53 protein-coding genes, 1 tRNA gene and 1 riboswitch (1 of these 55 running past the window's edge) are annotated in these 57,671 nt (G+C 45.5%); of the genes, 12 read left to right on the top strand and 42 right to left on the bottom strand.

Going from position 1 to position 57,671, the window contains the following annotated elements:
- Positions 1-199: 199 nt before the first annotated feature.
- The 4 genes from cysS to dut form a co-directional block, all read right to left on the bottom strand.
- On the bottom strand, positions 200-1,612 hold the full coding sequence (gene cysS / locus AOQ32_RS06405; protein WP_059394084.1) for a cysteine--tRNA ligase: 1,413 nt from the start codon (positions 1,610-1,612) through the stop codon (positions 200-202).
- A 97-nt stretch (positions 1,613-1,709) separates the two neighbouring features.
- Complete coding sequence (gene gltX, locus AOQ32_RS06410; protein WP_059394085.1) at positions 1,710-3,206, bottom strand: glutamate--tRNA ligase; 1,497 nt, start codon at positions 3,204-3,206, stop codon at positions 1,710-1,712.
- A gap of 158 nt (positions 3,207-3,364) precedes the next feature.
- Positions 3,365-4,735, bottom strand: a complete 1,371-nt coding sequence (gene radA / locus AOQ32_RS06415; RefSeq protein ID WP_083994449.1) for a DNA repair protein RadA — start codon at positions 4,733-4,735, stop codon at positions 3,365-3,367.
- The gene (gene dut, locus AOQ32_RS06420; RefSeq protein ID WP_059394086.1) at positions 4,735-5,205 is read right to left on the bottom strand and encodes a dUTP diphosphatase; all 471 of its coding nucleotides are present in this window, start codon (positions 5,203-5,205) and stop codon (positions 4,735-4,737) included. Before dut ends, radA begins: the two co-directional genes overlap by 1 nt.
- A gap of 116 nt (positions 5,206-5,321) precedes the next feature.
- On the opposite strand from dut, the gene AOQ32_RS06425 reads away from it, so the two are divergent.
- Positions 5,322-5,618 carry a GNAT family N-acetyltransferase gene (locus tag AOQ32_RS06425; protein ID WP_059394087.1) on the top strand — a complete coding sequence of 99 codons (297 nt, stop codon included), beginning with the start codon at positions 5,322-5,324 and terminating at the stop codon, positions 5,616-5,618.
- 274 nt (positions 5,619-5,892) lie between these two features.
- On the opposite strand, the gene AOQ32_RS06430 is transcribed toward AOQ32_RS06425, so the two are convergent.
- The 3 genes from AOQ32_RS06430 to AOQ32_RS06440 form a co-directional block, all read right to left on the bottom strand.
- Entirely contained in the window at positions 5,893-7,188 is a 1,296-nt protein-coding gene (locus tag AOQ32_RS06430) for an acetylornithine deacetylase (protein WP_059394088.1), read from the bottom strand.
- A 431-nt stretch (positions 7,189-7,619) separates the two neighbouring features.
- Complete coding sequence (locus tag AOQ32_RS06435; RefSeq protein WP_059394089.1) at positions 7,620-9,782, bottom strand: AAA family ATPase; 2,163 nt, start codon at positions 9,780-9,782, stop codon at positions 7,620-7,622.
- 61 nt (positions 9,783-9,843) lie between these two features.
- Positions 9,844-10,125 carry a hypothetical protein gene (locus AOQ32_RS06440; protein ID WP_059394090.1) on the bottom strand — a complete coding sequence of 94 codons (282 nt, stop codon included), beginning with the start codon at positions 10,123-10,125 and terminating at the stop codon, positions 9,844-9,846.
- 210 nt (positions 10,126-10,335) lie between these two features.
- Between AOQ32_RS06440 and AOQ32_RS06445 the strand changes: the two genes are divergently transcribed.
- The 3 genes from AOQ32_RS06445 (at position 10,336) to AOQ32_RS06455 (ending at position 13,850) form a co-directional block, all read left to right on the top strand.
- Positions 10,336-11,508, top strand: coding sequence for a DUF998 domain-containing protein (locus AOQ32_RS06445; protein WP_059394091.1), 1,173 nt, complete (start codon positions 10,336-10,338; stop codon positions 11,506-11,508).
- Between the two features lie 32 nt (positions 11,509-11,540).
- Positions 11,541-13,049 carry a 23S rRNA (uracil(1939)-C(5))-methyltransferase RlmD gene (gene rlmD, locus AOQ32_RS06450; protein WP_373299357.1) on the top strand — a complete coding sequence of 503 codons (1,509 nt, stop codon included), beginning with the start codon at positions 11,541-11,543 and terminating at the stop codon, positions 13,047-13,049.
- 90 nt (positions 13,050-13,139) lie between these two features.
- A complete protein-coding gene (locus tag AOQ32_RS06455) occupies positions 13,140-13,850 on the top strand; it encodes a DUF6198 family protein (protein ID WP_059394093.1) in 711 nt (236 codons plus the stop codon).
- A 141-nt stretch (positions 13,851-13,991) separates the two neighbouring features.
- On the opposite strand, the gene AOQ32_RS06460 is transcribed toward AOQ32_RS06455, so the two are convergent.
- The 8 genes from AOQ32_RS06460 to AOQ32_RS06495 form a co-directional block, all read right to left on the bottom strand.
- A complete protein-coding gene (locus tag AOQ32_RS06460) occupies positions 13,992-14,618 on the bottom strand; it encodes a folate family ECF transporter S component (protein ID WP_059394094.1) in 627 nt (208 codons plus the stop codon).
- A gap of 32 nt (positions 14,619-14,650) precedes the next feature.
- Positions 14,651-14,745, bottom strand: a riboswitch (THF riboswitch).
- 138 nt (positions 14,746-14,883) lie between these two features.
- Positions 14,884-16,395 carry a peptide chain release factor 3 gene (locus AOQ32_RS06465; protein WP_059394095.1) on the bottom strand — a complete coding sequence of 504 codons (1,512 nt, stop codon included), beginning with the start codon at positions 16,393-16,395 and terminating at the stop codon, positions 14,884-14,886.
- A 138-nt stretch (positions 16,396-16,533) separates the two neighbouring features.
- Positions 16,534-17,469 carry an ABC transporter ATP-binding protein gene (locus tag AOQ32_RS06470; RefSeq protein WP_059394096.1) on the bottom strand — a complete coding sequence of 312 codons (936 nt, stop codon included), beginning with the start codon at positions 17,467-17,469 and terminating at the stop codon, positions 16,534-16,536.
- The gene (locus AOQ32_RS06475; protein ID WP_059394097.1) at positions 17,469-18,521 is read right to left on the bottom strand and encodes an ABC transporter ATP-binding protein; all 1,053 of its coding nucleotides are present in this window, start codon (positions 18,519-18,521) and stop codon (positions 17,469-17,471) included. Before AOQ32_RS06475 ends, AOQ32_RS06470 begins: the two co-directional genes overlap by 1 nt.
- Positions 18,522-18,531: 10 nt before the next feature.
- Complete coding sequence (locus AOQ32_RS06480) at positions 18,532-19,554, bottom strand: ABC transporter permease (RefSeq protein WP_059394098.1); 1,023 nt, start codon at positions 19,552-19,554, stop codon at positions 18,532-18,534.
- A gap of 9 nt (positions 19,555-19,563) precedes the next feature.
- The gene (locus AOQ32_RS06485; protein WP_059394099.1) at positions 19,564-20,481 is read right to left on the bottom strand and encodes an ABC transporter permease; all 918 of its coding nucleotides are present in this window, start codon (positions 20,479-20,481) and stop codon (positions 19,564-19,566) included.
- A 185-nt stretch (positions 20,482-20,666) separates the two neighbouring features.
- Complete coding sequence (locus AOQ32_RS06490; RefSeq protein ID WP_059394100.1) at positions 20,667-22,307, bottom strand: peptide ABC transporter substrate-binding protein; 1,641 nt, start codon at positions 22,305-22,307, stop codon at positions 20,667-20,669.
- Positions 22,308-22,532: 225 nt separating this feature from the next.
- Positions 22,533-24,089 carry an ABC-F family ATP-binding cassette domain-containing protein gene (locus tag AOQ32_RS06495; protein WP_047974944.1) on the bottom strand — a complete coding sequence of 519 codons (1,557 nt, stop codon included), beginning with the start codon at positions 24,087-24,089 and terminating at the stop codon, positions 22,533-22,535.
- 137 nt (positions 24,090-24,226) lie between these two features.
- Here AOQ32_RS06495 and AOQ32_RS06500 point away from each other — a divergent pair, with 137 nt between their 5' ends.
- Both AOQ32_RS06500 and AOQ32_RS06505 read left to right on the top strand, forming a co-directional pair.
- Positions 24,227-24,556 (top strand): VOC family protein, encoded by a 330-nt coding sequence (locus AOQ32_RS06500; protein ID WP_059394101.1) that lies wholly within the window; start codon positions 24,227-24,229, stop codon positions 24,554-24,556.
- A 118-nt stretch (positions 24,557-24,674) separates the two neighbouring features.
- Positions 24,675-24,747: transfer RNA gene (locus tag AOQ32_RS06505), tRNA-Lys, on the top strand.
- A 134-nt stretch (positions 24,748-24,881) separates the two neighbouring features.
- On the opposite strand, the gene AOQ32_RS09215 is transcribed toward AOQ32_RS06505, so the two are convergent.
- The 3 genes from AOQ32_RS09215 to AOQ32_RS06525 form a co-directional block, all read right to left on the bottom strand.
- A complete protein-coding gene (locus tag AOQ32_RS09215; RefSeq protein WP_242976723.1) occupies positions 24,882-26,297 on the bottom strand; it encodes a peptidoglycan amidohydrolase family protein in 1,416 nt (471 codons plus the stop codon).
- Positions 26,236-26,541 (bottom strand): hypothetical protein, encoded by a 306-nt coding sequence (locus AOQ32_RS06520; protein ID WP_148666525.1) that lies wholly within the window; start codon positions 26,539-26,541, stop codon positions 26,236-26,238. Before AOQ32_RS06520 ends, AOQ32_RS09215 begins: the two co-directional genes overlap by 62 nt.
- Positions 26,542-26,868: 327 nt before the next feature.
- Entirely contained in the window at positions 26,869-27,864 is a 996-nt protein-coding gene (locus AOQ32_RS06525) for an NAD(P)/FAD-dependent oxidoreductase (protein WP_059394104.1), read from the bottom strand.
- A gap of 76 nt (positions 27,865-27,940) precedes the next feature.
- Between AOQ32_RS06525 and AOQ32_RS06530 the strand changes: the two genes are divergently transcribed.
- Positions 27,941-28,897, top strand: a complete 957-nt coding sequence (locus tag AOQ32_RS06530) for a nucleoside hydrolase (protein ID WP_059394105.1) — start codon at positions 27,941-27,943, stop codon at positions 28,895-28,897.
- Positions 28,898-29,034: 137 nt separating this feature from the next.
- Here the strand turns inward: AOQ32_RS06530 and AOQ32_RS06535 are convergent, their stop codons facing one another.
- The 8 genes from AOQ32_RS06535 to AOQ32_RS06570 form a co-directional block, all read right to left on the bottom strand.
- On the bottom strand, positions 29,035-29,682 hold the full coding sequence (locus tag AOQ32_RS06535; RefSeq protein ID WP_047974906.1) for a deoxynucleoside kinase: 648 nt from the start codon (positions 29,680-29,682) through the stop codon (positions 29,035-29,037).
- Between the two features lie 146 nt (positions 29,683-29,828).
- Positions 29,829-30,962, bottom strand: coding sequence for a S1C family serine protease (locus tag AOQ32_RS06540; protein ID WP_059394106.1), 1,134 nt, complete (start codon positions 30,960-30,962; stop codon positions 29,829-29,831).
- 71 nt (positions 30,963-31,033) lie between these two features.
- Positions 31,034-32,911: an ATP-binding protein gene (locus AOQ32_RS06545; protein ID WP_059394107.1), complete on the bottom strand. Its 1,878-nt coding sequence runs from the start codon at positions 32,909-32,911 to the stop codon at positions 31,034-31,036.
- 36 nt (positions 32,912-32,947) lie between these two features.
- The gene (yycF, locus tag AOQ32_RS06550; protein WP_059394108.1) at positions 32,948-33,661 is read right to left on the bottom strand and encodes a response regulator YycF; all 714 of its coding nucleotides are present in this window, start codon (positions 33,659-33,661) and stop codon (positions 32,948-32,950) included.
- 157 nt (positions 33,662-33,818) lie between these two features.
- The gene (locus tag AOQ32_RS06555; protein ID WP_059394109.1) at positions 33,819-34,808 is read right to left on the bottom strand and encodes a ribose-phosphate diphosphokinase; all 990 of its coding nucleotides are present in this window, start codon (positions 34,806-34,808) and stop codon (positions 33,819-33,821) included.
- Positions 34,809-34,941: 133 nt separating this feature from the next.
- Entirely contained in the window at positions 34,942-35,760 is an 819-nt protein-coding gene (locus tag AOQ32_RS06560; RefSeq protein ID WP_059394110.1) for a Cof-type HAD-IIB family hydrolase, read from the bottom strand.
- Positions 35,761-35,873: 113 nt separating this feature from the next.
- Positions 35,874-38,327 carry a phosphoketolase family protein gene (locus AOQ32_RS06565; protein WP_059394111.1) on the bottom strand — a complete coding sequence of 818 codons (2,454 nt, stop codon included), beginning with the start codon at positions 38,325-38,327 and terminating at the stop codon, positions 35,874-35,876.
- A gap of 218 nt (positions 38,328-38,545) precedes the next feature.
- A complete protein-coding gene (locus AOQ32_RS06570; RefSeq protein ID WP_047974913.1) occupies positions 38,546-39,274 on the bottom strand; it encodes a GntR family transcriptional regulator in 729 nt (242 codons plus the stop codon).
- 91 nt (positions 39,275-39,365) lie between these two features.
- Here AOQ32_RS06570 and AOQ32_RS06575 point away from each other — a divergent pair, with 91 nt between their 5' ends.
- Positions 39,366-39,872: an aminoacyl-tRNA deacylase gene (locus AOQ32_RS06575; RefSeq protein ID WP_059394112.1), complete on the top strand. Its 507-nt coding sequence runs from the start codon at positions 39,366-39,368 to the stop codon at positions 39,870-39,872.
- Between the two features lie 73 nt (positions 39,873-39,945).
- On the opposite strand, the gene dnaB is transcribed toward AOQ32_RS06575, so the two are convergent.
- From dnaB to AOQ32_RS06615, 8 genes are all read right to left on the bottom strand, one after another.
- Complete coding sequence (gene dnaB, locus AOQ32_RS06580; RefSeq protein WP_114679981.1) at positions 39,946-41,430, bottom strand: replicative DNA helicase; 1,485 nt, start codon at positions 41,428-41,430, stop codon at positions 39,946-39,948.
- Position 41,431: 1 nt separating this feature from the next.
- Complete coding sequence (gene rplI / locus AOQ32_RS06585; protein ID WP_047974915.1) at positions 41,432-41,884, bottom strand: 50S ribosomal protein L9; 453 nt, start codon at positions 41,882-41,884, stop codon at positions 41,432-41,434.
- Positions 41,885-41,967: 83 nt separating this feature from the next.
- Positions 41,968-44,001 (bottom strand): DHH family phosphoesterase, encoded by a 2,034-nt coding sequence (locus AOQ32_RS06590; RefSeq protein WP_059394113.1) that lies wholly within the window; start codon positions 43,999-44,001, stop codon positions 41,968-41,970.
- 219 nt (positions 44,002-44,220) lie between these two features.
- Complete coding sequence (gene rpsR, locus AOQ32_RS06595) at positions 44,221-44,484, bottom strand: 30S ribosomal protein S18 (protein WP_047974917.1); 264 nt, start codon at positions 44,482-44,484, stop codon at positions 44,221-44,223.
- Between the two features lie 30 nt (positions 44,485-44,514).
- A complete protein-coding gene (ssb, locus tag AOQ32_RS06600) occupies positions 44,515-45,039 on the bottom strand; it encodes a single-stranded DNA-binding protein (protein ID WP_047974918.1) in 525 nt (174 codons plus the stop codon).
- A gap of 31 nt (positions 45,040-45,070) precedes the next feature.
- Positions 45,071-45,367, bottom strand: a complete 297-nt coding sequence (gene rpsF / locus AOQ32_RS06605) for a 30S ribosomal protein S6 (protein WP_059394114.1) — start codon at positions 45,365-45,367, stop codon at positions 45,071-45,073.
- Between the two features lie 196 nt (positions 45,368-45,563).
- The gene (locus AOQ32_RS06610; protein WP_059394115.1) at positions 45,564-46,937 is read right to left on the bottom strand and encodes a Na+/H+ antiporter NhaC family protein; all 1,374 of its coding nucleotides are present in this window, start codon (positions 46,935-46,937) and stop codon (positions 45,564-45,566) included.
- A gap of 6 nt (positions 46,938-46,943) precedes the next feature.
- Positions 46,944-48,170, bottom strand: a complete 1,227-nt coding sequence (locus AOQ32_RS06615; RefSeq protein WP_059394116.1) for an MFS transporter — start codon at positions 48,168-48,170, stop codon at positions 46,944-46,946.
- 236 nt (positions 48,171-48,406) lie between these two features.
- Between AOQ32_RS06615 and zwf the strand changes: the two genes are divergently transcribed.
- A complete protein-coding gene (zwf, locus tag AOQ32_RS06620; RefSeq protein WP_059394117.1) occupies positions 48,407-49,867 on the top strand; it encodes a glucose-6-phosphate dehydrogenase in 1,461 nt (486 codons plus the stop codon).
- A gap of 96 nt (positions 49,868-49,963) precedes the next feature.
- Here the strand turns inward: zwf and AOQ32_RS06625 are convergent, their stop codons facing one another.
- The 4 genes from AOQ32_RS06625 to AOQ32_RS06640 all read right to left on the bottom strand — a co-directional run bounded on the left by AOQ32_RS06625 (position 49,964) and on the right by AOQ32_RS06640 (position 52,182).
- The gene (locus AOQ32_RS06625) at positions 49,964-50,479 is read right to left on the bottom strand and encodes a GNAT family N-acetyltransferase (protein ID WP_059394118.1); all 516 of its coding nucleotides are present in this window, start codon (positions 50,477-50,479) and stop codon (positions 49,964-49,966) included.
- 16 nt (positions 50,480-50,495) lie between these two features.
- Positions 50,496-51,176: an HD domain-containing protein gene (locus AOQ32_RS06630; RefSeq protein WP_059394119.1), complete on the bottom strand. Its 681-nt coding sequence runs from the start codon at positions 51,174-51,176 to the stop codon at positions 50,496-50,498.
- Between the two features lie 16 nt (positions 51,177-51,192).
- Entirely contained in the window at positions 51,193-51,495 is a 303-nt protein-coding gene (locus AOQ32_RS06635) for a helix-turn-helix transcriptional regulator (RefSeq protein ID WP_059394120.1), read from the bottom strand.
- A gap of 192 nt (positions 51,496-51,687) precedes the next feature.
- Entirely contained in the window at positions 51,688-52,182 is a 495-nt protein-coding gene (locus AOQ32_RS06640) for a DUF1440 domain-containing protein (RefSeq protein WP_059394121.1), read from the bottom strand.
- A 98-nt stretch (positions 52,183-52,280) separates the two neighbouring features.
- On the opposite strand from AOQ32_RS06640, the gene AOQ32_RS06645 reads away from it, so the two are divergent.
- Together AOQ32_RS06645 and AOQ32_RS06650 are read left to right on the top strand one after the other, a co-directional pair.
- Positions 52,281-52,829: a YbhB/YbcL family Raf kinase inhibitor-like protein gene (locus AOQ32_RS06645; protein WP_059394122.1), complete on the top strand. Its 549-nt coding sequence runs from the start codon at positions 52,281-52,283 to the stop codon at positions 52,827-52,829.
- A 319-nt stretch (positions 52,830-53,148) separates the two neighbouring features.
- Positions 53,149-53,658, top strand: a complete 510-nt coding sequence (locus tag AOQ32_RS06650; RefSeq protein ID WP_148666526.1) for a hypothetical protein — start codon at positions 53,149-53,151, stop codon at positions 53,656-53,658.
- 354 nt (positions 53,659-54,012) lie between these two features.
- Here the strand turns inward: AOQ32_RS06650 and AOQ32_RS06660 are convergent, their stop codons facing one another.
- The gene (locus AOQ32_RS06660; protein ID WP_059394125.1) at positions 54,013-54,423 is read right to left on the bottom strand and encodes a MarR family transcriptional regulator; all 411 of its coding nucleotides are present in this window, start codon (positions 54,421-54,423) and stop codon (positions 54,013-54,015) included.
- Positions 54,424-54,529: 106 nt separating this feature from the next.
- On the opposite strand from AOQ32_RS06660, the gene AOQ32_RS06665 reads away from it, so the two are divergent.
- On the top strand, positions 54,530-56,188 hold the full coding sequence (locus tag AOQ32_RS06665) for an alpha-keto acid decarboxylase family protein (RefSeq protein WP_059394126.1): 1,659 nt from the start codon (positions 54,530-54,532) through the stop codon (positions 56,186-56,188).
- Between the two features lie 252 nt (positions 56,189-56,440).
- Here the strand turns inward: AOQ32_RS06665 and lepB are convergent, their stop codons facing one another.
- The 3 genes in view from lepB to AOQ32_RS06680 are tightly spaced (at most 48 nt apart) and all read right to left on the bottom strand, a layout consistent with a single transcriptional unit that may run on beyond the window.
- Positions 56,441-57,070 carry a signal peptidase I gene (gene lepB, locus AOQ32_RS06670; RefSeq protein WP_059394127.1) on the bottom strand — a complete coding sequence of 210 codons (630 nt, stop codon included), beginning with the start codon at positions 57,068-57,070 and terminating at the stop codon, positions 56,441-56,443.
- Positions 57,071-57,118: 48 nt separating this feature from the next.
- The gene (locus AOQ32_RS06675; RefSeq protein WP_059394128.1) at positions 57,119-57,433 is read right to left on the bottom strand and encodes a hypothetical protein; all 315 of its coding nucleotides are present in this window, start codon (positions 57,431-57,433) and stop codon (positions 57,119-57,121) included.
- A 44-nt stretch (positions 57,434-57,477) separates the two neighbouring features.
- Positions 57,478-57,671, bottom strand: the 3' portion of a protein-coding gene (locus AOQ32_RS06680) for a ribokinase (protein WP_059394129.1). 742 nt of this gene lie beyond the right edge of the window; 194 of the gene's 936 nt are visible here — the last part of the coding sequence; its start codon lies off the right edge, out of view; its stop codon occupies positions 57,478-57,480.

A 57,671-nucleotide genomic window follows, 5' to 3' on the forward strand; every position in this document is an offset into this window, starting at 1 on the left:
CAAGATAACCAGCGCCTCGCTAGAAGCACGTTTGCTTCGTAACGAACAATAAATAGTATAGCCTTTACCCCTTGGTTCGTCAATAGTTTTGCAAAGACTTTTTAACTAAAAAACTAAAGACGTTTTTTAAATAAAAAAACGGATAAATTCGTTCGATTTAAACAAATTTATCCGTTTCTTTAATCAATAACGTTCGGTTTTACTTCAATTCCCAAGTTTGCCCCTGTGGACTATCACGAACAACCAGGCCAGTTATCAACAGTTGATCACGAATAGCATCCGATGTTTGGAAATCCTTAGCAGCACGTGCTGTTGCTCGTTCGGCCAACAAAGCCTCTTGTTCTGGAGTAAGAATGATTTCTTGAGTCAACTTTTCAATTCCAAAGATACCAAGCCAAGTTTGCAAACGATTAGCCAGGCACTCTAGGTCACCCTGTGTTGCAGTTTCCTGATTTTGCACCTTATTAGCCAAAGTTGCCAAATCAAAGATAACGGTAACCGCGTTCTCTGTATTAAAGTCGTCATCCATCGCTTCAATGAAAGACTCTTCCAATTCCGCTACCTGATTTTGCACCTGTTCTGAAACCTGACCAGTTGGCGCTACCACCTGGGCATCTAAGAGACCTTGATATGCCCGGTACAACCGATCGAGCTCACCCTGGGTTTGGTCCAAACGATCTGAACTATAAGAAATCGCCCGACGGTAGTTGGTCTTGGCCAAGAAGAAACGCAGACCCTGCGGGTCAATATCCGTTTTTAACAAGTCGTGGATGGTAACAAAGTTTCCCAGTGACTTCGACATCTTTTCATCATTAACGTTGACGAAGCCGTTATGCAACCAGTAACGGACAAACTGCCGATGATGGTATGACTCCGACTGCGCCAATTCGTTCGTATGGTGTGGGAATGTTAGATCAATGCCACCAGCATGAATGTCAATCGTTTCTCCTAACAACTGGTCATTCATGACCGAGCATTCAAGGTGCCAGCCAGGGCGACCCGGTCCCCATGGCGATGGCCAGGCAACGACATCCGGCCGACTTTCACTCTTCCACAAGGCAAAATCAGTTGGGTCCTGCTTATCTTCTTGGTCTTCTTCCCCAAGGCGACCAGCAGCATTTTCCTCTAACTGTTCCATGTTTTGGTGGGAGAGTGCCGTATAGTTTTTAAACTTCTTCGTCGAAAAGTAAACATTACCGTTCACTTCATAGGCTTGACCTTGCTCAAGCAATCGTTCAACGAATTCGACCATTTCTTTCATATATTCGGTCGCGCGTGGACGGCTAGTAGCCGGCTTAATATTTAATTGCCGTGTATCTTCTGCAAAGGCAGCCGCATACTTATCGGCCACTTCCTGCTCGGTCAAGCCTTCCTTTTCACCCTGAGCGATAACCTTATCACCCAAATCAGTAAAGTTGGAAACGAAGTTCACTTCATAACCACGCCATTCCAAATAGCGGCGAATCGTGTCAAAAGCAACAGCTGATCGAGCGTTACCAATATGAATGTAGTTATAAACCGTCGGTCCACACAGGTACATGGTAATTTTGCCTGCTTCTTGCGGGGCAAAATCTTCTTTTTCCAGGCTGTAGGTGTTATAGACTTGGAGCATATGCGGACCTCTTTTACTTTAGTAATCGTCATTGTTTGCTCTCATTATAGCAAAACCAACAAAAAACAGCACTCAAAGTGAGTGCTGTTTTAAAACCTTAGTCGAGGTACTTGGCCTTGACATCAGCCATCGTCTTCAAGACGGCCGGCTTGTCCAACAAGACAAGCATTTCAGGTAGGTTTGGCCCCTGAATTTGGTGAGTTGTCGCAATTCGGATTGGGTTCCACAAATTACGACCTTTAATTTCAAGATCATTTTGAATACCACGAATGGTAGCCATATAAGTATCGGCATCGGCATCATCTGGTAAGGCAGTATAAGCCTTTTCCCAAGCGTCATAGACCTTACGTCCGTCTTCCGATGTCAAATAGTCGACCATTTCATCTGTCACTTCGCCTAATTGGAAGAATGGTTCGCGGACCAAGTCAACGATTTGCTTCGTATAAGAAATACCGTCAACACCAGCGACTTCGATAACTTCCTTCAGCCAGTCAGCACGCTTTTCAGCGTCTTCCTTTGAAATCAGGCCAGCAGCGATGATTTGATCAAAGAGCTGTGGCATAATGCGGTCCTTGTCCTTACGGATCCACTGGTTGTTAATCCACTCCAGCTTCTTTTGGTCGAACTTGGCGTTAGCCTTTGACAAGCGGTGCTCGTCAAACATTTCCTTGAATTCTTCCAGTGAGAAGATTTCGTCTTCACCCTTTGGTGACCAACCTAACAACCCAATGAAGTTATCCATAGCTTCTGGTTGGTAACCCAATTCGCGGTATTGCTCCACAAACTGCAAAACATCGTTGTCACGCTTTGACAACTTCTTACCTGTTGCACCATTGATAATCAAGGCCATGTGGCCAAACTTTGGTACATCCCAGCCCAAGGCTTCATAGATCATCATTTGCTTTGGCGTGTTGGAAACATGGTCATCCCCACGCAAAACGTGCGAAATTTTCATCAAGTAGTCATCCACTACAACGGCAAAGTTATAAGTTGGCATCCCATCGGCCTTCTGGATAACCCAGTCACCACCAACTTCCTTGGCACCGATTTCGATATGACCCTTAACGATGTCATCCCAAGCATAGACCTTTTCTTCTGGAACGCGGAAACGAACAACTGGCTTCAAGCCTTGGGCTTCAAATTCAGCATACTTCGCTTCGCGCTCTTCGTTGGTCAAGCCCTCATATTCATAGATATAGTGAGGGGCTTGCTTGGCAGCCTGTTGTGCTGCTCGTTCTTCGGCTAATTGTTCAGAAGTCTTGTAAGACTTATAAGCAAGGCCCTTTGCCAAGAGTTCATCGATGAATTCTTGGTAAATTCCCTGTTCATTTCGTTCTGATTGGCGGTATGGTCCATACTGACCAGGCTTATCAGGCGCTTCGTCCCAATCCAAGCCTAACCACTTCAGGTTTTCCAACTGTGACTGTTCACCATTTTCAATGTTTCGCGCAGAATCGGTATCTTCGATTCGGATTACAAAAGTTCCATTGTAGTGGCGGGCAAAAAGCCAGTTAAACAACGCCGTTCGGGCGTTTCCAATGTGTAGATAGCCCGTTGGTGATGGGGCATAACGAACACGAAAGTCATCAGTCATGAATATTGTTCTCCTCAGTACAGCCTAACGCTGAAAAATTCTTTCTTAAGTATACAACAAGTCGGGCAGGCTTTCAGCCCTCATGAAAAAATCAGGATTGTTTTGGTCCTGATTTTAAAACAGTTTGATCGGCCGCAGGTGCTAGCGATTCCGCCAGCCTAGTCACCAAGCGCCAGGTGCAGTGCCTCTTTAATCGTCGTCACGCCAACGACCTCAAGACCATCCGGCAAACGCAAGCCAGCCAAGTTGTTCTTAGGCACAATTGCCCGCGAAAAGCCTAACTTGGTTGCTTCTTTTAACCGGCCTTCTAAGTCAGCCACCGACCGAATTTCACCGGTTAAGCCCAGCTCGCCAATAAAGACATCACTGGCCCTAGTTTCCTTATCCTGGTAAGACGAGGCAACCGCGACCGCGACTGCCAAATCGATGGCTGGTTCATCGAGCTTCACACCACCAGCCGCCTTGAGATAGGCATCCTGATTTTGTAGCAGCAGGTTCGCCCGCTTCTCCAAAACCGCCATAATGACCGAAACGCGGTTACGGTCCAGGCCAGTAGCCGTCCGTTGCGCATTTCCAAAGACAGACGGGGTCACGAGGGCCTGGAGCTCCGCTAAGATTGGCCGGTTTCCCTCTAATGTCGCCACAATTGCCGACCCAGTGGCACCGGCCAGGCGCTCCTCCAAGAAAATTTCGGAAGGATTGGCAACCTCAACCAGTCCCTGGTCACGCATTTCGAAAATGCCGAGCTCGTTTGTCGCACCAAAACGGTTTTTGACCGCCCGCAGAATCCGGTACTTATAGTGGCGGTCCCCTTCAAAGTAGAGAACCGTATCAACCATGTGTTCCAAAATCTTTGGACCGGCAATCGCCCCATCCTTGGTCACATGGCCAACAATGAAGACCGTAATGTTATTGGTCTTGGCAATCTGCAACAGATCAGCCGTCACTTCCCGAATCTGAGCAACGGATCCAATTGGTGAGGTCAAATCAGGTTCCTGCATCGTCTGCACGGAATCAATCACCAAAAAGTTCGGCTTCATTTCCTCGACCTGCTTTTTCACCGCCGTCATATCGGTTTCCGGATAAAGGTAGAATTGCTGACCACCGACATCTAACCGGTCCGCCCGCAACTTAACCTGCGAGGCCGATTCTTCACCGGTCACATAAAGCACCTTCCCATGGTTGGAAAGTTCGCCCGAAACCTGAAGCAAAAGCGTCGACTTCCCGATACCGGGGTCCCCACCAATTAGCACCAAGGTTCCGGCAACAACTCCGCCACCAAGGACACGATTCAATTCTTTCAGGCCCGTGGTGACCTTGGGCGTATCTTCCAAAGAGACTTCGTTAATGGCTTGGACCGTAGCGACCTTACCGTCAATACCGACTCGTGCCTTGCGATTGGTCGTTTCTGGTTGGATTTTTTCTTCGACAAAAGTGCCCCATTCGCCACAGTTTGGACAGCGACCAAGGTAGCGGGCCGAAATAAAGTCACAATTGGAACAAATAAATTGGGTTTTCGTTTTGGCCATTAGCCCTCCCCGGTTGAACCAAAGCCACCGGCACGAACGGCCTTGATAGTATCTTCATCCTGGTCGGCTAGCAAATATGGTAAGAAGATCCCCTGGGCAATTCGATCACCCTTCTTAATCACAACGTCCTCTTGGCTAATATTAAGGACCTGCAACATGATTTCGCCCTCGTTTTGTTCATTATTGTAGTAATCCGCATCAATAATCCCAACCGCATTTGGCATCACCAGGTGCTTTTTCTTTGGCAAAGATGACCGTGAAACCAATTGCAGGTATTCATCTGCCTGCATATAGGCCTTGATACCCGTTGGAATCAAGACTGGCTTTTGCACACCTTCTGTTGGTGCTGGAATGACAATATCAGTTGCTGCGGCAAAGTCATAGCCCGCTGCTCGTTCGGTTGACCGAGCTGGCAGGGTCAGACCGGCATTTTCATACTGACTGACAATTTCAAATCCACGCTTTTTCATTCCAAACCCCTTTACATTTCCATTAATCTGGCATATAACCAACTTATTATTTAACTAATTTATTATACGTCATTGCGGTTAATTTCTAAACCGCCACATCATTTTGGGAGGTTCTAATGGCCATCACTGCAAAACCAGGAGCATTCTACTACGAAAAGGACGGCGTACAACTCGGCGAGGTGACCTACGTGGAAAATCAGGCCGAAAATAGTCTTGTTTTAAACCACACCTTCGTCGACCCCAGCCTGCGCGGCCAAAACATTGCGCGCCAGCTGGTTGACGAAGTCGTCAACAAGGCTCGGGCGGAAGGCAAACTAGTTCAACCAGCCTGCCGGTACGCCGCCGTTTTATTCCGGCGCTTCCGCGACGAATACCAGGACGTTGATACGACGATCCAGTCAAATCAAAAATAGGCTGAATGGATTGTATATCCAGCCGCCCCAAAAACGTTAAAAGTAAGATAAGTCGCAACCCAAACGTCAACAAAGGTACAAAGCATCCCCATCCCCAATCAAAAACCGTCAAAGCTAATTGGAAGAACAGCGTTTCATCCAAGTTTACTTTGACGGTTTTTTTAGCAGATGTCGGCCCCATTGTGCAAAAGATACTCCGCCAGTTCGAGTATCGTCCACCGAGCGAAGTGCCTTCTTTTACATTGTTTCTAGTTAGCAATCAGCAACCCAATGACTAATCCGTCACTTCTGATTTTTCACTCTGACACCAGTCAAGAATAAAGGCAGCAATCGTTTTGGTGTAGGTTTGCAGTTGTGCTAGACTCGCCGACTCATTATCGCTATGGGCTTGAACAAGCTGACCCGGACCGTAGACGACGGCCGGAATATGATAGTAGCCAAACCAACCACCATCGGAAACCGAAGTTGACATCCCCACCACCGGCTTTTGGCCGAAGTTTTCTTCATGGGCCTGCGCTAATTTTTTAAAGGCAGCGCCATCCGGATTTAATTCCAGCGCTGGGAAGATTTCACCTTGATCAACCAGCATCGAATCCCCGCCCCACTCAAAAGTTGGCAGGTTATCTTTCAACCATGGGTCGGCCTTGGCAGCTGCCAAGACAGCCTCTTCAACCTCTTGTTCAATTCCCTCGACCGTCTCATTAGGATAAAAGTGAACCGTAATCCACAGCCGACATTCATCGGCCACAAAGGCCGGGTGGATACCACCCTCGATATAGGCCGGGTTAATCGTATCGGTTCCTGGTGCAAAGCCAGGATAGGACTTTGTGATGCCCCAATAGCGCTCAAGTTGCTGGAGGGCACTCATGACGACCGGCATCTTTTCAACCATGCTAGCTGCCTTCAGGCCACCACCAGTCTGGACCATTTTAATCCGGTTGCCATCATGGTAGGTATGAGGCGACTTCAGCGTAATCCAGCCCGTGATTACCCCACCTTGCCCTTGAAAATGCGTATCGCTGGTATCACCAACGATGGCAAAGTCAATGGGGTTCTGATGGTGGTTCAACAAAGTCTTAGTGCCCGCCTCGCCCAACTCTTCGCCAACCACGGACTGTAGATAAAGGTCACCGGGTAAATCAATGTTCAAATCAGCCAGGATTTTAAAGATAAAGACATAGGCGGCCATTGCCCCCTTCATATCACTCACCCCGCGGCCAATTAAGGTGTCACCCTTTTTAGTTAGCACAAAGGGGTCGGTTTCCCACAAGTCCTGATTTTCCAAGGCGGCCACATCAACATGGCCATTTAACATAAGGTTGTGGTGGGTTGCCGGTGCGCTCCCCGGCTTCTTGGCTTCGAGCAACCGGTCTTTTTCATAAAAATCTTCAAGTTTGGTTTCCAAGCCATATTGCGCTAATTCGCTGGCCAGCCACTCTTGTAGTGGGGTGGTATTTCGTGCCGGCGGCGAAACCGTTTCAAAGGCGACCAAACGCTCAAGAATGTGTAAAAACTCTTCTTGCCCCTGGTCAATAGCAGCAAAAACTGCTTCTTTCTCATCAGTAGTCATTTTTTCTCCAATCAAAAAACTTCTCTGCAACAGTATTCCGCGCTAGAGAAGTTTCGAGTTGGACAATGAGCCCTAATTTAGTATCAACGTATTTGGCTTTCCTACGCGAGTGCTAACTCTCAGGTTCAAAGGGTCCCTTTTCAGGTCTCAGCGGATGGCTCCCCTAGCCTTTTTAGAATAGCACACTTTTGTGCAGAATCGCAGCAAAGTGTTGTGATTGTTGCCAAGGGCCGCGAGAAGTCCACCGAAAGCCGTCAGATTGCTGGCGGAAACTGCCAAGAAAACCACCAAAAATCGCCTGATTGCTGCCACGAACTGCCGAAAAAACTCACCGAAAGCCCTCGGCTTGCGAGGCTAAACCCGATTCAACACGCCCAGCCAACAAAAAAGCCCCGGCCGCAACCTGCGACTGGGGCTCGTTTTAAAAGCGATTACTTTGCTGATTTGTCATCAGACTTTGCATCGTCATCTTCTTCGATAGCTGAAATGACAACCTTGCCATCAACCAAGTCAGCTGACAATGCCTTCTTACCAGGGTTATCCAAGTAGAAATCAGTTACTTGATCACGAATCTGTTGCTCAATTACTCGACGCAATGGACGAGCACCGAGGGCTTCATCATAACCATCTTCAATCAAGTGTTCCTTGACACCATCAGAAATCCGCAACGTCAAGTCCTTCTTAGCCAAGGTCTTATCCACATCCGCCAACATCAAGTCGACGATTTGCTTCAAATCGTCCTTAGTCAAAGCTGAGAATTCAACCACACCGTTGAAACGGTTCAAGAATTCTGGACGGAAGAACTTGGACAACCGGTCCATCAAGTCACCCTTTTCCACATCCTTGTTACCGAATCCGGCATTTGAAGTGGCAATGACCACGGTATTCTTGAAGTTTACCACGTTTCCTTGACCGTCCGTCAAGCGACCATCATCCAAGACCTGCAAAAGCAAGGTCAAGACTTGTGGGTTAGCCTTTTCAATCTCATCCAACAAGACAATTGAATAAGGGTTACGACGAACCTTTTCTGTCAAAGTGTTGCTATTATCGTCATAGCCAACATAACCGGCTGTTGCACCAATCAACTTTGACACGGCTGTCAAATCAGAATATTCTGACATATCCAAACGGATAATGGAGTCCTTCGAACCGAAGAGGTCTTGTGCTAACTGCTTTGCCAACTCCGTCTTACCAACACCAGTTGGTCCAACGAAGAGGAACGAACCGATTGGACGGTTTCCTTCATCAAATCCGGCACGGTTACGACGAATTGCACGGGCAACGAGGTCGACGGCCTCATCTTGACCAATAACCTTACCAGCCAAGCGCTTGTCGATTTGCTTCAAGTGTTCGATATCTGAAGCACCCATCTGTGAAACAGGGATACCCGTCAACCGTTCAACTGCTTGAGCAACATCGTTTGGCGTTGCCTTAATCTTTTCAACGTTCTTAGCAGAATCTAACTTCTTTTGAACGTCAGCAATTTCATTCTTAACCTTCAAAGCCTTCTCATAGTCTTCTTGACCAACAGCATCTTCTTGGTCCTTCTTCAAATCAGCTAACTTCTTTTCCAAAGAAACCTTGTCGGTTGCTGGGTTCTTAGCTGACAAATGAGCAGCCGTCATATCAATTAAATCGATGGCCTTGTCAGGCAATGACCGTTGTGGAATATACTGCACTGAGTAATCCACAGCTGCCTGCAAGACATCCTTTGGCAATTCAACGTTGTGGTGCTTCTCGTAAAGAGGAGCGATTCCTTCCAAAATCTTCAACGTATCTGCTGCTGAAGGAGCATTAACCTTGACTTCGTTAAATCGACGAGCCAAAGCGGCGTTCTTCAAAATCGTGTTCCGGTACTCGTCTTGAGTCGTTGCACCAATCAAAGATAATTCGCCACGTGACAAGGCTGGCTTCAAAATGTCGGCCAAGCCCTTACCACCGTCTTCGCCACCGGTTGAACCAGCACCAAGAATTTGGTGGATTTCATCGAAGAACAAGACCACGTTACCAGCGTTCTTGACTTCATCAATTAACTTCTGCACGTTTTCTTCAAAGGCACCACGGTATTGCGTACCAGCCTCAAGTGCTGAAATATCAATTGAGTAAATTTGCTTATCTTGGATAGCGGCTGGCACATCCCCAGCGGCAATGGCCTGAGCCAAGCCTTCGATAACCGCCGTCTTACCAACACCGGCATCCCCAACTAAGACAGGGTTATTCTTTGTCCGTCGGCTCAAAATTTCGGCTGTTTCTTGAATTTCCTTGTTCCGGCCGATAACTGGATCAAGCAAACCATCCTTGGCTTCTTGGGTCAAGTTCCGACCTAATTTTGCCAACATGCCATCTTGCTTAATTTGTCCTGGCTTTGCGGCCTGAGGACGACCATTACCTGCTGTCTGACCTTGTTGTGCGTCATTTGGTAACTGACCAGTTTGCCGATATTGTGCAAACTCCTCTGGTGTCACTTCCCGACCGTTAATTAGATAACGGCGGTTTTCAGAGTTTAAACCATTCAAGTTACCCATCATACTATCAAAGATATTGTTCATATCTGAGTTAAATCCGTTGTTAAATGCATCGTTTTGATTTGCCATAAATTAATATACCTTCCTCTTTATATAAATTTACTTTCTTTTCGAAATTGGCAGTGTCATCTCAACCGTCGGATTTCGAATCCCGCTTATTTTTAACGAGTGATTCTTGATCTGGATCAGGTTTCTGATAACCGTTTTCCAATTCCTTTAATACTTGCCACATTTCCATTTGCTGGGCCCGGGCTAAGGCATCTAAATCTCGTATATTTAGTGAAGTTGCCTGGCTTTGGGCCTTATTGAAAGACCGATGAATCGTCGTGTAACCATAGCCGGATTCTTTCGAAACCCGATAAATGGTTAACGACTTATCCATCAAATAAGCCTTAATGTTAAAACGTACCATTCTGATCACCCCAGTTTTGATATCTCTTTTCTAACATTTTCTTCCTCCTCCACATCTATTATTATAACACATATGTGGTATAACACAAGTGTGCTATATTATTTTTTTTATTTTTTGATTAAAATAGAGTAGTTGCCCTAGAGCCAAGCGGTTCTAGCTATAATGATTCCAGCAAAATAAAAACTATTTTCCTATAAAAAGGGGTGCCGAATGGCCAACCAGCGTTACGAAATCGAAATTCCAGAAGAGGCCGTCAATGATCTCGACTTAACTGACGGGGCCAAACTCGGCCTAGTTGTCAATGACGCTTCCTTAACTTTGACACCAGTCCTAACTGAAAACAATAAACAGGAACTCTCAATCCGGCGGTTTTTGGTGCCATCATTCTTGGCAACCATCGCCTTTGCCTTTTGGATTTTATGGCAAAAAAACCCTTTAATCCCGCTAACCGGCGACAGCTCACTAGCAACAGCCGTGATTTTCTTTGGTGAAATTACTGGAATGGGGTCCTTTATCCGTCTTCACCTCAAAAATATCCGCCAAGAAAAAGACCTAATTAAGAAGAAAACCGACACGCGTCTCGCACCAACCCTGTTTTTTTCAATCGCCCTCATTCAGGCCTTTGCCATGATTGCTTTTTTCTGGGCAATTGGCTACCTCTTTCAGGCGGCAATCTTTGACCGATTGACGGCGACCATCCTCTTTTTCGTCTTTGTCAGTATCGTCAACTATTTAATGGTTTACACCGTCACACTAATTTCCACGCCCTTTATGATGGTCCTTTTGATTATTACCATTGTCTGCGGGGTCCTAGTGGCCATGGTAACCAACTCGCGCCTTTTATGGTGGCAGCATAATTTTTCTTTTTTGGGCACGGCCAAGGCTCACTTTTCCTGGACCTTTAACGCTACATTAATCATTGCCGGCATCCTCTGGGGAACTTTAATTGACTATTTGTTTGTGCCTATTCAAAAGCGCTACAAACAGCACCACCGACTGACCATTTTAAGGGTCTTTCTAACATTTGATGCCCTGTGCTTGTTGGCCATCGGTGCACTTCCAAATAATCCCGGCCTTCTCCATATCGCCCATGACACAGCGGCCAACTTGTTAATTGTTGGTACGGGTGGGCCCATGCTTTTAATTTACTGGCTTTTGCCCAATGCCAACCGCGAATTTAAACTCTTTTCATTAGGAACCGCTCTCAGCATGGTAGTCACCGCCTTTCTCTTCTACGGGATTCGCTACTTGTCTTTGACCGCCTTTGAAATCATCATTTTAGGCCTTGGTATTTCTTGGCTCTTGCTTTTAATGCAAAATATTCATATGCTGTACGAGACGAAATCACAATCGTACCAAGTCACACTCAAATCAATTGAATAAAATCAGAACCCGCTTTTGTACCATGAAAAGGAATGACACCGATGTCAGCAGAAAAAAATAACACTCATCAAAAGACCGTCAGTCGGTCAAAGAGTTCAGTGCGCAATCAGGGACAGGGGAATCGCTCCCGCCCTAACCGTTACTCAAAAAATCAGGGTAACAGTTCCAACCGCCACCAACCCGTTGAGGTCAAAATTGGGCAAAAGTTCCCATTAACCATCAAACGCCTTGGTATTAATGGTGAAGGAATCGGCTACTTTAAGCGCAAGATTGTCTTCATCCCTGGTGCCTTGCCAGGCGAAGTCGTTACCGCTAAGGTAACTGATTTTACCGAAAAGTATATTGAGGCTAAGGTTGTCACGATTCGCGAAGAAAGCCAGGACCGCGTCACGCCAGAAGATCCGGCTGCTGACCTGGTTGGTGGCTTCGAACTCGCCCACCTTTCTTACCCAGCCCAATTAGCCTTCAAAAAAGACCTAATCGTGCAGGCCTTAGAAAAGTTCCAACCCAAGGGCTTTGAACACTATCAAATCAACGACACGATTGGGATGGACGTCCCCTACCACTACCGCAATAAGGCTTCCTTACCAATTCGTAAGATTAAAGGCGAAGTCAAATTAGGGCTCTACAAGCGTGGCACCCACGATATCGTGGACTTACCAACAATCGCTACCCAAGATGAAACATCAATGGCCATCGTTCGTCAGGTTGGCCAAATTTTGTCCGACGCTTCTGTTTCCTTTTACAACGAGGCCAAGAACACCGGTCTGGTCAAAACCATCATCGTTCGTGCCAACCAAGAGGGCCAGGCCCAATTGGTACTGGTCACAAATGTCGAGGAATTCCCTGGTCGTTTAGCGGTCATCGATGCCCTAACGGAAAAGATTCCTGCCCTGACTGGTATTTTCCAAAATATCAATTTTGGTAAGACATCGCTCATTTGGGGTGATGAAACCATCAAGCTTTGGGGTGATGACTACCTCCATGAGGAAATCTTAGGACTAAACTTTGCCTTTTCCCCACGGGCCTTCTTGCAACTGAACCACGAGCAGATGACCAAAACCTACGAAATCGCGATTAAGGCACTGGACCTCAACAAGGATGACACCCTAGTCGATGCCTATTCAGGGGTTGGGACCCTTGGGCTATCAATGGCCTTCTTGGTTAAGGAAGTTCGCGGAATGGAAGTAATCCCAGAAGCCGTTGAAGATGCTCGCCTAAACGCTGAAGAAAACGGTATCGAAAACGCCTTCTATGAAGTCGGAACGGCCGAAAAGGTCTTTCCAAAGTGGGCTAAGGAAGGCTTTGCGCCAACTGCCGTGGTCGTCGATCCGCCACGACCAGGTTTGGATGATGCCTTCAAGAGGGCTTTACTTAAGACAAAGCCTAAAAAATTAGTCTATATTTCTTGCAACCCATCGACGCTAGCCCGTGACTTAGCAGACCTCGATTCTGCCTATCAAGTGGACTTTATTCAACCAATCGACATGTTTCCTCAGACTCCCCGTTGGGAAGGCGTCGTCAAACTGTCACTGAAATAAAAAGAAAGAAAAGAGCCGTTTTATTTAGCGGCTCTTTCTTTTATAATAAAAATAATGTGATTTTTATCTTTTGGAAAGGCGGATGCTTCTATGTACCACCGTGATGGACGATATTTTGAATTAAGTTGGCGACAGATTTACTTTTATTTTTTGCTTTCACTAACACTTGATGCCCTTGGAAACGGGCTCTCCGTGGCAACGAACCTTGGTTCCGCGCCGTGGACTGCCGGCGCAGCCAATTTGGCTCACGTTACCGGAGTGCCGATTTCGATTTATCTGGCAGCAACGACTGTTTTGGTTGCGATTGCCAATATCTTTTTAGCTAAAAAATTTGTTTTGAAGCGTTTCCTAGGAAATATCACCTTCGGCCTTCTTTTTTCCTTTTTAGCCGGCTTTTTCAATACCATTTTTGTTCAGATGGGTGTTCGGACAGTCCCACTGTGGCTCCGCATCCCACTCGATCTTTTTGGTGTTGCCGTCGTTGGAGTCGCCATTTCGGTTTACCAGCGGGTGAACTTCATCCTTCATCCGATTGATGATATGACCAACATCCTGCGCTTCTCCTACTTCCGGGGCTCCGCTCCCAAGGCACAAATTTCCAACTTTATTTTTGCCATTGGTATTTCTTTGGCTTGTTGGGCCTATTCGGGTAGTATCGTTTCCATTAACATCGGAACGGCCGTCTCCTTCTTCTTGCAGGGACAAATTATCGCCTGGTCCGACAACCTCGTCTTCCCTCACCTTGTTCACGGCAATATGGATTTAACCCACAAGGATATTCCAGTCCAAAACAAGGATTAAAAATCAGCTTCAAACAACAAAAAGGCACTCACGTTTCAAATCGAACGCGAGTGCCTTTTCAGTTTACTAGCAAAGAGAACCATAAAAGCCACTTTGCACCGTGAGCCAATCCCGTTTTCGAATTGGGATTGACCTGATTTTTTATGCTTTTGTTTGAATTGAATCAGCTTGCGCCGTTTCCTTCCTCTGTGGTGCAAAGAATTGTTGACCAATCTGGGTCACAATACGGTTATTCAAAACCAAATAAGTTAGAATCAACTGGATTGGGAAGAAAATCAATTGCTTTGGCAACCGGGCTGATAACATGGCCGAAAAGACCGACCATGAATGTTGTGGTGAGTACATGACCATCAAGGCAAAGGTATTCACTAAAAAGTTAACCACAAAGGTAATCAGCAAAACGGCCACCAGGATTTTACCCCAGTGAACGGTTTTTGTCAGCGGCTGTTGGTAGAAGAACCCACCATAAATGAGTCCAGCTAACACAACGCCAAAGGCCATAATTGGCGACCAGGCGCCATGGGCCACAAAAAAGGTCACGTTAACGAAGTCGAGTAAGACCATCACCAGCATCGTCCAGATTGGACCGAAGAACCGTCCCATCAGAGACGATGCCAAAAAGACAAAAGAAATCTTGATGGTTGGTGTCAGCATGACTGAAAACTTACCGATAACCAACGACAGGGCCATTAAGACCGCTAGCAAAACGAGCTGTTGGATCGACAAAGAAGACAGCCCCCACTGCTTGAAAACTGTGTGCTTGTTCATATTCTTGAACCTCCTAAAGGAGCGTTCACCGGGTTGGTGAATGCGAAACCCGTACCGCACATAAATGTTTCGTCAGTGGCTCACATTCCGTTTCCACTGCACTTAACGCACGGGTTCCTACCCCATATTTATTTTTTGCCAACTATTATTTTATTCAAAAATGATTTTCTTGAAATAAAACGAACAATCAACGATATATATTATATCACGTTCGTTTATCTTAATCCAAAGAAAAATGCCACCATCGCAATGGTGGCATTTTTACTTACATCTTTGCTTCCAATTGAACGTCCGGATACTTATCCTTGAACCAGTTCAATGCAAAATTATTTTCAAATAAGAAGACGGGACGGTCATAGCGATCCTTGACCAACAAGTTCCGCGATGAAGCCATCTTTTCGTCCACTTGGTCTGGGTTAATCCAGCGGGCAACCTTCGAACCAATCGGCTCAAATTGAATTTCAACGTTATATTCATTTTCCATTCGGAATTTGAATACTTCGAATTGCAATTGTCCAACGGCACCAAGAATATATTCGCTTGAGTTCCATGACTTATAAAGCTGAATGGTTCCTTCTTGGACCAATTGGGTAATGCCCTTGTGATATGACTTTTGCTTCATCACATCCTTGGCAATGACCTTGTTAAAGTACTCAGGAGTAAAGGTTGGTAAATCAGGGAAATGCACAGCCTTCTTACCAGAGAAAATCGTATCCCCAATTTGGAAGTTCCCGGTATCATAAACACCGATAATATCGCCCGGAACGGCTCCCTGAACGTTTTCACGCTCTTCCGCCATAAACTGGGTCACATTGGCCAAACGAAGCTTCTTACCCGTTCTTTCCAGCGTGACATCCATGCCCCGTTCAAAAGCACCGGAGACAATTCGCACAAAAGCGATTCGGTCACGGTGACGAGGATCCATGTTGGCTTGAATCTTAAAGACAAATCCAGTAAATTCAGGATTATCTGGTTCAATCACTCGGTCATCAACTGTTGTGACCGGCGCAGGCATTGGCGCGTAAGTCAGGTATTCTCGCAAAAATTCGGTCACACCGAAGTTCGCTAAGGCGGAACCAAAGAAGACAGGTGTTAACTTACCCGTGGCAACGGCCTCTTCATCAAATTGGTTCCCAGCATCTTCCAACAATTCGACTTCATCCAAACCTTCTTGACGAACTTCTGGATGATCAGCTGCATTTTTAAAGGGAATCATTTCCTTTTGCTTCAAATCATAAATGCCCTGCAAAATCTGTCCAGACCCAATTGGCCAGTTCATTGGGTATGCTTGGATCCCCAGAATGCTTTCCAATTCGTCAACCAAATCTAATGGTGACCGGGCATCACGATCAATCTTGTTAAAGAAGGTGAAGACAGGAATCCCACGTTTTGAAACGATCTCAAACAGCTTCTTGGTTTGTGGCTCAATTCCCTTCGCGGCATCAACAACCATGACAACCGAATCAACGGCCATCAGTGTTCGATAAGTATCTTCCGAGAAATCTTCGTGCCCCGGTGTATCCAAAATGTTGATACGTTTACCCTCATAGTCAAACTGCAAGACAGATGAGGTAACAGAGATACCACGCTGTTGCTCAATGGCCATCCAGTCCGATGAAGCCATCTTCTTGGCCCCACGACCCTTGACCGTTCCGGCTTCGCGAATAACGCCACCATGGAGGAGTAATTGCTCCGTTAAGGTTGTTTTTCCCGCATCGGGATGGGAAATAATGGCGAATGTCCGCCGATTTTGTAATTCTTGTTCAAAGTTTTCCATAATAAGCTTATTTTACATGAAAAAAGCGCTCAGGGCTAGGGCTGAGCGCAGAAACATCTACTTTCAGTTCATCCTGAAACGCTTTTTTAATTTAAACTGTTTTAGTTAGAAAACAGTGGGCACGTAAAGTGACCTGATTTACTTTTGTTCTGCCTTGTATTGCTCAGCTTCCGCTGGTGTTGCCAAGACAAAGTGACCAGGTTCAACTTCAACCATTTTCCGTTCCTGTCCATCCTTTTCGAAGCTGGCATCGTATGGCTTAATCACACGCTGCTTTTCAACGATTGGATCAGGTTCGGGCACAGCCGAAAGCAAACTCTTGGTATATGGGTGCAATGGATGGTTATAAACTTCATCCGCAGTACCCAATTCAACCAACTTTCCCCAGTGCATCACACCGATTCGGTCAGAGATGTACTTGACCATGGCCAAATCGTGGGCAATAAAGAGGTAAGTCAATTTGTTTTGCTTTTGCAAATCAGCCAACAAGTTGACAACCTGGGCCTGAACAGAAACGTCCAAGGCCGAGATTGGTTCATCGGCAATGATAAACTTTGGCTGAACAGCCAACGCACGGGCAATTCCGATTCGTTGCTTCTGTCCACCAGAGAATTCGTGTGGGTATCGTGAGGCGTGGTCCTTGTTCAAGCCAACCAGCTTCAACAATTCCAATACCTTCGCTTCGCGTTCGGCACGCTTCTTGCTGTAACCAACCTGGTCAAGACCTTCACCAATGATATCTTCAACCCGCAAACGGCCGTTCAATGAGGCCTGTGGGTCCTGGAAAATCATTTGCGCTTGCTTACGAAAGTCCTTCATCCCCTGCTTTTTCAACTGACCCAAATCTTGGCCATCAAAAGTAATGGTTCCTGAGTCTTGGTTGTAAAGCTTCAGAATCGTCCGACCAATCGTCGTCTTTCCTGAGCCTGATTCCCCAACCAAACCAAAAGTCTCTCCTTCGTAAATATCAAAGGAAATCTCATCAATGGCCTTGGTGGCGTTGCTTTTACCAGCGTTAAAAGTCAGGTTCAAGTCCTTAATTTCAACTAATTTCTTTGCATCTGGATTTTGCATTACTTGGCCCCCTCATTTTCTAAGGTCTGCCAAAATGCTTGGCGACGCTGAATCTCAAGTGGTGGTGTTACCTTTGGTGCCCGATCATCTAAGAGCCATGTGGCTGCAAAATGAGTTGGTGACACTTCAAAGAGTGGTGGTTGCTTTTCATGATCGATTGCCAAACCATAGACGTTTCGATCCGCAAAAGCATCACCCTTGGGTGGGTAAAGCAAGTCCGGTGGTGTACCCGGGATGGCTTGCAAGGTACCAGACTCCGTCTTCGTTGATGGCATTGAACCCAACAATCCCCATGTATATGGATGTTGTGGATTATAGAAGACTTCGTTCACCAGGCCTGTTTCAACAATCTTACCGGCATACATAACAGCCACTCGATCGGCAATTCCAGCTACGACACCCAAATCGTGGGTGATAAAGATAATCGCCGTGTTGTTCTTCTTTTGCAACTTCTTCAAGACCTGCAAGATTTGGGCCTGAATCGTCACATCCAAGGCAGTCGTTGGTTCATCAGCAATCAAAACCTTTGGATCAGCGGCCAGCGCAATGGCGATAACGGCACGCTGACGCATTCCACCAGACCATTGGTGAGGATAATCATTGATATGTTCTTCGGCATTTGGAATACCAACATCCTTCATCAGTTGCAAGGCTTTCTTGAGTGCCTCGGCCTTTTCAACTTCGTGATGCTTCATGATTGGTTCCGCAATCTGGTTGCCAATCTTCATCGTTGGGTCTAATGAAGTCATTGGATCCTGAAAGACCATGGCGACTTCAGAGCCACGATAACTTTCCCATTCTTTTTCAGACAATTTGGCCAAATTCTTACCGTTGTAGAGAATTTGACTCTCTTCACCTAATTCAGCGTTTTGAGCATTTAGACCGAGGAGGGTCTTTGTCGTCACTGATTTACCAGAACCAGATTCCCCAACAATAGCAAGGGTTTCGCCAGCATTTAAATCAAAATTAACGCCTCGAATCGCCTGGATTTTTCCAGCATAAGTGTTAAAGTCCACGCGGAGGTCTTTTACTTGTAAAATTGGTGCTACCATGAAGGCCTCCTTATTCATCCGCCATCTTTGGATCAAAAGCATCGCGCAAACCATCACCCAAGAGGATGAAAGCCAATGATACCAAGACCAAGACAACTGATGGAATCAAAATCTGATATGGGTAGTATTGCAACATGTTCTGTCCATCAGTAATCAATGTTCCCAGTGAGGCAGTTGGTGCCTTAACACCCAAATTGATAGCTGACAAAACAGCTTCGAACATGATGGCAGATGGAATCGTCATCATGATTTGCACGATAATTGTTCCAGACATGTTTGGTACCAAGTGCTTCAAAGCAATCTTTGGTCCAGACTCACCCAAAGTCTTGGCCGCCAGGACGAAATCACGTTCCTTATAAGTTAAAGTTAAATTACGAACCTGACGGGCCATTCCGGTCCAACTGGTCAAAGCAATGGCTAAAATAATTGACCACATACTTGAACCAAAAAGCATGGCCAGCAGGGTCACAACAACCAAGTTTGGGATGGCTGAAATCACTTCAATCACACGTTGCAAAACGGTATCAACCCAACCGCCAAGCCAACCGGAGATTAACCCGTAGCCAACACCAATCAAAAGGTCAATGGCTGTGGCAACGATGGCAATAAAGAGTGAAATTCTCAAACCAACCGTCACACGCTTGGCCACTGAACGGCCAAGGTTATCCGTTCCCAAAATAAAGTTTTGGTCAACATCGTTCTTAGCATAAACATCAACCGACTCAGTAGCACCTGGAGTGGTCATATTGCCATCCCAACCTGGAATTGGCAAACCTGACTTTGGTGGCAAATTCTTATATTTAGCGGTACCCGTATCAAATTGGTTCGCTGAATTTTGGCTAACAAGTGGTATTGAAATCAGCGCATAGAGCATAACCAAAACCAAGAAAACCAAACTGACAACTGCTAATTTATTCTTACGAAGACGGTGCCAAACGCTTTGCCAAGTCGACAAAGCGGGCTTCACGATATTTTCGCTGGCCGACTTATCTTCAATCCCAACGAGGGAAAATTCATTTTGTACTTCTTCCATGTTCTCCCCCTACTTCAACCGAACTCGTGGATCAACGATTGCCGTCAAAATATCGGTAATCAAGATGCAGACCATCAACATCGCCGCATAAACAATAGTGGTTCCCATAATAACCGGATAATCCTTTGTTGGAATTGAGGAAACAAACTGTTGCCCAATTCCAGGAATTGAAAAGATGTTTTCAACCAAAGTTGATCCGGTCAACAGGTTGGCAACCATTGGACCAATCAGCGTCAAAATCGGAATCATCGAGTTCCGGTAAGCGTGCTTACGGATTAACTGTGTTCCGGTCAATCCCTTCGCCCGGGCCAGTTGGATATAATCCGAATGCAAAACATCAATCATTTCGGAACGAACAAATCGCGTAGTCGTTGCCGCAGGGCCAACAGCTAAGGCCAAAGTTGGCAAAATTGTTTCGGAGAAGCTATCACCCCAACCGGAAACTGGCAACCAACCAAGGTTGTAACCAAAGACGTAAAGCAAGACGATGGCTAAGATAAAGGAAGGAACCGAGATTCCCAGAGTGGAAATAATTCCCAAGAAACCATCCGTCTTCTTATTCTGGTTCTTAGCAGAAACCGCTCCGAACCAAAGGCCAAGCAAGATTCCAACAACTAAAGCTTGCAAACCAAGTTGCGCAGAAACTGGCAATCGTTGACCAATCAGCGTTGAAACTGATTGGTTCTGGTACTGATAAGAAGTACCAAGGTCACCATGCAACAGATTAACAAGGTAATCAAAGTATTGAACCAGAACGGGTTTATCCAAACCATAGGTTTGATTCAATTGGGCAATTGCCGAGGCCGACAAATGCGGGTTATTATACGGTGTTCCTGGCAAAATCTGCATCAAGAAGAACGTGGCCGTAACCACAATCCACAACGTGACTAGCAGGATTAACACTCGTTTTAAAATGTATTTGGCCATTTTAATGACTCTCCTAGCGCTATAACGAAATTATCGTTGTTGGTTTAAACTAATTTAATATGGCCTTTTTAGAAAGACACGCTTCACATCAAAGGCAGGTCACATAAAGGGTGTCCATTATGATACGGGACGTCTCTCTCAATGACCTGCCTAGTGTATTCAAATTGAATAATTGTTAAATTACATTACTTACGGTATGCCCGGGTAACATCTAATGGCAAACCAGCAGGGTTTGTCACAATGCCCTTAACATTTGGACGGGCCAATGAAGCACCCTTCCATGAAAGCAATGGGTTGATGTTTGCGGAATCCATCAAAGCCTTTTCAGCTGCCTTCCAGTCAGCGTCACGGGCAGATGGGTTGTTAGCATCCGTGCTTTCAGCCTTTGTCACGGCATCAATATAATCTTGGTTCTTAAACTGACCGTTATTCATACCAGTGTCAGTTGCCTTGAACATGTCGTAGAAGGTTGAACCATCAGGATAATCACCGTTCCAGTTAGAAACAACAATATCAAAGTTACCGTTTTGTGAATCTTGCAAACGTTGCTTGAATGGCACAATCTTCTCAGTGATTGAAATTTGGTCACCAAACGTTGATTCGTAAGCTTGCTTCAAGTAGTCAACAGTGTTCTTAGCAATTGGGCTATCAGCATCCGTTTCAAGGGTAACACTCATCTTACCCTTGTTAACTTCCTTGATTCCTTCAGCGAAGAGTTGCTTTGCCTTTTCCTTGTCGTAAGTGTAGCCAGGAGCAACATAATTAGACAAGTCTTGACCATTTGCAGCCTTAACCAAGTTGTTTGAAACCAAACTCTTAGCGGCATCACGAGTTCCACCCGTTGCCTGTGAAGCCAAGTCCTTACGGTTAGTTGCCAAGTTCAAAGCTTCGCGAATCTTTTCGTTTTGCAAGAATGGGTTCTTAGCTTGGTTATACTCCAAATAAGTTGCTGAAGCCATTGCGCTATTCACAACATCCTTGTTGCTCTTGTTTGCTGAATACATTTCAGGTGAGTTAGTAATCGCAGCGCGGTCGATCTTACCTTGCTTGTACAACTTAATAGCAGTTTCAGGGTTCTTGATAACTTGCCAGTTAATCGTCTTTGTCTTCACATTCTTGGCGTCCCAATAGTTATCGTTCTTGACCATCTTGAACTTACCATTGGTTCCATTCCAGCCTTCGAACTTGTAAGCACCTGAATAGATTTGATTTGCTGCAGTTGTTCCATACTTAGAACCCTTTTCCTTAACGAAGGACTCCTTCTGTGGTGTGAACTGAGCAAAACTCAATAGGTACTTAAATTGTGGCATTGGCTTTTCCAAAGTGAAAGTCAATGTATTGCCATCAGCCTTAACACCCAAATCAGAAATCGGCTTCTTACCAGCCACGATGTCATCAGCATTCTTCACACCTGATGTCAGGTATGAATACTGTGAGGCAGTCTTTGGATCAGCAATTCGCTGCCATGAGTATACAAAGTCCTTAGCAGTCAAGGCGGAGCCATCTGACCACTTCAATCCAGAACGCAATTGAACGGTATAAGTCAAACCGTCTGATGAGACGCTATATGACTTAGCCAAGTCAGGGACAACGTCTCCCTTAGAATTTGTCCGTAACAAGTTGGCTTCCGTATTACCAAGAATCGTATCAGAATATTGGTCAGTCGCTTTCGACATATCCAATGTTTGAATATCAGTTGCCAAACCAAAGTTTAACGTTGATTTATCATCTGCGGGACTTGTGCCCCACCAGCCTGCAGCTCGAGAACCTCCAACTGCGACCAGAACAACGACTGCCGCAACAGTCCATTTCTGCCATCGTTTCATTATGCTTCCTCCTCGGTACAACTTAATGTTTGTTTAATCTTATCAGACAAACACACCGTTTTCAAATAATTTTTTAATAAAAACGATTACTTTGTTGTTTCGTGGCCTAGTTTACCGCTTAAAATGCTCATTTTGACGGGATTTGTTATTTTTCCTAACATCAAAAAAGGATAATTTTGTTAACAAAATTATCCTTTTGGCCTTTATTATTCACTTTTATCTGCTTTATTCCGGATTTTCCTTGTAAGACAAAGCGGCCACGTTTAAAGTTTGATCCGCTAAATCCTTCGTAAAGGAAACTTCGTGGGAAACGATAATGGCATTACCTGGGAACGCCTTAATCGCCTTATACAAAGCTTGTTTCGTTTCTTCATCCAAGTGGTTCGTTGGCTCATCAAGAATCAAGAAGTTCGAAGGCTTCATTTCCATAATGGCGAGCTTGACCTTCGTCTGTTCCCCTCCGGAAAGCTGGAACAACGGCTTTTGCGCATTTTCAGCATTAATACCGGCTCCTGCCAATCGTTGCCGCAATTCTTTTGGCAAAATCGTTGGGAATAAGTCCTGCATCGCTTGTAATGGCGTTTGCTGGTCGTTATCCCAGTCCAAGTCCTGGTCAAAGTAATTAACTACGGCTGATGGTGAAAATTCCACCTGACCGCCAAGAGAGGGAATTTCGCCCAAAATTGACTTAATCAACGTCGACTTTCCTGCCCCGTTGAAACCAGCAAAGACAATCTTCTTTTCCGTTGTCAACGAGAATGACACTGGTTCCAAAATTGCCTGTTCATACCCAACTGACAAATCAGTCACGGTCAAAGCGGCCGCCGACTGGGAATTGACATATGGGAAGTTAAACTTAGCCTTCAGGTTTTCTGAAGGTGGATCAACCTTATCCATCCGGGCCAGCATCTTTTCACGAGACTTCGCCTGCTTAGAAGTTGAAGCCCGCGCCTTGTTTTTTGCAATGAACTTCTCAGCCTTGGCAATTTCAACCTGCTGCTTCTCGTACTGACGCATTTGCTGTTCAGAACGTTCTTCCTTTTGGCGCATCGCCTTTTGGAAAGAACCACGATACTTGGTAATCTTACCAAAGGAAACATCAGCAATCGCGTTGGTCACTTTATCCAAGAAATCAAAATCGTGCGAAATAATCATGGCTGCGCCTTCAAAGCCCTGCAAAAAGCCTTCCAACCATTCGATGTGGGAAACATCCAAATAGTTGGTGGGCTCATCAAGGATAATGACATCGTCATTTTCCAAGAGCAACTTGGCCAAAATAACCTTGGCACGCTGACCACCGGACATGTGTTCCAATTCACGGTCACGACCGATGGCTTCCAAGCCCAAACCGGAAATAACCCGTTCGATTTCGGTATCAACGTCGTAAAAACCAGCCGCATCCAGTTCCTCTTGCAAGCGTCCTGCTCGCTCAAGCAGCTTATCATCGGCAGTAGCGGCGTACTTTTCGTACAATTCCGTTGCGCGATCCTGCTTATCATAGAGGTCCTTGTAAGCTGTATGCAAGAAATCAACCAGAGTCATCCCCTCTGGGATTTCTGCATACTGGTCCAAGTAGCCAATTTTCAGGTTTTTCGCCCAATCAATTCGACCTGATAGTGGCAAGACTTGCCCCGTCAAAATCCGAATCAAAGTTGACTTACCGGCCCCGTTTTGACCGACAATCCCCATGTGTTCGCCGGCTTGCAATTCCAAGTCAGCATCGTCATATAATGTTTTTTCTGCGTAGGCCATTGAGAGCCCACTTACTTCTAATAATGCCATAAGATTTAGTTTACCACACTTTGCCATTACAAGCATGGTCAAGGCCCCCTCTTTGGGCTATACTGGATAAAAGAACATGACAAATCACTGTTCCTTGTTATTATAACGCGAACCTGTTTCTTGGAGAATCAAAGTAGATGAAAGCTCGTAAACTGAACCATAAAGAAATTCCCGCACAAGACCCCAATCGTGCCTTTCGTTTTTGGCGCGACGTCTTTGACCTCCCTCAAAGTGGCGCTCAAACTGACCGCATCTTAGTGGTTGATCACGAAGACCTTACTTTTGTTCAGGGCCAACCGCGAGCTGATTTTGAACTCTTAGTACGTGACCACCTCCCTGAATTAAAAAAGCACTTAGCCAATAATTTTGTGGCAATCGAAAAAGAAGAAGCACGTTTTAACAATAAGGTCGCAGTCACAGTCAAGGACTCCGAGGGTAATACCGTGGTCATTGAAGCCAACGCCTGATGTAACATCAACGAACTCACTAAAAAATTATTGAAAATATCCATTTATTTTCGCTAAAAAGCTTGCTCAACTGCCATAACCATGATATACTATTTTTTGTTGTTTAAGACAACTCCATGGTTAGTTAGCTCAGTTGGTAGAGCAACGGACTCTTAATCCGTGGGTCCAGGGTTCGAGCCCCTGACTGACCACTACAGTAATCCTTGAGGAATTCCTCAAGGATTTTTTTGTGTCTTAAAAATTGTTTACTTAACCTGATTTTTTTAAATCAAGCATCAAAAAAAGCTAATGACACCATCTCTGGTTTCATTAGCTTTTTAACTACTTATATCTGTCGGTAAACATAGTATGCCAGACTACCGCCATTGGCATTTGCCGTGTAATTATAGGCTGCGTCATAATTCCATTCTTGAACAGCCGTACCCGTTTGGCCACCCGTTACGTAGTTAACGGAAATGGCGCGGGCATTTGGATCGTTTGAGACAATAATTTGAACGTGACCAGCAGATCCACCTGAGGCACCTTGCTGACCCCAAATAACGATATCACCACGTTGTGCATCCCATGGTGTATTCGTTGAAATCAGTTGATAACCGTTTTGTTCCAAATAACCGTGCAAAGAGTCCGTATTGTACAGGTAAGCAGGCTTTGATGCACCGGCCTCATACAAGGCTTCTGTCATCGCACCAGAACAATCGGCCGTGCCATCGGCACCATTACGCGATCCCGTCATGGAATAAGTCAACTTTCCCTGATGGTCATAGAACCAATTAATTACCTGATCCGTGTTGACCTTATTCGCAGTAGCAGTCGGCTGCACTGCTACGCTTGTTGAAGCTGGGGCCTGTGAAGTAGTTGCCTGTGACGTTACTTCTTGAGAAGCCGGTGCCTCTGAAACGACAGCCTGTGAGGCAGGTGCTTGGGATGCCACTGCTTGTGAAGCGGGCTCTTGAGAAGTAGCAGCCTCCGATGACGCTTCTTGTGAGCTTGATGCCTGCGATGTAGCTACTTCAGAATTAGTAGCCTGTGAAGTGGCCGCCTGAGAGCTTTGTGCCTGAGAGGTAACTGCTTCTGAATTGGCTACTTGCGAAGTACCAGCCTGTGAAACAGTAGCCTGCGAGCTAGGTGCCTGTGAAGCTGCAGCTTGCGCCTGACTCAACGACTGCGTCTGTGAGTACAAATCAACTGACTGTGAACCAGCTACTTGAGTGGCATTTTGCTCCATTGCATAGGTCTTGTCAGTATTTGCCTGTTGTGCACCAGCACTCGAACCAGAAATAGACGGTGCTTGACTTGCTTGGCTTCGGTTGACATTTGCCGTCATTGACTGAGCTGTGGCCTGCGAACTAGTCACCGACAAAGATTGACTCTGAGCAACTGATTGGGCAGCGGCCGTCGTTGCTGCCTGGCTACCCGTCTGACTTCCCTGACTAATTGCTTGTGAAATGGCCTGTGAATCGGCTGCCACCTGAGCAGAATCAGTCGTTGGTGCGCCCTTTTGCATCAACACCAAGTTCGGCTGACTCGTTTGACTCTGACTTACTTGAACAGCTCCAGCAGACAGCAAGACACCAGCGTTTTTAAGTTTTTGAATCACTTGAGCCTGGTCACCCAAGCGATATCCTGAAATCAACAGTCCTTGGTCATCCAAGCCCAACTGCTGGGCTGCCTGTTCCGTACTAAGACCATAAGCCTGGGCAATCACACCCAAGGTGTCCCCCCCACTGCGTCGCATAGCCATGAATATTTTGTCCTTGACCCTGCTTGGCAATGGCAGCCTTTACCTGGTCAAGCGAATTTGCTTGCCATTGACTTTGTTGGTCGACTTGGGATTGTGCCTGCCCCTGAACTTGATCAGCACTGGCTGTTTGATTTTGATTCAACACGGTCGCCCCAAAAACAGCCCCCGTTGCTGCTAATGTTGTCGCACCGGCTGTAAACATTAATCGGTGCCTAGGGTGATTATCTTGATTATTGTGCATCATGGTTGGTTACCTCCGCTTTCTTAATTGCAATATTTTGAACGTAGCAAACTAAACCGAACGTAATCATTTCGTCCATCTTTTCGATAGTTTTAAAATCAGACTGGTTATCTAACTTCAAAAAATTTAGTTATCCCCAAAGAAAAAAATTACCCGACTACGTCATAAACCCTCTCCGATTCTATTTTACAGCATTAGCCTCGAAATTGTTACAGTAGCAGGTCAAAAAAGGCAACCTTATCAAAATCAAGCAAAAAATTTTGTTTTGATAACCAAATCGACAACAGACAAAAAAGCTTCCGCTTCTGTCTTAGTAGCGAAAACTTTCCTTTACAAATTCATTGAAGATGAATGACCAGGACCACCTCGGTCAGGGTCAATGGCAGCAATTGCTGCGTTCACGGCCGCCGGTGCTTGACCAAAGCCAGTGGCAATTAAATCAACATGATTCGGATAAGATGAAGCATCCCCAATGGCAAAGAGGCCTGGTTGCTTCGTTTTCATCTGGTCAGTCACAACGATGCCAGCTGAATCCCAATCAAGATCAACTTGCCAACCAGTATCGGCTTGTCCCTTTGTTAAGAACCCATACTGAACAAGGAGGTTATCCACAACCAGCTGCTCCTGCTGGTCCTTATCTTTGACGTGTTGGAGAGTCAATTCTAGTCGGCCATCGGCCGTTTTTTGAGCGCTTTTAACCTTTTTGGGTGTTTTCTTAATCACCTTGGTTTGCTCTAAAGCCAATACAGCCTGTTCCAAAGCTCGGAATTGGTCCCGGCGATGAATCAGATAAGTCCTCTTAGCAATCGAGTCTAGTTGCTCCGCTAAATCAACTGCCGAGTCACCACCACCAAGAACCGCGACCTCCTGATTTTTGTATAGTGAAAGGTCCGGGGCAAAATAAGACAGGCCATGCCCTTCCAGTTCAGCCTCGTTGTCAATTTGCAACCGGCGGGGCTCAAAGGCCCCCTTCCCAGTGGCTAAAATCACTGAACGGCCAGTCACGCTCGTTTGCCCGTCATTAATCGCGATTTGCCAGTTACCACCAACACGGACAATATCCGTTACTTTGGCTTCCGTCTGAACATCGACCGGAAACTTCGCCAACTGTTTTTTGAGACGGTCAATCAATTCGCGACCAGAAGCACCTGGTAACCCCGCAACGTCCCAAATTTTTTTATCGGGGTACAGCGTTTGCACCTGACCGCCAAGGTCCGTCAATGCTTCTAATAAAAGCACCTTGGTATTGCGCAAGCCAGCATAGAAGGCAGCAAAGAGGCCAACCGGACCACCACCAACAATAATAATATCGTACGTTTTTTCCATTTCGACTCGCTTTCTTCGTGTTTTACCTAACAATTTTGCTATAATAAAGTGTACCCAAACTAAAGGAGAATGCGCAATGTCTCGCAAAAAAATGATTTTAGATCTCGACACTGGTATCGATGATGCCTTGGCCCTGGCTTACGCCATCGGTCATGATGACATCGACTTGATTGGGATTATTGCCACCTATGGCAATGCCCTGACCAATGTCACGGCCAAGAATTCACTTGACCTCTTAGACCTCTTAGGCGCCCATGACGTTCCCGTTTTCATTGGTGAGTCACATTCATCAACCACCACTGATTTCACCGTCATGCCAATCTCACAGGCCATTCACGGCCAAAACGGTATCGGTGATGTCGAAGTGGCAGCCTCAACGCGTTCCGTTGACAGCCAAAATGGTATCGACTTCTTGATTGAAGCCGCTCACCAGTACAAAGACGAACTGATTTACCTGCCAACTGGTCCCTTGACGAACCTGGCCAAGGCCCTAAAAAAGGACCCAAGCATCGCCAAGTTAATTGGACAAACGACTTTGATGGGTGGTGCCCTGACGGTTCCTGGTAACGTGACACCATTTACGGAAGCCAACATTCACCAAGACCCCGAAGCCGCCGACTATGTGTTTAAAAATCAGGAAAACCTGACCATGGTTGGCCTCGATGTCACTCTGCGGACGCTTTTAACAAAGAGGCATACGCAAGAATGGCGTGACCTCGGCACAACTGCCGGTCAAAACTACGCCGACATCATGGACTACTACATCGATGCTTATTATAACTTAGATATCGATAAAAAAGGAGCCGCACTCCACGACCCATTGGCCGTTGCAGTTGCCGTCGACCCAAGCTACGTCACCACTTTGGACTTAAACATGCAGGTCACTTACGACCAAGAGTCAGGCGACTACGGCCGCACAATTGGCGACAAAGCCAAGCTTTTGGAACCAACGATTTCAAAGGCTGCCGTCCTAGTTGATCAAGACCGCTTTGTCTCTGATTTTCAGCAGATGATGATCAAGGTTCTTGCCTAACATTTTTTACTAAACAAAAAGACTTAACCAGTGACAGGCTTAGCAGCCACTTGGTTAAGTCTTTTTTGCTGTGATTTTAACTGGTTCAGGTGCTTTGGGGCATGAGCCGCACTTAGTCTGACCACCTCACCTGCTTTTTAATCCTTGTCAGCAGCCAATTCTGCTAATTTCTGGTCAACTAAGGCCAAAACCTTTTCCTGAGCAGCAGCATCTTCAACAAAGTTCAACTCATCACCGTTAATTTGAAGCTTTGGTGAGCGGTCATACTGGTCAAACCAAGCATCGTAGCGGGCGTTCAAGTCCGCATAGTATTGGTACAAGTCCGGGTCCTGCTCAATTTGCTCGTATGGACGGCCGCGCTTCTTAATGCGAGCCAACATGGTGTCCAAGGAAACGCGAACATGGATTAGTAAGTCCGGTGTCTTGGTCTTGTTTTCCTCTGAAACTTCTTCCAAAACGTTGTTGACCAAATCCTTATAAATGTCGACTTCAGTCTGTGTTGCTCGGCCCAAATCAGCATTGAGCTGGAAAAGTAAAGCATCTTCAAAAATTGACCGATCCAAGACCGCATTCTTCTCTTTTTGCGCTTCGTGAATCTGGTCCAAACGGGTATTCAAAAAGTAAATTTGGAGCAAGAAGCTGTATTTCTTGGGGTCCTGGTAAAAGAGTGGCAAAATTGGGTTATTATCCACACTCTCATAGTAGGCCTGACCACCCAAATGCTTTGCTAAAATCTCTGTTAAACTGGTCTTTCCAGCACCAATTGTCCCGGCTAATACAATCATATGTTCATCGTTCTCCTCATTTATCGCTTTTTTAAGTATAGCAAAATCCCAACAGCAATTCCGCCTTCGTCGTCAACTTTTAACATAAAAAAATCGACCAACATTTTGGTCGATTTTTGTTTTGAAACCGATAAGTATCAGACATCTTAAGACTGCAAAGTCTGATTTAACTTAAGAGTAACTGTCTTCTTCTCAGTACCACGGTAGTAAGTCAGCGTTGTCTTATCGCCGACCTTATGCGTGTACAATTGTTCACGCAAATCAGCCTGGTTGGCAACTGTCTTACCATCAATACCAACAATCACGTCATACTTCTTCAGACCTGCCTTATCAGCTGGTGAACCGCTGTTGACCTTGTAGAGAACCACACCACCGTTAACGGTGTTTGGAATCTTCAGCGTTGACTGCTGCTCGTTAACGGGCACCTGCGACAGATTAATCATCTGAATTCCCAGTGCCGGCCTTGTCACCTTACCATCCTTTACCAGCTTATTGACGATATCAACAACCTGATCAGAAGGAATGGCAAAGCCAATACCTTCAACTGCCGTGCCGTTTGATGACGATGACAGCTTCATCGAGTTAATTCCAACAACCTGTCCCGCTAAGTTAATCAAAGGACCACCGGAGTTTCCGGGATTAATAGCGGCATCGGTTTGAATAACCGTTGAACCACCATAATTTTGGCCAGAATCATCATCCGCTTGAACCAAACGCTTCGTGGCCGAAATAATCCCTTCCGTTACAGAGGAAGCATATTGTGATCCCAATGGTGACCCAATCGCCAATACCTGTTGACCAACGGAAATTTTAGCAGAATCGCCAAAGGAAGCCGTTGATATCGTCGAAGAGTCAGTAATCTTCAAAACGGCCAAATCAGTTAAGGAGTCCTTACCGACCAACTCCGCCGTCACCGTCTTATTATCGTTGGTGATCACCTGAAGCTTATCAGCACCGTCAATCACGTGGTTATTGGTCACGATAAAGGCTGAACCCTCGGCCTTTTTATAAACAAACCCAGACCCTTCTGATGATTCGTTATAAGTGTTACCACTCTTCTTAAAATTAATTACCGAGACAACAGAATTGGCGACCTTATTATAGGCATTGGTAGCCGTGTCCTTTGATGTCATCGTTTTCGTTGCTGTCGCCTTTGTCCGAACCGGACTATGCGTCACTTGATAATTTTGATAAATTTCTTGTCCAGCTAAAACAGCCCCACCACCAATTACACCGGCTAGGGCTCCAGCCAAAATTAAATTCGTTAGGTTCTTTTGCATGGTCGTCTCCAAAATTTGTTAACACTACTATACCTGAGTGAAATTAAGCAGAAATTAAGGTCACGAAAGACTTAATCCTCATCCCACTGTTTTTCAGTCGATAACAAATCGTCTTGCACATAATTAAGAGTCATCTTAAAAGTTGAACCTTCGTTTTCCTTTGACTCGACCCAGATGCGACCATTAAACTTTTCAATGACTTCCTTGGAAATTGCCAAGCCCAGTCCGGTCCCACCTTGGGCCCGTGACCGTGACTTATCAACACGGAAGAAGCGGTTAAAGACCTTCTCCTGGTCAGCTGCCGGAATTCCTAGCCCCTGATCTTTGATACTAATCAGTGCTTTATCTCCTGATTTTTCAAGAGAAACCGTGATTGTACCACCATCAGGCGAATACTTAATGGCGTTGTTCATCAAATTATCGATGACCTGGGTCATCTTATCGTGGTCAATATCAACCCAGAATTCTTGATCGGTTGGGATATGACGAACAATCTTAATCTTTCGATCCGAATTTAAGTCCTTTGACGGTGACAACAGAATCATATCAAAACGGTCCAAAATAAAGTTCAACATGGTATTCAGTTGAACCAACTCCGTCTTAACTTCCATCGTCCCCTGGTCCATCCGCGACAACTCAAGCAAATCAGATACCATCCGTGACATCCGGTCCGTTTCGTTTTGAATCACCGTCAAAAATTCGCCAAGAATTTTAGGATCTTCCTTAGCGCCTTCCTGCAAAGACTCGACGTAGGACGCTACAGTGGTCAACGGTGTTCGCAGTTCGTGAGAAACGTTGGAAACAAAGTCACGGCGGTCCTGATCAATCTTCTTCTGTTCCGTGATATCATGCAAAATCAGAACCATGGCATTAATCAAGCCAGAAGGGTTCTTAATCAAAGAGACCCGAACCTCAATAATCCGCTGACCGACATCCACCGTCATCGCTCGCTGTTGCTTAATCAAGTCTCGAACACTTTGGTATTCAGGGAGGTCCAACAGGTCAAAGACCTGCTGACCCAGCGCTGCTTGTTCGCTGACACCAAGCAACTTGGTTGCTGCTTGGTTAATAATCGTCAACTGCCCGTTCGCATTCGTCAGCAAAACCCCATCAGCCATATGATGGAGAACTGAATGGAGGCGGTTGCGTTCATTGCTAATGATTTCGGTTGATTCCGCAATCCGGTTTGACAACGTATTGACCGAATGGGCCAATTGCGAAATCTCATCCGAACCAGAAATCGTGTTAACCATCGAATAGTCACCAGCCGCAATCCGAGCTGTCTGTTTATTGATGATTTCAATTGGACGTGTCAATGTCCGGGACAGAATAAAGGCCAAATAAACTGAAGCCACCAGCGTTAGCAAACCAGCCAACAAGAACAAAACTAAAATCTGGCGCGCATTGGCGTATACCTTAGCGAGGCTAGCATAAACCACCACCACACCAACAGGTTTTTCACCTGATTTGCTAGGAGAATTGGTGCCGTTAGCATAAAGTTGCCGGGTCACTACCGCCTGTTGGCCACTTCCTTGATCACGGTCTTGTGTCCGAATTTTAAGATAAGAATTACCACCGTCCAGGGCAATTTCACTGTTAGAATCAATCGTTTTTGGCAACAGTGACTTCTTAGTTGACTGACTGGATACAATTTTGCCGGACTTATCATAAACCAAAACGTTTTCAACTAAGTTCGAATCAAAATCCTTCACAGCAGTGTGCATTTTTTCCTGGTTCACTTTGCCAGTTCCAGTATCCAGACCCTCAACAATTTTCTTTGTCACATAGGTCGGCATCGTTAACTCTGCTTCACTGGCCATTAAATCATGCTGTTCAATTTGATGGACAAAGAAAACTCCGAACGATTCTAAAATGACAATTAAAAAAAGGACAAAGACAAACGTTATCCGGAATCGAATCGATTGTAAGAGTTTAACAATGACTTTCATAATCCCTGACAGCGAGTGCCTGTCCTTTCATAATTTTTATTTATTTTGGTTCTTACCAGATGAGAGGTAGTAACCAACACCACGTCGTGTTCCTAACCAAACGGGATGTGATGGTACATCTTCAATCTTTTCTCGTAAACGACGAACAGTCACATCAACCGCACGAACGTCGCCGAAGTAGTCATAGCCCCAAACTTGACGAAGCAAGTTTTCACGGTTCATGACTTGACCAATGTGTTGTGCCATGTATGAGAGCAATTCAAATTCACGGTGTGTCAATTCAAGGTCGACACCGTCTTTTGTGACCATATAAGTCTTGGTATGGATGACCAAATTACCAAGTTGGATGTCTTCCTGGTTAACCGCTGGATCATCTGACCGGCTTGGTGTGTGGCGATTACGTAAGTTCGCCTTGACCCGGGCAACCAGTTCACGGTTCGAGAACGGCTTGGTGATGTAATCATCCGCTCCCATTTCCAAACCGATCACCTTATCAATTTCAGAATCCTTAGCCGTTACCATAATGACGGGTGTCTTGTCCTTGGCCCGAATTTGGCGTAAAACTTCAATCCCTTCGACTTCAGGGAGCATTTGATCCAACAATACCAAATCAGGGTTTTCTGACTTGTACAATTCCAATGCCTCGGCTCCGTCACCGGCCGTTACGACCTCGTAACCCTCTTTGACCAAGTTGAACTTGATGATATCCGAAATTGGCTTTTCATCATCAACCACTAAAATTTTATACATAAGCGTCTCCAATTAAAACATTTTTCATTCGTTATTGTAACATAAAAAATTGGCCTTTCAGCCAATTTACGAATAATCTTCACAAAAAAAGACCTCTTTTGACACTTCAGCCAAAAAAATAGTCTTTTATCAATTGCTTTGTCTAACTTACTACGCCTTAGTCTTCTTGTGAACTACGACGGCGGAAGCGGTGCTTAAACATTGGACTAATCGCTTCGTTCAATGAAACACGACGAATAGCTTCACCAATCAACTCGCCAACAGAAACAATTTCCAGCTTGTCAAACTTCTTTGAGTCTGGCAAGTTAATGGAATCGGTCACAATCACCTTAGTGAAAACGGAATTTTGCAAACGTTCCAAAGCTGGTCCTGAGAAGACAGCGTGTGATGCGGCCACGTAAACTTCCTTAGCACCGTGCTCCAAGACTAATTGAGCACCCTGCGTAATCGTTCCGGCTGTATCGATCATGTCATCGACCATGATGGCCGTTTTACCAGCAACATCACCAACGATTGAGCCAACCTCTGCCACGTTTGGCTTCGGACGACGCTTGTCAATCACGGCAACCGGCGCTTCCAAACCAAGCATGTTGTTCAAATTGCGGGCACGTGTCATTCCACCGTGATCAGGTGAAACAACAACGGCGTTTTCCTTGTCGGCAATACCAGTTTCAATCAAGTAATCGGCCAACAATGGAGCTCCCTGCAAGTGATCCATTGGTAGGTCAAAGAACCCTTGAATTTGAGCAGCGTGCAAGTCAAGAGCCATCACGCGAGTGGCTCCTGCTCGTTCAATCATATTAGCAACCAACTTGGCTGTAATTGGTTCACGTGAGCGAGCCTTCCGGTCCTGACGAGCATAACCGTAGTAAGGCAAAACCACGTTGATTTGGTCCGCTGATGCCCGCTTCAAGGCATCAATCATAATCAACAATTCCATCAGGTTGTCGTTAACCGGTTGGGATGTTGATTGAATCACAAAGACATCTGCGCCACGGACAGATTCTTCAATATTAATTTGCACTTCACCATCAGCAAAGCGCTTCACCGAGATGTCACTTAATGGCACACCGACTTCAGCAGCGATTTTTTCTGCTAAGGGGTGGTTCGATGAGAGAGAAAAGAGTTTTAGGTTTGACTTAGTCATTTTTGCTACTCCAGATTAAAGAACAACGATTTCTTATATATTATAACAATAAAATCAGGACAACTGGGCAAAAAAAGCGACTGATTTTATCATCGTCGCTTGTAATCTTAAGTTACTAATCGATTGTTACCAATTAATCGGCTAAAATAAAGCGCTCGATGGCTTTTGCGACACCATCATGGTTGTTATCAGTCGTCTCCTGGTTAGCAATGGCCTTAATTGATGGCACCGCATTTCCCATGGCGACTCCAATTCCGGCAGCTTCAATCATGGTATGATCGTTTTCCTGGTCACCAATCGCCATTGTTTCTGACTGGTCGATGCCCAATTCCTTGGCCAAGGCCAACAGCGCCTGGCCCTTAGAAGCAGCCGTATTCATAAATTCAAGGTTATTTGGGGTTGAACGAACCACATTGGCCTCTTGCTTCAACTCTGCTGGGACCTTTGCTTGAATACTGTCCATAAAGGCCTCGTCGCCAATCGCAATTGCCTTGACAAAGGAGGTTTCCTTCATCTCTGAAACTTCGTCTTTAATGGTCAATGGAAGACTAACCACAAAGTTTTCTTGACTGGCAAAAACGTTGACATTCGTCATGACCGTGTAAGCATCTGAGTCCGATTCAACTTGGATATAGGTATTATTATCGGCTGCAAATTGCTGTGCCTTCAAAAAAGTGGTCCATGGCAAGGCAGCTCGGTGGAGGGTCTTTTGCCCGTCCGTTGTTTGGACCAAGCCACCATTGTGGGTAATCACATAATGGTTTTCACCTAAGAGATCTAATTCATTCAAAATCTTTTTAACGCCTGTTTCTGGTCGTCCGGTGGTAATCACCACATGAACACCCTGTGCCGTCGCTTTTTGGATAGCACTTTTTACCGCCGGTGTAATCTCGCGATTATCATTATAAAGCGTGCCGTCAATGTCAATTGAAACAAGTTTAATTGCTTGCATAAAATTAGCCCCTTTTCAAGATTATGTCAATTATAGCAAAGTTTAGTTAGATTTTGCCGATAAATGAGTATAAAAAAAGAACCGCCGAGGCGATTCTTTCAAGTGTTAATAGCTTACTTCAAAGCAGACCATTGCCACTTAGTGAATTCTTCGATATCGCGACCTTCTTCACGGGTCACCTTCAAGTGCTTTGCCAAGATGTCATCCATCTTAGTGATGAATGTATCAGCAGCAGCTTGATCAACCGCACCACGGTCTGCAAGGACAGCAACAGCTTCCTTAGCTTGGTGGAAACGATCAAGGTGTGAGTAAACACGCATGTCGTAAGTAGTTGTGATGTCACCATCTTCACGGTATCCGTGAACAAAGACGTCACCGCGGAACTTACGCTCGAAGAAGAATGATTCAACCAAGTCTTCGTATCCGTGGAATCCGAAGATAACTGGTGTATCAGCTTGGAAGAACTTGTTGAATTCGTCATCTGACAATTCACGTTCGTCGTTTCCAGCTGATTCTGACTTCTTCTGCAAACGAAGCAATTCAACAACGTTTACATAGCGGAACTTAACTTCAGGGAATTCCTGGTTAACCAACCACAATGCGGCCAAAGTTTCGATTGTTGGTTCCGTACCAGCAGAAGCAAATGTGATATCCACATCAGCTGATGGTGCAGTAGATGCCCAATCGATAACCTTCAAACCTTCAGTAGCCAACACTTCAGCTTCAGCAGCTGAGAACCACTGTTGACGTGGTTGCTTTGAGATAACCATGTGGTTAACCTTTGAGTGTTCGCTGAAGGCACGTTCCATCACTGCCAAAGTTGAGTTACCATCGGCTGGCAAGTATTGACGGATGAAGTTTGACTTCTTTTCGGCCAAGTGAGTCAACATACCAGGATCCTGGTGAGTGTAACCGTTGTGGTCCTGCTGGAAAGCAGTAGAAGTAGAAATCAAGTTCAATGATGGGTAGTCATTACGCCATGCTTGTTCTGAAGCGTGACGCAACCACTTGAAGTGCTGAGTAATCATTGAATCAACAACGCGCAAGAATGATTCGTATGAAGCGAAGATTCCAACACGACCAGTCAAAGTATAACCTTCAAGCCAACCTTCAGCTTGGTGCTCTGACAATTGAGCATCCAAGATACGGCCTTCTGGAGCTTCGTATTGGTCGTTAGGGTTCTTAACTTCTTCCATCCATTGACGGTTAGTAGTATCAAACAATGACCACAAACGGTTTGACATCGTTTCATCAGGACCAAAGACACGGAATGACTTAGGGTTCATTTGCATTACCTTTTCAAGGTAGTTTGACAAAGTGAACATGTCCATGTTGCGGTTACCATCTGGCAAGATAGTTCCACGGTTGTCATCGTTGATGTCGTTTACGTAATCGCGCCAGTCTGGCAAGTCAAGATCCTTAAGATCTTCACCGCGCTTACGACCACCGTTAGCGATTGGGTTAGCTGACATACGCTTGTCGCCCTTAGGAGCGATAGCCTTCAATTCATCCTTCAATGAACCATCAGCGTTAAACAATTCTTCAGGCTTGTATGAGTTCATCCATTCTTCGAATTGTGGCAATGTGTCCAACTTTCCTTGTGCCAAAGGCAATGGAACTTGGTGGGCACGGAATGAGTTTTCAATTGGCATTCCAGCTTGGTCGTGGGTAGGTCCACCCCAACCCTTTGGCAAGCGAGCGATAATCACTGGCCATGCAGGAATTGTACCATCTTCATACTTACCGTTTTCACGAGCATCTTTTTGGATAGCTTGGATGTCTTCAATAGCAGTATCGAAGATATCAGCAGCCTTTTCGTGGTAAGCCATGTAGTCATGGATGTCATCGTTTTCGATGAAACGAGCTGAGTAACCAAGACCTGCAAAGAAGTTCTTGATTTCTTCATCTGACATACGTGAGAAGACAGTTGGGTTTGAGATCTTAAATCCGTTCAAATCCAAGATTGGCAAAACAGCACCATCGTTCTTGGCATTCAAGAACTTGATTGAGTGCCATGAAGTCATTGATGGACCAGTTTCGGCTTCACCATCACCAACAACGGCAAAAGCGATTTGGTCAGGGTTGTCCAAAACGGCACCGAATGCGTGTGACAATGAGTAACCCAATTCTCCACCTTCATGCAATGAACCTGGAGTTTGGGCAGTCATGTGTGAACCAATTCCACCTGGGAATGAGAAGCGCTTGAACAAAGTTGACATACCCTTCAAGTCTTGAGTAACTTCTGGGTAATCAGCAGTATATTCACCATCAAGGTAAGCGTTCGTAACCATGACTTGGCCACCGTGACCAGGGCCACCGATGTAGAACATGTTCAAGTCATACTTGTTGATCAAACGGTTAGCATGAGCATACAAGAATGTTTGACCTGAGATAGTTCCCCAGTGTCCGATTGGCTTAACCTTAACATCTTCAGCTTGAATAGGCGTCTTAGTTACTGAGAACAATGGGTTTGACTTCAAAAAAATCATCCCAGCTGACAAATAGTTGGTTGCACGCCACCACTTATCAACAAGTTCCAAGTACTCTTTTGAGTTGTAATCAACCATGTAAATAGTACTCCTTTTTCTTTCAACGAAGCCCGCTTCTGCAAACTCCGGATATATATTTACAAGTCCTATTATATCGAGAGTATTCCATTCGTTCAAGAAAAAAAGCCCTTTGGACCTAACTTTTTCGTTTTTGGTTGCATTTCTTTATTAATTGGACCGGTCCAATTAACCTTTATTAAACACATTCCATAAAATTGTTTGCTAAATCAGCTTCCTTATTCTGAACCAAGCGAGACGAAAGCATTATAACGTAGGTATTTGTAGTGCAAGCGCATATTAGAATATTCCAACGGTGTCCCATCATCCATGAAGAAAATCCCTTCCATGATACCCACCGGTTCAGTTGCTTTGAGCTTTAACAGCTTCTGTTCTTCAGCATTGGATGGCTCGGTCATGATGGTCATAAACGACCTTGTCACCGTCTTGGACTTGCGTTTTTCAACATATTCGTAAATGGATTTGGTCACCGTTTCCCGATTAAGCCCCGGCAATAAAGAAATCGGCACGTAGCCATACTCAATCATGAATGGCACGCCATCCAGCTTACGCAAGCGCTTAATTTCATAAACGAAGTCGCCATCGTTTAAAAATAATGCCGATTGCTGCTCTGGCGTGGCCTGAATCACCCGAAAGTCCAGGAGCTCAATGCTGGGTGCCTGGCCATTAATCCGAAAAGAATCCGAAACGCCTAAGTTTGATCCCTCATGTTGAAAAATTGCCTGATTTTTCAGATATAAGGGGTTCACAAAAGTTCCAGACCCGCGCTTCTTAAAGATAATCCCCTGCTGGACCAAGACGTTGAGGGCCCGTTTGATGGAAGAACGCGAAACCTGATAATCGGCCGCTAATGTTCGCTCATCTGGTAATTTGAGGTCTTCGTACTGACCCTGATAAATTTTTTGTTTGATATCGGCTTGCACCGTTACATAAATTGCTTCTGACATAATATCTATTGTAGCATAATTGGTCCGACCACTTTTTAAAATTGGTTCTAACTGCTTTTTTTCTGATTTTTTCTTGTGCTAAAATAGAGTCATGGCAAAGAAGAAAAAAGATAAAAAAACATTACCCGAACAAGTCCTCGACAAGCACGGTGTAGCCTATGAGCCACTTGAACTAAACGCTTTGGATCTCAGTGAAGATGAGATTGCGGCCAAGATGGATGAATTAGGCATTCAACAATCCGACATCTTTAAGACGCTGGCCGTCAAGGGCGACAAGACCGGTCCCTTGGTTGCCGTCGTCCCCCTCACCAAGCGCTTAGATATGAAGAAATTGGCTGCTGTTTCCGGGAACAAAAAGACGCATATGTTGCCACTCAAGGAATTAGTGGCCACCACCGGCTATGTTCACGGTGCCAACAACCCAGTTGGTATCTGGCACAATCACGGTTTTCCCATCTACTTCGCCAAAGAAGCAGAGACAGCCGATTACTTCCTGGTTTCGGCCGGTGAACTCGGTCGCTCCGATAAGTTAAATCCCAAAGAGTTGGCGACGATGATTAACGCCCCCTTCGCTGATTTGACCGAAACTGAAGCATAAAATAATTTTCAAAAACAAGCAAAAGGCAGCACATTCAAAATGGATGTGCTGCCTTTTGCTTTTATTTGATTGCTTACCAGCCTTGCGACATATCAGGAATTGGGCCAAAGCCCGATTGCTCCTGACGATAAGTACCGGCCATGTTCGAGAATTTGAAAGTTGGCTTGTTAAACATCAACTCCGCCTTCCCTCTGGCCCCGGCACGGTTCTTTTCAACAAGGACTTCAATTGGGACAACCGTTTCTTCTTCGACTTGGTTGCCACCCTCATCATCCTCTTCACCTGCCCGGTTGGGATGGTAGTCATCCCGGTACAAAAAGGCCACGATGTCAGCATCTTGCTCAATCGAACCAGATTCACGCAAATCCGAAAGGATTGGCCGTTGGTCCTGACGCTGCTCAACACCACGCGAAAGCTGAGCCAAGGCGATAATCGGCGTATGCAATTCCTTTGCCAGCTTCTTGATGGAACGAGAAACTTCAGAAACGGCCTGCTGGCGACTTTCACTATTGGCAGACTCAATCAAACCCAAGTAATCAATCATCACCAGACCCAATGGATGGGGGTTTTCATCCCGTTCTTCTTCTGGCATTCGTCCCACAACCTCGCGCTCTAATTTGCGCAGCTTGGCCGAAATTTGAGCCATCCGAATCCCTGGCGTGTCATCCATATAAATCTGCATGTTCGCCAACGATTGAACGGCTAAGGTTAATGCAGCCCAATCCTCTTCTTGCATATCACCAGTGGTCAATTTATTAGAATCAATGCCACCTTCTGCAGCGACTAATCGAGTTACCAAATCAACGGCACCCATTTCCAAAGAGAAAATCACAACAGGCTTCTTCTCAGTTTTGGCTGCGTTTTTGGCAATATTCAAGACGAAAGCCGTCTTTCCAACGGCCGGACGGGCACCAATGACAATCATTTGGTCTTCACGAAAACCGTGCGTTAATTCATCTAATTGATCATAGCCCGAAGCAATCCCGATAACTTTGCTATCGTTTTCGCTAGCCGCCTGCAAGTTTTCTTGGAATTCATTCAAGACGTCTTTAATCCGGCGCAGATCATCATCGCCCTGGCTTTGCGCCAGACGGTCGAGCTGACGACCAAGGTCTTCGAGCAGTTCACTCGATGGTTCGGACCCGTCATAGGCCAATGTCATCGATTCTGTTAACGTTTGAATCAACCGTCGCAAAATCGCTTTTTCATGGACGATTTGCGCATAAAATTTTAAGTTTGAAGCAGATGCTGAAGCCTGTGAAATTTCAACTAAGTAGTCAACCCCGCCAACATTTTCCAACTGGCCCATGGCATTCAACTTGTCTTGCAGGGTCAACATATCAACAGGTCGTTCTTCTTCAACCAGCAGCTGCATGGCTTTAAAAATTTCTTGGTGCTTTTGCCGATAAAAATCGCTTGGGTCAAGGACGGCTTCCGCCGCGACAACCGCTGCCTCCGATTGAACATCAAAGAAAATAGCACCCAAAACGGCACGTTCTGCCGCTTCATCATTGGGTGCTTGTCGATATTCATTGCCCATTACTGAAACATCAGCCATTTTAGCCCTCGCTAACGTGCACGCGGAGGTCGGCCATCACATCGCGGTGCAACTTAACAGGAACTGTGGTGAAGCCCATTGCGTGAATTGGCTGATTTAAGAGTAGCTTCCGCTTATCAATTTTGACCTTGTATTGGTCAGACAAAGCAGCCACGATTTGCTTCGTTGAAACAGCTCCAAAGAGACGACCATCCGTACCGGCCTTTCCCTTGATTTCGATCACTGTCTTTTCGTTTTCTAGCTTTTCCTTCAACTGCTTGGCTTCAGCCAATTCTTCAGCCGCCAACTTTTCTTCGGCCTTCTGCCGACCCTTGACTGCCCCGAGGTTTTTCCCAGTTGCTGGTTCTGCTTTTTTATTCTTGATTAAGAAGTTGTTGGCGTAACCATCCGGAACGTCCTTCACTTCGCCCTTCTTACCGCGACCCTTAACATCTTCCAAAAATACAACTTTCATCTTTGCCTCCTTTTGGGCTTGTTCATCACGAGCCAAATACTTTGTTTTATCTTACTGATTTTATGACAACATTGTCAAAAGTTTTATTCAGCTTCTTCCGCTTCTTGACTGGTAATTGCTTGCAAAAGCTGGTCAGCAGCCTCGTCTGTCGTCACGTCAGACATTTGCGTGGCCGCATTGGACAAATGGCCACCACCGCCAAGGTCTTCCATAATTGTTTGCACGTTGAAATCGCCGTTTGACCGGGCTGAAATCCCAACCCGACCGTCATCACGCTTTGTGAGCACAAAGGAAGCCTTGACGCCCTCAACCTGAAGCAGTTCATCGGCTGCCTGGGCCGCAATCACGCTTTGATAGACGGTATCGTTATCGCCAACCGCAATCGCTGAATGATTGTTAATCTCAGCTAAGTGAATCAATTCGGCACGGGCCTTAAAGTCCGAGAACTTTTCCTTTAAGAAGGACTGGAGCAACTCATTATCAGCGCCATTGGCCCGCAAATACGAAGCTGCATCAAAGGTTCTTGATCCCGTCCGCAAAACAAAGTTTTTCGTATCAACTTGAATCCCGCCAAGCATGGCAGTGGCTTCGAGCCCGGTAATTGGTGCACCCTTTTGGTTCTGGTACTGCAACAATTCCGTTACCAACTCTGACGTTGATGAAGCATATGGCTCGATATAAGTCAGCATTGGCTTATCAGGCAGGCCGTTTTCAGCCAAACGGTGGTGATCAATAACCACAACCCGATCCTTCAAGTCCTTCAACAAATCAGGTGCGCCATCCAATGCCTCCTTGGCATGGTCAACCAAAATCAGCAATGATTTCTCCGTTGCTAAATCAAGCGCCTCTTTTTCGCTAATAATCGAGGCACCGAGGTCAACACCAGGCTCCCCTTCGCCCATCTGATCTGCTCGGACGGTCGCCAAGAGCGATTTGATATCTGAAAAAATTTCGCCCTCATTAACAACCACAAAGGCCTTCTTGCCTCGTGTTTGGCTAAAGCGCCATAGTCCCATTGCTGAACCAACGGCATCCATATCCGGCCTTTGGTGCCCGACCACAAAGACTTGATCAGACTGATCCATCAATTCGGCAATGGTTTGTGAAATCACCCGGGCCCGGACACGCGTCCGCTTTTCCATCGGATTCGTTGTTCCACCATAGAAGCGGGCTGGCATGTCTTCTGCCTTCACAACCACCTGATCACCACCACGACCCAATGCCAAGTCCAAGTTCGTTTGCGCTAATTGGACCAAAGAATTGATGTCCTGTTCCCCATAGGCGATTCCCATCGAAAGCGTTAGTGGTGAATTTTGCTGAGCCGTTGCTTCACGAACCGTCTTGACTACCGAGAATTTTTCGTCTTCTGCCTGCGCCAAGTCACGTTGGTAACCCATCAAGAGGTAAGTCACTGGTGACAAACGGCGGACATACAAATGGTACTTTTTAGCCCAATCCGTCAACTGTCCAGTCACATAAGTCCGCAACTTCGACGTTTCAGAATCAGGCATCCCTTCTGTCACTTCTTCATAGTTATCAACCGAAACCAGTCCGGTGACCAAGCGATGATCCGCTAAGTCACGATTTAAGGCCTCGTTTTGGCTCACATCTAAGAGGTAAATAACCCCTAGCTGTTCCTGGTAGGCGATGTCAAAAGAACGATCCAGCCAGGAAAAACGGTTAACCTTATCATCGGCGTAATTTTTCACAGCAAAGGCCAGGTCGCCATCTGCCTCCGACAGGCTTTCGCCAATTAAGTCTTGGTCAGCCAATAGGTTTTGGAGGTAGGGGTTCACCCAGACAATTCGGTCCCCCTTACCCAAAAGGATAATCCCCATCGGCATTTCTAAAATGGCCTCTTGTTGGCCTAATTTAACGCGGTAGGTCAACTCCTCTAAGTAGGACTCATTTGATTGACCGGCCTGGATTAACCCTTTGAGCATGGTAGCAAAAAAAGCCACCAAGAGCACAAACCAAACTAACCCTAAGATCCAATTAGTTAAAAGCGCCAAAATCAAAGAAACAAAGGCCACGATAAACATGCCAATGGTTCCTGTCATAAAGGTTTTATTTTGTTGAAAGCGGGATAACACCCGCAGCTTCGAAAATGTTTTCATGAAGGCCTCAACTATTCTTTGCTTACATACTTACCTAACATTTTACCATACGAACAAAAGACTGTTGAAAAGTAAGCTAACCAGCTAACCAAAAGAAAAAAGTCAGACCGACTCTGGCATATACCGCAAAAGTGATAATCCTTTTTGAGCATACGACCATCAAAGGGCTGACTGTTAGAACAAAAAAACCAAGACAATTGTCTTGGTTTTCCTTGCACATTAGTCTTCAGTGACGAATGGCAACAAGGCCATGATACGAGCACGCTTGATAGCGGCCGTAACCTTGCGTTGGTTCTTTGCTGAAGTTCCAGTCACACGACGTGGCAAAATCTTACCGCGTTCTGAGATGAAACGTTCCAACAATTCTGTATCCTTGTAATCCACGTATTCGATGTGGTTGGCTGCAATAAAGTCAACCTTACGACGACGGCGTGGTCCACCTTGTGGGCGACGACGTTGTGGACGTGCGTTTTGTTCAGGCATAATCTGTCTCCTTTCAAATGAGATGTAAAATTAAAATGGTAGGTCATCATCAGAAATATCAATTTCTGAATTATTGTTGGCCGCAAAGGGATTGGCCCCCTGCTGGTTACCACTTTGTTGGTTGTTATTTTGATTTGCGCTTGCAAATGGATCAGCGTTACCAAAGTCCTGGCTATTGCCAGAGAAGTCTTGACCTTGACCAGACCCATTTTGGGCCCGACGGCGTTCACTTTCAGCCTTTGATTCAAGTAGCGAGAAGTTATCAACGACAACTTCTGTTACATAAACACGTTGTCCGGCATTATTTTCATAATTACGCGTTTGCAACCGACCTTCGATTGCCACCAAAGCCCCTTTACCAGTAAAGTTGGCAAAGTTTTCAGCTGATTTTCGCCAGATAACGGCGTTGATAAAATCAGCTTCACGGTCTCCATTGGCATTGGTAAAGTTCCGATTCACGGCAAGTGAAAAGGAGCCAACCGCTACACCAGATTGGGTATAGCGCAATTCCACGTCACGGGTTAACCGTCCAATTAAAACAACTCGATTAATCATCTTTTAGGTCCTTTCCCGGTGGAATTGTGTCTTATTCAGCGTCGCGCTTGACGATCATTTGACGCAAGATGTCAGATGAGATCTTAGCCAAACGGTCAAATTCAGTTGCTGCTTCGTCTGATGCAGCGTTGAAGTTGATGACGTGGTAAGTACCTTCACGGTAACCAGCGATTTCGTAAGCGAAACGACGGTTAGACCAGTCAGCTGACTTAATAATTTCCGCACCGTTGTCAGTCAAGATCTTGTCAAAGCGTTCAACGAGCGCCTTTTTTGCATCTGCTTCCATGTCAGGGCGAATAATGTATGTTAATTCGTATGCTGTAGCCATGTATTTTTCCTCCTTTTGGTCTCTGGCAACCAAACGGCTGCAAGGAGTGCGTGCATTCTTTGCACTCACATCCATTTACTATACTAAATCAGGCGCCTTTTTGCAAGCACAACATCGTTTTCCACCGTTAATTCATTAGACGAAAAGAGTCGGCCATTTCTGACCGACTCCTGATTTTTTATAGCGAGTAAATAACTTATTTGGCTACCTCGTCTTGGGAAGCCTGACGCAATCCGATTCCAGTCAAAGCCGAAAGCAATGAAAAGACCGGTGAGAACAAGGCTAAAAAGGTAAAGGGCACGAAGGACAAGACTGGCACGTGAAGCGTCTGACTTGCAAAGGCCCCGGCAACCCCCCATGGAACCAGGTAATTGGCAATCGCCCCGGAATCTTCCATTGCCCGCGATAAGGCCAATGGCGACAAGCCAAAGCGTTTGTAGTCTTCCTTAAAAATTTGTCCAGGTAACATCACTGACAGATATTGCTCACCCACTAAGAAGTTCGTAGCAATCCCCGTCAACAAGGTTGCAAAGACGATGGACTTTTGACTCTTCAGGTACGAAACGATTGGATTCATCACTGCTCGTAAAATACCAAGGTTTGATAAGAGACCACCTAGGGCCAAGGCCAACATGATCAACATGATGGTTTCCATCATCGCAGTCATCCCACCACGGTCCAACAAGGCAACCAGTGTCGCATTCGTTGATGGCGTCTTGTAACCGTTAACCACCAAGTTCGCCCAGGCCTTCAAAGAGTGTCCAGACAACAGGTAGTAAACCGTATTGACCACCACGTTAATCAATAGTGATGGGATAGCCGGAATCTTAGCCAAAGCCGAAATCAGAATCAAGGCAATCGGTACGATTGTCCACCAGGTTGGCTGGATCAACTGTGTCACCGCTGCCGTCTTCACGCTAACCCCACCTGTATGGTGAGCAGAGAAGCCAAAGGCAAAGGCTAAAATCAGTGTCACCGCCATTGCTGGCAAGGTTGTCCACATCAAGTTTTTCAAATGGGCGAAGAGATCAGTGCCAGAAACGGCGGCCGCCAAGTTAGTCGAGTCGGCCAATGGTGAGCTCTTATCCCCGAAGATAGCACCGGAAATAATCATCCCCGCTACCAAGGCTGGGTTAAAGCCCAGGGTTGTTCCAACCCCCATCAGGGCCACCCCGACCGTTGACATCGTCGTAAAGGCAGAACCAATCATCGTTCCAACTAAAGCAGAGGTTAACAGCGCCGTTGGCAAAAACCAGGCTGGGTTAATTAATTTAAAGCCCAACCAAATCATGGTTGGAATCACGCCCGTCCCCAACCAAAGGGCAATCATTGAGCCAATCAACAAGAACAGGAACAAAGGCGCAATCCCGGCCTCAATTCCCTTAATCAAGGCAGCCTGCGCGTCTTGAAAAGTGACACCCGCTAGTCGCATGACTAAGATAATCCAAGCAATGGCAACCAACAAAGGTGCAATTGGTGCAAGACCAAGGCCAATAATGCCCCCAGCCAAAATAAAAATGACACCGGCCAGAAGGCCAACTGCCAATTTACGGTTTACTTCACGTTGCATAAAAAACTATTCCTTCTTTTTTCGGGCCACAATTAACAGACCCACATTTGCCACAATCATGGCGATAAATACGGAGAAGAACAGCGGGTTAAACCAACCATGGTCCAACATAATCCCTCCATACAGAGGCCCAACCATTCGTCCAAGTGAAATCATAATGCTGACAAAGCCTTGTGCCTGACCGGAAACTTCTTTCGGCGTTAACTGGGCAACCCAGGCTGGTACCTGTGGTGACGCCAACATTTCCCCAAGAGTCAGTAACTCAAAAACCAAAACAATTTGCCAGAATTGGTCAACAAACAACATTAAAATAAATGATGAGGCAAAGACAAAGCCACCCGTAATTACCGAGAGACGATACGGATGCTTATTTGCCCAAGTTGAAATTATCTTTTGAAAAAGGATAATTGTCAAGCCATTCAAGACCCAGAGGTCTGCATAATGACGGGTTGAAATCCCAATCGAGCGTAAATGTGGGGCCATAACGGTTTCCCACAGCATATAAGAAAGATAAATGACAAAGAGGAAGGCGGCCAAAAACCAAAGTAACGGTGACATCTCAAACTTAGCGGGTTCCTTAACCGCTTCTTGGTCGCGCGTCAGGATTGGTTCTGCATGATCTTCGTGACTGATTTCTTCAGCCTGATCATCATCCATGACTGGCGCAATGTCCGTATTGACATTAAAAATGCTGACCGCAATCCCTGTCAAAATCAGAAAAAGCGTCGCTGCCAAAAGCATTAACCACTGGAAACCGTAGTCAAAAAGATAGCCAACGGCTAAGGTTCCAATTACCACCCCAACATTAAGGACGATGTACATATTATTAAAAATAATTCGTGTGTTCTTGCCGGTCACGGTCGTTGCATAAGCATTAAGCAGCGTGTTAACCGAACCAATCCCAAATGAAGCTGTCATCATCAAAAAGGCAAAGACCGGCCAGCCATTATAGAAGAACAAGGTCACCAAGGAGAAAAAGGCGATTAAACTGGCCCCAATCAATGTTGGATAAGGTCGCCAACGGTCAAAGAGCTTACCGGCAATGTAGGCTCCCAAAATATTCATCAGGGAAGAAAACAAAATAACAACACCTGACATCGTCAAATCTTGCCCCAAAGAAACGGTCATGTGGAGGGTTGTGACGGGCCAAATCATGGCATTACCAGTATTGGCGAATAAATTGGCTGTTAAGAGCCAGCGTTCTGATAATTTTTTGCTTTGAATGACTTGCATAATCCCCCCTTATTATTACATTAGTATAACATGAATGTTCTTTCATGCTGGGTTATTTAGCTTTTTTCACCCACTAAATGTAAGTGCTTACTTTTTTGTTTGGAAAAATAAATGTAAGTGCTTACTTCTTTTTGGCTCTAAGGGTTAGAGTTTTTTCAATTCTGACCTTTTTTGTGATTTTTTTGCTCGTTTCCGTTATAATAATAACGAACGCAAAATAGATAAAGGGGACTCTTATGGTTGCAGAACTTAATACTTTAGTAACTTTCTTCGGCGCAACTGGCGATTTGGCCAAGCGCTTGCTTTACCCATCAGTCTTTAACTTATATAAAAAGGGCTACTTGGCAGAACACTTCGCCGTGGTTGGAACCGCTCGTCAGGACTTGACGGACGCTGAATACCAAGACATGGTCAAGGAATCAATCTCAGCTGGTCAAGACGAAAAGCAGGTTGCTGATTTTATCGCCCACTTTTCTTACCGTGCCTCTGACGTAACCGATGCTGATGGTTACGTTGGCCTGAAGAAGGAAATCGAAAACGCCTCTGAAAAGTTTGGTGTTGTTGGCAACCGCATCTTCTACATGTCTGTTGCCCCTCGCTTCTTTGGAACAATCGCGAAGTTCTTGAAGTCTGAAGGACTTTTGGCCGACAAGGGCTACAACCGCATCATGATTGAAAAGCCTTTCGGAACTTCTTATGCAACGGCCGAAAAGCTCCAAAACGAATTAACGGAAGCCTTCAACGAAGACCAGGTTTACCGTATCGATCACTTCTTGGGCAAGGAAATGGTCTTGAACATCGCGCCATTGCGCTTTGGTAACCCATTGATTAACAACGCCTGGAACAAGGACTACATCAAGAACGTCCAAGTTACTTTGGCCGAAACGTTGGGTGTCGAAGAACGTGCTGGTTACTACGACACCGCCGGTGCCCTCTTGGACATGATTCAAAACCACACGATGCAAATCATCGGTTGGTTGGCCATGGAAGAACCAAAGGACTTCTCTGACGTCGCCATCCGTGACGCCAAGAACGCCGCCTTCTCTGCCCTTGAAATTTATGACGAAGCCGGTGTCAACCGTTACTTCGTTCGTGGACAATACGATGCTGGCAAGACTGCTGGTCACATTGCCTACAACCAAGAACCAGACGTTCCAGCCAATTCAAAGACAAACACTTATATCGCTGGTGAATTGCACTTCAACACCCCTCGTTGGGAAGGCGTGCCATTCTATGTCCGTTCAGGAAAGCGCATGACCAAGAAGACGACTCGCATTGACGTTGTCTTCAAGGCCGGTGCCTTCTCATTTGGTTCTGCTCAAGAGCCACAAGAAACAGTGCTTTCAATCGTGGTTTCACCAGATGAACAAATCACTTGGTCATTGAATGCCAAGGAAGTTTCTGACAACTTCAACACTCAAACGATTAAGTTGAACTGGGCACCAACAGCCGAACAAAAGGCTGTTACGCCAGCACCTTACGAACGGATGCTCCATGATGCCATGGACGGTAACGGATCAAACTTCGCTGACTGGCACGGTGTTGCCACTGCCTGGAAGTTTACCGACGCCATCTCAGATGTCTACGCTGCCGACAAGGCACCGCTTGAAATTTACGAATCTGACACCATGGGCCCACAAGCCGCTGATGACCTTTTGGCCAAGAACGGCGACGCTTGGGTTTTCCGAGGCGAATAAGCTTTTCAAACTAAGAAAGTCCACTTCAGTGGGCTTTTTTTCTTTCACAAAAATCAGTTCACAAAAAAGCACTGACCTTTAGGTCAGTGCTTTTTGCTAATTTAAAACTTTTTCCATTAAAATGTCACGCTGGGCATCCGTTCCCAGCTGGAACACATGGTCGGAAAAGGGCGTAAAGCCAATTTTTTGGTAAAAAGCGAGTGCGTTTTGATTGTGTTCCCAAACGCCCAACCACACCCGACTATTGCCAAGTGCATTCGCCTGGTCAAAGGCCTGGTCCAGCAACTGCCGACCCAAACCAAGACGTTGAAAGGCAGCCAAGAGGTAAATTCGTTCGACTTCAAGTGAACCGTCGCCCTGCTCTTCTGACTGGGCCGAACCCCAATTGACCTTTAAATAACCCGCCAACTCATCTTCATGAAAGACAAAATAGAACTTGCTCTCTGGATTTTCCACTTCCGCCAGTAATTTATCAGTAGCATAAGCGGTATCCAAGTATTCGTTTAAATCAGCCGCTGAATTATCATCGGCAAAGGTCTCCGCAAATGTTTTCCGGCTAATATCCTGTAAGTCGGCAATATCCGCGACCGTTACTTCTTTCATTTTGTCCATCAATTCACTCCTTCTCTTACTGCACCCGAAAGGCCGGGTCCGACAACGCCTCTGTTTCGCGCTGAAATTCGGCCAAAAAGTTTTCCATAAAGGCAGACCGTCGCTGACCTTCTTCTTGTCCGGCCGGCGTATTCAATTGATCCGCTAATTTCAATAACTTTTCATAAAAATGGTTAACAGAAGTAGTTTGGTGGTGACGGTATTGGTCCTTCGTTTGCAGTTGCACTGGTTTAATCGCTGGGTCATACAGTGGATGGCCCTTTTGCCCACCATAAGCAAATGTCCGAGCAATCCCAATTGCTCCCAACGCTTCCAAGCGATCAGCATCTTGGACATACTGACCTAATAAGGGAAGGTCATAGTGTTTTTTCAGGTTGGCGGAATAGGAGAGGTGGGTAATTGTTTCGGCTACCAACGCCTGGCCAATCGGCGCAATCCCAGACTCACGAAGTAAGTCTTCCACTAAAACTTCCTGAGCAGCAACATCCGCCACCACCTTATCGTCGATGGTGTCGTGAAGCAAGGCCGCGGCCTCCAAAATTGCCTGGTCCTGTTCACTGACCTGACCATGGTCTTCCTCGTAGAGTGTGACTGCCAACCGAGCCACTTGCTTGGCATGCAAAAAATCATGCCCAGAAGTGTCATCCTGCAATGTTTCTCTTGAAAAGTTTCGAATCGCCGTTAAGTTAATTGCCACTAGATACCCCTTCTATTCAAAAACGCCCCTTCGTTCGAATGTTTAATCGGAGCAAAAACTCCTCAAATGTCCAACCGTAGAGGTAGCAAAAAGACAGTAAGAGGGTCAAATCAGGACTGACCTTCCCCGCCTCATACTTAGAAACCGCACTTTGACAAATGTTCAACGCATCCGCCACCTGAACCTGTGTCAAATGGGCTTCCTTGCGTCCAACTTTGAGTTCGTGAGCAATCTTCTTTTGGAGCCGATAGCGAAAAGAAAGGTCTCTTAAAACCTTTTTCAAATCACCAGACGGTCCCCAGTTGAAATTTGTGACCATATTACGTCCTCCAATGAATGAAGAGCGTAATCAAAAAATTCCTATACTAAATTCTTGCCTCTATTGTAACGAAAAACGACCAAATTTGCACCGTAGATTATCGCGCCAAGAAAAAGCCGGTTCGTTGCTAATTAAAAAGCCACGAATACTGATTTTTCAGCAATTCGGAGCACTTTTTAACAAGATTAATTTTTATAGGTAAATACCAGAAATGGGTAATCCAAGAGCCACCAAGTAAACGGCCCAACCAAAGATTAAATAACCGACCATCTCGACCGCTAATTCGTAAACAGAACGATGCCAGAAAAACGGAATCGTCTTAAAAGCTGGTAGAAAAAGAATATCAACCACGATCCAAAGAACGAAGCCAAACATCGTGCCCAGCCCATAGGTCAGGCGGCCATCAAAGTTTGCGGCTAGAACAAAGAAGATAGCCACCAGCATCGAGTAAACGTAGTAAACACTGAGGGCAACGACCGGAACAGCCTGGTCGCCGGCAACGGTCAGACTTTTTTGCGCTTCTTTTTTAGTTAAACCAAGTTGCTGTAAGAAAACCGTAATCGGTCCATTTGCCGTAGCCATTTGACTGCGGGGAGGCAGGGTTTTCGTCCAACCGAATCGGACCATGCCGCCAAACAAACCAGCAAGGGCACCGACCCAAACTGTGTTAAAGATGATGTTGAACATAGAACTGTTTCTCCTCAAATAATTCTTTTTAATCATAACACTTTGCCCTTAGAAAAAGCAGTGTTATAATGCAGAAAAAGACGATAGGAGTCACATTTATGCAGATTCAAGTGACAACAGAAGATGGCTACTTGCCAGACGCTTACAGCAAGTTTGCCAACGATAGCGAAAAATCAGGTCGCTACCCCATTCAATCATTTCCCTTTGAGGTGACAGACCTCCCCGCTGGCACCAAGTACCTGTCCTGGGCTTTCATTGATTTTGATTCAATTCCCGTGATGGGTTTTCCTTGGATTCATTGGCTAGCTGCCAACTACCCGGTGACTCAAGACACGGTCTCGATACCAGCGAACTTAGCCCAACTCGCTGCTAATCATGAAACAGACGTTGTCAATGATGGTTTCGTCCAGGGGGAAAATTCCTCTTATTCTCGCTATATTCAAGAAAAAGATTCCAAACTCAAGCAGACTTATATCGGTCCCGTACCACCAGACCATGACCACCGTTACACCCTGATGGTGATTGCTTGCAGGGAGAAATTGCCTGTGAAAACCGGATTTTTCTTAAACGAACTTCATCACTTAAAGCAAGACAATCCAGCCATCATTTTGGCTGATACAAGCGTTGATATCTTAGCCAAAGCCTAGTGGTTTTCACCAATAGCCAACTACTGACCGAAAACGACGCTTGTTGATATCTTGACCACAGCTTAACGATTATCACCGTAAAAACACTTTTTAAAAGTTTAAGTTTCACATTTTTTGTCTAAGAAATGCTTAAGCTTGTCCTGGTCATTTTTTTCTTTGGTATACTTAACCCTTGGATGGCACTTGCAAATCCTGATTTTTTCAGGAGTACTCGGCGAAACTTTTTCATATAAAGCTGTCAATCAACTATTGCGTTTTTTGACAACCCGGAAACAAGTTCTATATCCTGGTATTTAAGATACAAACGGAGGATTGTCTGTTGAAAATTAAACGCGAAAATATGAAAGATTACTATACTTTCACCTCGACTGCCGAACTAACACTGTTCTTGGGCATCGAGCGTGAAACGCTCTTTCAACGAGCTAAGATGCGCGGGATTGATTTAAACGGCACGTATACCGAAGAAGAATTAACGGCGTTAAAGCCCGCCAAAGAGTCTGCTCTTGCTGATTTAAACATTGATAGCGAGGCTGAAATCGAAATCTTAAAGATGCGTCTGGAAATGTTGGAATCCCAGCTTGGCTATAAGGACCGACAACTCGATGATCGCAAACAGCACATCGATACCTTAAAGTCGACTTTGGAAAAGGCCGAACAGAACCTGGAAAAAACGCAAACAACCGTTGACCAGCAACAACATATTCAAATGGCAACCCTGTCACAGTTAGACAAGGTTACCTCTCGTGTTCAACGAATTGAAATGGAAGACGAGCAAAAAAAGCACTGGTGGTCTCGTAGCAAAAAAGACAAGAACGACCAGAGCAAGTAAAAATCTAAGACCTAAAAGGCCAGTCGCCGATATGCTATCGGTGACTGGCCTTTTTTTGCTTGATTTGTACTTCTTGTATTAAAAAGGATAACTTTTCCACTAACTAAAAATAAAAATTTTTTATTTTCTAACGCTTGCTAAAGATACTAATAATCGTTCTATAAACAATATCGATTAAAATAAAGAACAATAGCAAACCAGACGTATCGAGCAAATAGTTGGTCCAATCATACTGATGTGAATAAATAAAATCAACCAAACCGACTATTAAAAACTTATAAGAGACAATGATCAAAAAAATCGATACATATTGTTTCAATTTAGTTTTCAATGCGTACTCCAATTTACTGTATTTTATTCCACCCTGTCCAGGTACTTTTGCGCCAGCTTCGTCATTGCCTTTTCCCAATCGCCGTTTGCCTCATCAAAATAGCGGTCCAGGAGACGTTTTTGTTCCAAGTTGATTTGATCATTAAGGGCAAGGCCTGCTGGGGTTAACTGCAAATATTTGACGCGCTTATCCACCGTCGACCGATGTTCTGTCACCAGGCCTTTATCCATTAAATCGCGGATGGCAACGTTGGCAGCTTGCTTGGAGATGCCAATGAGGACCAAAATTTTCTTGATGCTGACGTCCTCTAAGGAAGAAATAATAAAGAGCATCCGGTGTTGGTTCTTGGTTAAATCGTATTGCGAGAGGTCAACCAGTGAAGCAAATTCCTGATAGGCAAAGAAGATTGTTGGTAATTTTTGATCGATTTCCAAAGGGAATCCTCCTTTTTAGGTCAATTAGGTTGACATAATTAAAAACAGGGTCTATAGTTCTTGTTATAGGTAAAGTTAATTGACCTAAAAGAAAGGAAGAACTTTTATGACTGAATATACTATATCAGATTATCTCTTGGATGTAATCAAAACCATGGGTGGCGACGAGATTCTCGGTGTCCCCGGTGATTACAACCTCCAATTCCTGGACCATATCACCCATCGTAACGATATGAAATGGGTCGGCAATGCCAACGAATTGAATGCCTCTTACATGGCTGACGGCTATGCTCGCGAAAAAGGTTTTGCGACCTTTGTGACAACCTTCGGTGTTGGTGAATTAAGCGCCATCAACGGTTTGTCCGGAAGTATCGCCGAACACGTTCCTGTTTTGGAAATTGTTGGTGCCCCAACAAACGGCGTACAACGCGCTGGTAAATTAGTTCACCATACCTTTGGTGATAGCAACTTCGACCGCTTCATCAAGGCTCACGAAACATTGGGCATCAAGACAACCGTCTTGGATGAAGATCACGCCATTGATCAGATCAATGAAACGTTGACTTACATTGCTAATGAAAAGAAGCCTGCTTACCTTGTTTTGCCAAGTGACTTGGTCAACGCTCCCGTTAACCCTGCCCTAAAGGAAGGTATTAGCTCTTTGTTCACCACAACAAAGCAAGAAGCTCCTGCTTCAATCGCAGCAATCAAGCAGGCCGCAGCCAAGGCTAGCCACCCAGTGATTGTTGTTGGACACGAAATCGATCGCTTTAACTTGGGCCAAGCTGTTCAAGACTTCTCATTGAAGAACAACATCCCCGTTGTCGATCTTGGCCTTGGTAAGGCAGCCGTTGATGAAAGCTTTGCCAACTTCGTTGGTACTTACAACGGAACAATTTCTGACGAATCAATTAATCACTTCGTTGCTGATGCAGATGTTGTCTTTGTCTTGGGTGCCAAGTTGACCGACTCTGTTACTGGTGGCTTCACGCAGGAATTCGATGACAGCCAAACCATCACGCTCTCCACACGCCGTGGCACAATCTTTGGTCAATCTTTGCCAGCAGACTTTGACTTTGTTGCCACTATCCAAGGCTTGGCCACAACTGATTTGAACTTGGCCTTGCCTGCTGTAGAAAAGCCAGCAGAACCCGCTGCTCTACAGGCTAGCGACCAACCTTTGACTCAGGCCTTCTATGACCGAGCCTTGCAAGACTTCATCACCGGCAACAAGACTTTGATTGCTGAACAAGGAACCTCTTTCTTCGGTTTGGCAAGTCAAAACTTGGCCAGCGGTGCTAAGTTCTTCGGCCAACCATTGTGGGGATCAATTGGCTACGCCTTCCCAGCAGCTATTGGTGCTCAATTGGCTAACCCTGACCGCCGTGCCGTCTTGACTACTGGTGAAGGTTCCCTTCAATTGACTATCCAAGACTTTGGTTTGGCCTTGAAGGAACGCTTGAACCCTGTTTTGTTCATTATTGAAAACACCGGCTACACGGTTGAACGTGTTATTCACGGTATGAACGAACCTTATAACGATGTACCAAAGTACCGTTATGACTTGATTGCTCCTGCCTTTGGTGCCAGCGACGACCAATACGACTTCATCGAAGTTTCAACTGAAGAAGAATTGATTGCCGCCATGAAGAAGGCCGACCAAGAAACTGACAAGATGGTCATCGTTCAGGCCAACATGGGCATGAAGGACGCTCCTGCTCAGTTGATTGAAACTGGTATCCGTTTCGAAGCTCAAAACCACTAAGATTCATTATCCTCACCAATTTACTTTTCTGCTTATTGCTTATATAAAATCAGCACCCCCTTCGCTTCGGCAAAGGGGGTGCTTTTTTAGTTATTAAAACTTGATGCCACTTTTAAAATCAATCGCCACCACTTAAGCCACAATTGTGGGCGCAAAAAAGCCGTTCAGCAGATTTTTTGGCTCACAACTACGAAACTTATTGGTTCAAATTTCGGCATTGCTCGTTTTATCCTGCCAAACGGCTGATTATTTTTAATTAGTAGCAAAGAAGTGATTACGTTCTTTTTCAACGTTCTTCTTGACGGTGTCACTATACCAGAAGGGCACAATTACACGACCCACGACGTGTTCCTTGGAAACGAAACCAAAGTAACGACTATCGTTTGAAACAGAACGGTGATCACCAAGCACGAAGTAAGCATCCTTGGGAACAACCGTCTTTCCCTGGTCTGATTTCTTCCACATACCCGTTGAAGAAAGCGTACCAAGCGACCAAGTCGAACCGAAGCTAGCTTCCGTTCCGGTCTGCTGTTCGTCTGATGAAATAAAGGACTCGTTGACCTTCTTATTGTTGACGTACAGGTCACCATTACGGTATTCAACCGTGTCACCAGGCAAACCAATCACACGCTTAACGTAGTCCTTGTTGCCGGCCTGGATTCGCGGATCTTCCTTCCGGGCATCAAAAACAATGACATCCCCGCGCTTGGCTTCATGGGTCTTAGTCACCAAAACCTTTTGCTCATCTAACAAGTTTGGCGCCATCGAATCACCATTGATGGTCACGACGTTCACCAAAAAAGTGGTTATGACCAAATAAACTGCAATACCAAAAGCAATTGGAGCAATCCAATTCCAAAGAAAGCTCAAAAATTTTTTCATATTCATTTCCTTAATTGATTTTACTATTATGTAGTCCTGAACAAAAAATCAGGAGCGCACCGTATTAATCGTTATATGATAGATTTTATCACTTGTTCGCCCGTTTGTATCAAAATGATAGATACCGTGCGCCAAATGCAGGTCTTTTAAGTCCGAATCCATGTATAAATCAGGAACGATATCCGTCGGGTTAGGGCCAGGAAATGCCTTCTGCCAGTCAATAATCAGGTTGTTCTCAAAGGAAAAGGCCAGGACCCGGTAATCCAACACGGGTGGTTGAGTGGCTTCAGCCCCAGAGTCAACCTCTTCCTGGACCGAGACCCAGTAATCCTTTCTCGTTAGGTTCATCTCAGCAATTTTCAACGCTAAGAGCCTCCTTCCTTACTTCTTTCGCCTTGTTTTACATTTTACTTAGTCTTTGGTAATTGCGCCAAAATCGCATCCTCAAATGGGATGGATGGCATGGCTCCCGGCTGGGCAACCGTCAAAGAAGCCGCCGCCACGCCGTACTTGATGGCGCCTTCGATATTGGCAAAGGATGGCACCAAGCGTGACAAGAGGGCTCCAATAAAGGTGTCACCGGCTGCCGTGGTATCGATAG

The organism is Fructobacillus tropaeoli (assembly GCF_001047135.2).
GTDB lineage: Bacteria > Bacillota > Bacilli > Lactobacillales > Lactobacillaceae > Fructobacillus > Fructobacillus tropaeoli.

Coding starts and splice junctions, on each gene's coding strand:
- AOQ32_RS06665 (WP_059394126.1), top strand. CDS start 54,530: ATGACTGAATATACTATATCAGATTATCTCTTGGATGTAATCAAAACC.
- AOQ32_RS06560 (WP_059394110.1), bottom strand. CDS start 35,760: ATGCAAGCAATTAAACTTGTTTCAATTGACATTGACGGCACGCTTTAT.
- AOQ32_RS06645 (WP_059394122.1), top strand. CDS start 52,281: ATGCAGATTCAAGTGACAACAGAAGATGGCTACTTGCCAGACGCTTAC.
- AOQ32_RS06480 (WP_059394098.1), bottom strand. CDS start 19,554: ATGGAAGAAGTACAAAATGAATTTTCCCTCGTTGGGATTGAAGATAAG.
- AOQ32_RS06575 (WP_059394112.1), top strand. CDS start 39,366: ATGGCAAAGAAGAAAAAAGATAAAAAAACATTACCCGAACAAGTCCTC.
- AOQ32_RS06440 (WP_059394090.1), bottom strand. CDS start 10,125: ATGGTACGTTTTAACATTAAGGCTTATTTGATGGATAAGTCGTTAACC.
- AOQ32_RS06525 (WP_059394104.1), bottom strand. CDS start 27,864: ATGGAAAAAACGTACGATATTATTATTGTTGGTGGTGGTCCGGTTGGC.
- AOQ32_RS06435 (WP_059394089.1), bottom strand. CDS start 9,782: ATGGCAAATCAAAACGATGCATTTAACAACGGATTTAACTCAGATATG.
- AOQ32_RS06460 (WP_059394094.1), bottom strand. CDS start 14,618: ATGAACAAGCACACAGTTTTCAAGCAGTGGGGGCTGTCTTCTTTGTCG.
- AOQ32_RS06615 (WP_059394116.1), bottom strand. CDS start 48,170: ATGCAAGTCATTCAAAGCAAAAAATTATCAGAACGCTGGCTCTTAACA.
- AOQ32_RS06640 (WP_059394121.1), bottom strand. CDS start 52,182: ATGTTCAACATCATCTTTAACACAGTTTGGGTCGGTGCCCTTGCTGGT.
- lepB (WP_059394127.1), bottom strand. CDS start 57,070: ATGAAAAAATTTTTGAGCTTTCTTTGGAATTGGATTGCTCCAATTGCT.
- AOQ32_RS06475 (WP_059394097.1), bottom strand. CDS start 18,521: ATGGTAGCACCAATTTTACAAGTAAAAGACCTCCGCGTGGACTTTAAC.
- AOQ32_RS06485 (WP_059394099.1), bottom strand. CDS start 20,481: ATGGCCAAATACATTTTAAAACGAGTGTTAATCCTGCTAGTCACGTTG.
- AOQ32_RS06545 (WP_059394107.1), bottom strand. CDS start 32,911: ATGAAAGTCATTGTTAAACTCTTACAATCGATTCGATTCCGGATAACG.
- AOQ32_RS06490 (WP_059394100.1), bottom strand. CDS start 22,307: ATGAAACGATGGCAGAAATGGACTGTTGCGGCAGTCGTTGTTCTGGTC.
- AOQ32_RS06520 (WP_148666525.1), bottom strand. CDS start 26,541: ATGATGCACAATAATCAAGATAATCACCCTAGGCACCGATTAATGTTT.
- AOQ32_RS06635 (WP_059394120.1), bottom strand. CDS start 51,495: ATGGTCACAAATTTCAACTGGGGACCGTCTGGTGATTTGAAAAAGGTT.
- yycF (WP_059394108.1), bottom strand. CDS start 33,661: ATGTATAAAATTTTAGTGGTTGATGATGAAAAGCCAATTTCGGATATC.
- rplI (WP_047974915.1), bottom strand. CDS start 41,884: ATGAAAGTTGTATTTTTGGAAGATGTTAAGGGTCGCGGTAAGAAGGGC.
- AOQ32_RS06495 (WP_047974944.1), bottom strand. CDS start 24,089: ATGGCATTATTAGAAGTAAGTGGGCTCTCAATGGCCTACGCAGAAAAA.
- AOQ32_RS06465 (WP_059394095.1), bottom strand. CDS start 16,395: ATGGAAAACTTTGAACAAGAATTACAAAATCGGCGGACATTCGCCATT.
- AOQ32_RS06565 (WP_059394111.1), bottom strand. CDS start 38,327: ATGGTTGATTACAACTCAAAAGAGTACTTGGAACTTGTTGATAAGTGG.
- rlmD (WP_373299357.1), top strand. CDS start 11,541: ATGACACCGATGTCAGCAGAAAAAAATAACACTCATCAAAAGACCGTC.
- cysS (WP_059394084.1), bottom strand. CDS start 1,612: ATGCTCCAAGTCTATAACACCTACAGCCTGGAAAAAGAAGATTTTGCC.
- AOQ32_RS06470 (WP_059394096.1), bottom strand. CDS start 17,469: ATGCAAAATCCAGATGCAAAGAAATTAGTTGAAATTAAGGACTTGAAC.
- AOQ32_RS09215 (WP_242976723.1), bottom strand. CDS start 26,297: ATGGCTATGCGACGCAGTGGGGGGGACACCTTGGGTGTGATTGCCCAG.
- gltX (WP_059394085.1), bottom strand. CDS start 3,206: ATGACTGATGACTTTCGTGTTCGTTATGCCCCATCACCAACGGGCTAT.
- dut (WP_059394086.1), bottom strand. CDS start 5,205: ATGAAAAAGCGTGGATTTGAAATTGTCAGTCAGTATGAAAATGCCGGT.
- rpsF (WP_059394114.1), bottom strand. CDS start 45,367: ATGGCTACAGCATACGAATTAACATACATTATTCGCCCTGACATGGAA.
- AOQ32_RS06610 (WP_059394115.1), bottom strand. CDS start 46,937: ATGCAACGTGAAGTAAACCGTAAATTGGCAGTTGGCCTTCTGGCCGGT.
- AOQ32_RS06500 (WP_059394101.1), top strand. CDS start 24,227: ATGAAAGCTCGTAAACTGAACCATAAAGAAATTCCCGCACAAGACCCC.
- AOQ32_RS06555 (WP_059394109.1), bottom strand. CDS start 34,808: ATGACTAAGTCAAACCTAAAACTCTTTTCTCTCTCATCGAACCACCCC.
- radA (WP_083994449.1), bottom strand. CDS start 4,735: ATGGCCAAAACGAAAACCCAATTTATTTGTTCCAATTGTGACTTTATT.
- AOQ32_RS06625 (WP_059394118.1), bottom strand. CDS start 50,479: ATGGACAAAATGAAAGAAGTAACGGTCGCGGATATTGCCGACTTACAG.
- AOQ32_RS06425 (WP_059394087.1), top strand. CDS start 5,322: ATGGCCATCACTGCAAAACCAGGAGCATTCTACTACGAAAAGGACGGC.
- AOQ32_RS06590 (WP_059394113.1), bottom strand. CDS start 44,001: ATGAAAACATTTTCGAAGCTGCGGGTGTTATCCCGCTTTCAACAAAAT.
- AOQ32_RS06540 (WP_059394106.1), bottom strand. CDS start 30,962: ATGCAAAAGAACCTAACGAATTTAATTTTGGCTGGAGCCCTAGCCGGT.
- AOQ32_RS06570 (WP_047974913.1), bottom strand. CDS start 39,274: ATGTCAGAAGCAATTTATGTAACGGTGCAAGCCGATATCAAACAAAAA.
- AOQ32_RS06535 (WP_047974906.1), bottom strand. CDS start 29,682: ATGATTGTATTAGCCGGGACAATTGGTGCTGGAAAGACCAGTTTAACA.
- dnaB (WP_114679981.1), bottom strand. CDS start 41,430: ATGGCTGATGTTTCAGTAATGGGCAATGAATATCGACAAGCACCCAAT.
- zwf (WP_059394117.1), top strand. CDS start 48,407: ATGGTTGCAGAACTTAATACTTTAGTAACTTTCTTCGGCGCAACTGGC.
- AOQ32_RS06530 (WP_059394105.1), top strand. CDS start 27,941: ATGTCTCGCAAAAAAATGATTTTAGATCTCGACACTGGTATCGATGAT.
- AOQ32_RS06455 (WP_059394093.1), top strand. CDS start 13,140: ATGTACCACCGTGATGGACGATATTTTGAATTAAGTTGGCGACAGATT.
- AOQ32_RS06445 (WP_059394091.1), top strand. CDS start 10,336: ATGGCCAACCAGCGTTACGAAATCGAAATTCCAGAAGAGGCCGTCAAT.
- AOQ32_RS06430 (WP_059394088.1), bottom strand. CDS start 7,188: ATGACTACTGATGAGAAAGAAGCAGTTTTTGCTGCTATTGACCAGGGG.
- ssb (WP_047974918.1), bottom strand. CDS start 45,039: ATGATTAATCGAGTTGTTTTAATTGGACGGTTAACCCGTGACGTGGAA.
- rpsR (WP_047974917.1), bottom strand. CDS start 44,484: ATGCCTGAACAAAACGCACGTCCACAACGTCGTCGCCCACAAGGTGGA.